Genomic DNA, 56,954 nt, shown 5'->3' on the forward strand with positions numbered 1-56,954 from the left:
CGCTCGCTGATCGAGGGCATCGCCGCGTCGAACACCCCCGATCAGGCTCGCTTCATCATCGGCGACTACCGCCGCGGCATGCTCGGACTGGTTCCGGAGGGCTATCTCGCGGGCTATGGTTCCACGGCGCCGCAGTTCACCCAGAACATGAACGACCTGGCCGCGTATGTCGGCAAGCGCACGCCGGGCTCGGACGTCACGCCGCAGCAGTTGCGGGATCGTTCGTGGTGGAGCGGACCGGAGTTGTACGTCATCATCGACGATTACGATCTGGTCGCCACCTCCGCGGGCAACCCGGTCCAGGCGCTGCTCGAACATCTGCCACACGCCCGAGACCTCGGCTTCCACGTGATCATCGCCCGGCGCTCGGGTGGTGCGAGCAGGGCGATGTTCGAGGCGACGTTGGCTCGAATGCGTGATCTGGGCTCGGCGGGCCTGATCCTGAGCTGCAGCAAGGACGAGGGCGTCCTGATGGGCACCAAGCGACCGAGCCCGATGCCGCCGGGCCGAGGCACCTACGTCACCCGTAATGTCGAGGGCCTGGTCCAGACGGCGTGGATGCCGTTGCCCTGATGTCCGAGGTCGAGCTCGTCGTCACCGAGGCGCGTATCTGGGCGCGTGGCGCCGACACGCACTGGGACGCGCCGCCGTCGGTGGTCCTGGGCAGCAATGGCTTCGACCTCGTCGTGGGGCAATCGCTGAGCCCGCCTACCCACGTCGGTTCGGTGGTGCAATTCGTGCCCGCCGATGCCATAGCTTTGCCACCCCGCACACCCTCGGTGGTGGACGCGATGAGCGCCGTTTTCGCGAGTGCGCTCGAGCATCTTCGTGTAGATACTCCGTGTGCCCGGATGACGTTGCTCTGCCCGACCGAATGGGGCGCGGCCCGTCGTGGCGTGCTCGCTCAGGCGGCGCGCCGTGTGGCCTCGGATGTCGTGTTCGAGGACATCGCGGTCCGTTCGGTCGCGTCGGACGAGGGCACCAGCCACAGTCGGCGAACGCTGGTACTGGAGTTCGGCACGCTGGCCACCACGGCGTCGGCGGTCATCCGAAGCCATCGCGGCGTGCATATCGAATCCTGTGAGCACGAGCCGACACTCGCGTTGGCCGAGATCGAGAGCGGATCCGCGGGCTTCGCCGCTCTGTGCAACCTGATCACTCGGTTGCTCGACAGCGGCCCGATCGACCTCGTGCAAGTGGCGGCTCTCAGTGATACCAGAAAACTGGACTTGCTCCGTGAGGCGATCCAGCAGTCCATAGGTGCCGATGTCGAGCTGCGTGCGGTCGCCGGTCCCGATCTCGTCCGGGGGCGGCGGACCGAGGCACGCGAAGTCCACGCCGCGCAGACACAGTGGATGCGACCGCTCCGCGAGCGTGCCGCGACACGACAGCCTCGATATGGCGCCGCGCGTATCGCGATCGCCGCGATCGCGGCCGTGGTGGTCGTCGCGTTGACGATCGTCGGTGCGGTTGTCTTGTCCGGTCGCCGCGGCGAAGAGACGGTAGCGGCGCCCAGCACGGAAGCGGCGTCGCCGACCGCCGCACCGCCGCCGGTCGGCCCGCCGGCCGAGGCGGCACCGGAGGCCTTCGGCCGAATCCGATTCCGTGTCCCGCCCGGCTGGCGTATTGCCCAGTCGCCTGACACGGGGCGCGCTCGTGTCGATTTGGTACCCGATAATGCTGTGCGGCAACGAATTACGGTAATGCAGGCGCCGCTGACGGCGTCGTCCAGTTACGCGCAGGTCGCGGCGAAGCTGGAAGCGCAGATCGCGCAGCGTCCGCCAGGGGTGCTGACCGACTTGCAGCAGGATGTGATGTTCGGTGGCCGTTCCGGCTTGGCCTACCTGGAACATCCCGGAGACGGATCAACCGTTCGCTGGCATGTTCTGTTGGAGTTCGGAATTCAGCTGAGTATCGGTTGCCAGTACGCAGGAGACGAATGGGGGCAATTGGAAGCCCCGTGCTCGCATTTCGGGGATACGGTCCGCGTCGTACCGTGAGGGGGCGCGGGCACGCATACCTAGCCGACTCCACTGCGGCGCAGAACGATTCGAGCCCCCGGCACCGAAGTACCGGGGGCTCGAATCAGCCGAGACGGGATCTCAGAAGAGGCCCGCCAGCGCGGTGTCGGTACCCTGCAGGTCCGAGTTGCCACTGCTGACCAACTTGCCCGCGCTTTCCAGCGTGGTGTTCAGCTGGGTGACCTGCGTGTTCCACTGGGCCTGCAGCGACGCGAACGCGTCGTTCGCGTCACCCTTCCAGTAGTTGGTCACGAAGTCGGTGACCTGCTTGTGGAAATCTTCGAGCATGGTCATGACGCTGCGCGCTTCGGACACGATGGCCTGGGCGCCCGCCTCGACCTCGCCGAAGTTCGAAGCAATCCGACCGGGATCGTTCGCTACCATGGGGAGCTCCTTGTTGTCTGTGGTTCGGCTATCGGATCAGGGAAGGTCCAGGCTGGAGGCCTGCGCGGCCACCTGCTGGGCGAACTGCTGGTCCTGATCGGCGAACTTCCGTCCGGCGTGGGCGAGCTTGTCCGACGTCTGGTCCAGCTGGTCGTTCAGCTTCCGCGCCTGGGCGAAGTAGCTGTCCATGAACGTGTCGAACGCCTGACGAGCCGCACCGCTCCAGGTGGCGGTGGTCTGATCCGACTTGCTGTTCAGTGCGGTGATCGCGGTTTGCAGATCCTGGTGCCGCTGCCGGCAGTTGTCCACAAACTTCGAGATCGCCTCTTCGCTCGCTTCGAGCTGTCCTGCCATTTCGGCTCCTTTCGGTTCCCGTCTCGGCCAACGGCGGAAGCCTCAGTTGGCCTGTACATCTGATTGGACGCGGTGCGGGTCTGATCGGTTCCATCCGACTCGAGAAAGTTCGGCATCGCCCCACGGGATCAGGGCCCTGCGCCCCTCAGCCCGGCTCGTCCGTAGATTTCGGCGGCCGCGCACGGGCCTGCTCGGAAGACCACGATGCGATCCGGGTCTGCATGACTTGTAACGCCAGCGCTCGGCTCCCCTCCTTCCCCCTGCTCGCTGCTGTAATGATCGGCGAGTGGGCTGGCTGCGGTACACCTTACCGAACGCCTAAGTCCGCCGCTACCAGCAGAATGACGAAATCCGGTGGTCGCGCGAACCGAAAACCCTACGAAGGCTTGGATTCAGCGGACGCGACCGAATCACTTCACGCGATTGCGCAGCACCGGCACCAGACGGTCGAGCAACGTCTGCTGGGACGACTCGCTCCAGTCGCGGACCGCGGCGACGGCCGCGGGATCGTCCAGCGGAATCACCGTGGCACGGGTGCCCGCCACTTGGTACGGAAGGCCGAGCAGACCGCCGCCGCCGGCCTTTTCGTCGCTGCGCACGGCCAGCACGTAGCCGTCCGCCGCTACTTCCAGCCGGTTGGTTCCGGTCAGTTCGCGAGGCGATGCCTCGTCGCCCGCGCGCCGGTAGTTGAGGTTGTAGACGAATCCGAGATTCTGCAGGAACTCGGTTTGCGGGGTGCCGCCGAGGAAGATCGAGACCTGCGAGCCGCGCGGCACGTCGACCATCGTGATCGTCTTGCCCCGGAATACCGGGTTGTCCGCTCGCGCCCGGTCCAGCGGCGACAGCGCTGCCGTGCTGCTCGGCGTGGCGACAGCGGGATCGGGTGCTTGCCCCTCGCGATTAGAGGCCCAAATGCCGATCCCCGCGGCGAGTGCGACGGCCACTACGCCCGCGGCCGCCGCGAGCGGCCAGTTCTTGCGCGCGGGTCGTGCGGCGCTCCCTTGACCGGAGATGGCCACTCGGGAGTCGCTCCCAGGCCGCGGATCGAATACCTGGATGGGATAGGTCGGGGAGGTGTTGGTGGCGACGGGGTTGTAGCCGGGAATGAGGGCGCTCGCCGCCGCATCGGTGAATTCGCGGCAGCTGTTGAATCTTTCGGCCGGGTTCTTCGCCATGGCGCGGGCGAAAACGTGGTCGATGGCGGGCGGCAGGCCGGGGTTGACGGCGGTGGCCAGCGGCGGGGGCTCGTGAAGATGCCCCATCATCACCAGCGCGGGTTGGGTTCCCGGGTAAGGGTTGCGCGCGGTGAGCAATTTGAAGAACGAGCACGCGAGGCTGTAGACGTCGGCGCGGTGGTCGAGCGGGCTGCCGGTGAGCTGCTCGGGCGGGGCGTAGGCGATGGTCGCGACGAAACTACCGGTCTGCGTGAGTTCGGTGGTGTCGTCATTGGCTTTCGCCACGCCGAAATCGGTGAGCAGCACGCGCTCTTCCTCGCCGGCGGCAGGCGCGGACAGCAGGAAATTCGCCGGTTTCACATCGCGGTGCAGCAAGCCCTTGCGGTGCGCGTAGTCGAGTCCTTTGCCGACTTCGGTCGTGATACGCAGTGCGCGAAGCGGATTCATCGCATGCGGGTCGCGAGCCAGTTCGGCGGCGGCATCGGTGCCGTCCACGTATTGCATGGCGATCCACAACTGGCCGTGTTCTTCACCGCGGTTGTAGACCGAGACGATGTTCGGATGATCCAGTCCGGCGGCGAGATTGGCTTCACGCTCGAAGCGGGTACGGAACTCGTAGTCGCGGCTGAGTTCGCCGCCGAGCACCTTCAACGCGTCGGTCCTGGGCAGACTGGGATGTTTGGCCAGATACACCGTGCCCATGCCGCCTGCGCCGAGCACCCGCATGATGCGGTACCCGCCGACAATGGTCCCGGGGCTAATCGCCATGTGCACGATCTCCTGACTCCACGCGGGCCGCTGGCGTTCGCCACGCAGCATACTCGACCGAATTCGCGACGAAAGTGCCGCACTATCGGCTGTTCGCGAAAACGGAATACTGTGCGGCGGCGCGTTGTTGCGCGTCCAGCAGTTGATTCGCCGCGACGAATCCGACGTATTCCTTATACGCGACGACGCAGGTGAATCGCCTGTCGTCGAAAAGTCCGCTCCGGTTCTCCACGCACGCCGAATCGGGCAGGTGCTGCGGGGGATCGGCCGGACCCGCAACCACTGTAGGGGTGATGCGTTCCGCGGCGATCCGCCGGGCCGTTTCCTGGTTCGGCGTGCGGATCACCAATGTGTCTCCGGAGACGGCGAATTTCTCGGCACCCATCGCCGTGAAACGTTGTTTCGCGTAATCGAGGTCTTCGGCGTATTGCATGATGCCGCGCAGGCCGAACAAGGCGTGCGAATCGTCGTAGCTGGGCGATTGGACGCCGGCCGGATTCAGGGTGCGGCTCAGCAGATGATCGGGATCCCAAGGCAACCGCAGCATCTCCTCCTCGGTCAGCGGAGCCAGCTGATCGAGCAGCGGAAGCTGAACGTCGTACGCCTTTTCCGCGAGAGTGACGAGGGCGTTGCGGTCGGGAGCGTTGGCCGAGACGAGAAACGCCACCACGTAGGAGCCGTGCGCGAGCATCGCGCGCAGGAAGGGCGAGCCGGGACGCCAGTGCGCTCGCGCCTGCGGCCGGCGCGGCAGCGTGACCGGCTCGTTCTGGTCGCGGTAGGCGCCGAGATCGGCGTCGTAGAACTCGTTCGCGGCCTGACGTGCGCGGTCCGGGTCGGGAAACTGCATGACGATCGTGCCGATCGTGGTGGAATTGGGCCGGGGCTTGGTCGGCCACCCGGAGGCGATCAGGCTGACATTCTGATCCGATCCGTTGGTGTGGAACCCGTACATCATGCGGTTGCGTTCCGCGATCGGTCGCATGTCCTCCTGGCGACCGAGTTCCCCGGGCAGCGTTCCCTTGCTGATACTCGACGGCGTCCAGCTGTACTTCATCCTGGGATCGATGTCGTAGGCCGAGGCGACGTGATCGGCCAGCCGCATGGCGGCGACCTTTCCCATGTCGATGAACAGTGGTTGATAGTCGTCGTCGTGCGCGTTCGGCGGCTCGGTGGGGTAGTTGCCGGTGTCGAGACCGCGAATATCGATCTCACCCGGCCGCGCGGTTCCCGCGAGCGTCGAACCACAGCCGGTGACGATCGTGGCGGCCAGCGTGCACGCGAGAGCGACAGCGGCGGTGCGGAATCCTGTCATGCGGCATTCACCAACAATGCGTACTGGGCGGAGATGCGTTGCTGTGCGTCGAGCAGCTGATGCGACCAGGCGAACGCGGCGTAGCGGTCGTAGGACACCGAACAATAGAACCGGACGACGACCGTCTTGTTGCCGATGTACTCCTTGCACTGGGCAGCGGGAAGGCCCTTCGGTGACTCGGCTCCGCGGAATTTCTTCGTGAGTCCGCCGAGTTCCTCGCGTAGTCGTGCGGCCGAGTCGTCGTCGCGCGCGCGGAACAGATGGGTCCCGTCGGCGGCGTACCGATCCACTCCCGCCGCTTCGATGATCCGGCGGTCGTCGGCCGAATCGATGGTGAAGTGCAGCGCGCCGCGCTCGGTGTACGCGCCGGGCGGGTCGATCCAGGAGTCTTCCCTGGGACGCGGCAGCGCCCGGTTCAGCATGCCGTCGATATCGATCGGCAATGTCATCAGCTGGTCGACGGGCGTGGGCGTGAACCGGCCGATCGCCGGGACCACGGTGTCCAGGCTCTTCTCGACGAGGGCGAGCAGTTCGGCGAGGTCGACTTTCTCCAGGTAGACCTTCACATAGTCGTAGACCCAGGTGTAGACGACGAATTTACCCGTGGCGAACCATGATCCGATCGACTGATCCGTGGGCTGCCAATGCGCGTGCGCGGCAGGGTACTTGGCGATCTGGACGGGCGTGTTGCGGTTGTTGGCCTCGAAGTCGACGCGTTCCAGGGCCGCCGCCGCGGCCGCCGCCTTCTGCTCGTCCGGGAAGATCATGACGGCGTTGACCAGGTCGGTGCCCCGGTTGTCCGGCGCATTGCCCGCGTTGCTGAAGAATCCCGCGACGAAATCCGGCGCCGCCTCGGCGAACCGGGAGACGTCCATGATCCGCCCGAGCGCGTTCTTCGGCTCGATGAACACCTTGGACAAGGACGGATTCTGGAAGACGAACCCGGGGTCGATGTCCGAGGGCGGCGGGAGGAAGTTCGCGAGCCGCTCCGCCTCGATCATGCGCGCCTGCTCGGGATTCTTCGCTGTTCCGTACGCGCGCGGCGTCGTCGCGTAATTGCCCACGTCGAGCTGCGCCAGATCGACGGGCTGCGCGGACTTGTCCGTTCCGGCCGCCGGGCCGCCGCACGCGCCGCCCCCGAGGGCTACGGCGCAGGCCAGCGCCAGGGCACCGGCGGTTCGGATCGGTCTCGACATCGCGCCGTACTGCACTCTTCCCTCCCCTGACTGCGGTAGTTGCGCCGGATCCTACTTCGGCCCACCCGCGGCCGAGGATCGCGAAAGCGCTGGACGCCTACCGCCGTCGATCTCAGAAACTGTTCGCCAGCAGCGCGTACTCCGCGGCGACCTTCTGCCGCACGTCCGGTTCCTTATCACTGGTGACGACTCCGACGTACCGTTTGTACGCGACGTAACACCGGTATTTGTACTCGCGGTCCGGGTCGCCCTTGCTGTTGAGTTGCAGGCACTTGGCGCCGGGGACATCCTTGGGAGCGCCCAGCGGGTCGTAGTGCGCGCCTTCGCTGTCCAACAGGCCGGTGACCAGTTTCTGGGCGGCGGCCGCGTCTCGGGTGCGAGCGACGTAACTGTCGTCGAGCAGGCCGATGTGGTCCACGCCGGCTTCCTCGACCAGGCGCAGGTGGACCGACTCGTCATCGGCGCGGTGCACCGTGTGAAAGCCGCCGTAGACGGCGAAGGTCGCCGGATCCGGCACGCGGTTCTTGCGGTCGGCGACCGCGACGCGGGCGAGCAGGCCGTCGGGATCGGCCTTCAGGGTGTCGAGCTTGTTCACCGGGGTCGGGGTGAATTTGTCCAGCTGCGCGACCTGGGCGGCCAAGGTCTTGTCGACCCACTTCACCAGGTCGTCGCCATCCGCCGTCGGACGCTGGATGAACAAGGAGATGACGAATTCCTTGTACGCCATGAAGGTGCCGACGTTGGGAACGCCGGGCCGCCAATGGATGTAGGAGTCCGGATACTTCGTGGACGACAGTTTGCGATTGTCCGGCGAAACGGCGATGTCGACGTCCTCGAGTTCACGGGCGGCGAGCTTCGCGGTGGCCTCGTCGGGGAAGCGGAACAACGCGTTCGTGACCGCGGTGGCCTGCGGCGCCGGATTGGACTGGCCGGCCGGATCGGGACGGTCGGCGCCGCTGGCGGCGTATCCCACGACCAGCTTGCGATTGTCGAAGACCGGCCTGGACACCTTGGCCACGAAGTCGAGCGCCTGCTCGGCGTCCTTGACGACGGTGCTGCCGCGGCCGAATTTCAGCGTGGAGTCGATGCGCACGGTCGGAGCCACGGCGTCGGACATCCGCATGCCTTCCAGCAGCGCGCCTTTGCCCGCCGAATCCTGGTTGTACTCGTGCTTGTCGACGGGATAGGTGCCGACTTCCAGCTTGCGCACATCGATCTCACCCGCGGTCGGCGTGCCGTGCACACCCGCGCAACCGGCCAGCATCCCCGCCAGTGCCAGGCAAGACGCGGTGAGCGCGATCCGTTGCGTCCGAACCATCTCAGGCCCCTCGTTCCTCCCGTTGCTGACACTGAAGTTACCCGACGGACGCCGGGTAGGGGGACCGATGGTCGTCGTATTGCAATACCCTTGTCGGTGTGGCGACGACCTTGCACTGCAATCCCGGTGGAGGCCGATACCGTTGATGGATCGGCAGGTCGAGGTCGTCGTCGGCAGCCACGCCGTGGCCAGGGTCGCGGGCGCGGTCGTCGTCGTCGCGCACCGCAGGCCGGGCAGGCCCACCCCGGACTCGACCGCCGTCGTCGCTTTGGAATCACTGGCCGAACTGGTGCGCGACGCGACCGATCGGGAGCCGGGTGGCCCCGGCGCTCTGGTGGCCCGGCACGCGACGCGCTGGCTGATGAAACAGGCCGAGCAGATCAGCCCGGGCGAGCCGATCGACTTCGGCATTCTGTCCACCGCCGAGCACGGGGGCGTGGCGATCTTCTTGCACGGGGCGATCACCGCCGTGCTGGCCGGTGACGGCGTGCTCGAGCGATACCGCGGCAGCGACGCCGCCTTCACGGTGGATCGGGTCGCGGCGGTTCCGGCGCGGGCGGCGGCGCTGTTCGTCGACGACGCGAAGGGCCGCATCCCGGATCTGCCACCCGAGCGCGGCATCGGCAGGCTGGTCGAGGGCATCGCGCAGGCAGGTGGCGCGATCGTCTGGACGGATGGCTCCCGCACGGGCCTGCCGACGAACGGCGGAGAGTCCGGCTTCGCTGGCGCGCACCACCGCCCGGAGACGCATCCGGTGCCGACGGCGCGCGTCGAATACGAGCCGTCCGCCGAATCGCAACGGCAGGAGCCGCGACCGCCGCGATACCCGACGGCGCCGTCGACCGCGATGCTCGATGCCCAGACCGAGCAGACGCCGATCGACCCGCACCACGCGCCGACGCAGCTGGGCGGCACCAATCCCGCGCCGCGGCCCGACCCGGAGCTGCAGCGCCGGCTCGAGGCGACCGCGAAGGCCACCGCGCTGACGGTCAAGGTGATGGGATTCAAATGCGCGCGAGCGCATCCCAGCGATCCTCGGGCGGCGTTCTGCACCGTCTGCGGTATGCCGGTCGACCAGACCCAAGCGCTGATCGAAGTGGTCCGCCCGCCGCTGGGCATGCTGATCCTCGACGACGGCATGACCTACATGCTCGCCGCGGACGCGGTGATCGGTCGCGATCCGGAGCGCTCGCCCGCCGCGGAGAGCGGGCTCGTCCCGCTGCGGGTCGATGACGCCTCCGGTGGCATGTCCAGGGCGCACGCCGAAATCCGATTGGTGAACTGGGATGTGACGGTGGTGGACTGCGGCTCGACCAACGGAACCCGCACTCGCCTGCCGGGCTACCGCGACTGGGTGCGCCTGGCGCCACGCCAGTCCATGGCGCTCATGCCGGGCACCGAGATCATGCTCGGCAACCGCGTGCTGCGCTTCGAACTGGCCGCGCCGCCGCCGTTCGGCCGCTGAGCCCGCGCTACGAATAGCGCGCGGCGCACACGCTTTCGCCGTTCAGGACACCGGCGCGAAAGGCCTCGACTCGTGAGAAACCACTCGGGACGGTCTTGCCCTGGGCGTCGCTCGCGGCCAGGCCATCGGTGAGCAGCCCCGAGACCGCCTCGTCCAGATCGCCTGCGGCGAGCTTGATATCGCCCTGATCCACCGGCCGCCCGGACTCGGCGAGTTTGCCGGTGACCACTCCGGACAGACAGGCCGCGCGCAGGCCGGTCTTGGCCCCGACCAGACTCTGACCACGGCTCTGCTGGACGGCCAAGGTGTATCGGGAGATGAACACGATGTAGCCGTTGTAGTCGCCGGTTACCTTGAGCGGCAGCGGGTCGTCCGCGCCGGACGTCGAGGTACCGCGCTCGGCGAGTCCGGGAATATCGGTGGCGATCGTGTTCGCGGCGGGGCAGTACGACACCGGTTCGGTCACGACGCCGTCGGGGCAATTGATCTTCGCCCGTGAGTAGTCGTATGTCGGCTCGTGGTCGATCGGCAGAATGGCTTCGAGTGCTTTGGTGAGTTCGACCAGGGTCTGTTTCGTGATGGGGTACTCGCCGCGCCCGTTGTCGTCGCTGAAGCTCTGCGGCAGATTGGCGCGGCGCTGGTCGATCTCGTCCTGGTCGATGCCCTTGCATGCCTTGGGACCGTCGGTGAAACCGATCTGCACGGCGGTGACCCGTTCGAAGGCGGAGCCGTGCACGCTCTCCGGATCGTCCGGGTCGGAGTCGCGGATGGCGACAGTGGCGGCGAGCACGGTGTTGAGGCCGTCGGAGGTGTTGATCGTGAAGTGCTTTGCCTTGCCCTCTGCCACGTGCCGCATGAACGCGCCCGCGAAGCAATCCGCCTGCTGCTCCTTGACGATCACCGGGTCCTTCGCGCCGACGATCTTGGCCATGGTCTGCACCGCGTGCCCGTACTCGTGCGCGAGCACCATCACCACCGACATCTTCCCGAAGGTCTCCTCCATGGTGGGAAGCAGCACCGACCGATCCCAGCCGATGGAATTGTCCAGGCGGCAGAAGGCGGCGTTCACCAAGCGATAGGTGCTCTCCTTACAGAACTCGACCGACTCGGGACGCCCGGCCTTCGCGCTCCAGGACAGCAGCTTCTCGACCGGCTTGAACTCGCCTTGGAACTCCTTGCCGAATTCGCCGCGCCAGTAGGTCTGGATGTCGTCGACGGCGTTGAGCGCCAGGGTGTCCACGGCGCCGCCGTCGCCGTTGGTCGCGGTCAGCGTGCTGTCCGGGACGCCGGTGCGGGGGCCGCTGGGGCCGCTCGTGGTGGGCAGCCCGGCAACCTTGAACGGATCGTCGTAGACGGAGACGGCCCGGCCGTCGACCACTCGAATACAGCCGCCGACCAGCACCAGAATGCTGAGCAGCGTCGCAACCAGCGCGGTCGCTCGGACTCTCGGCAAGGCTCCCCCTAGTCGGCCGCTAGATCGTTCACATCGGTCGCCGGATCGGGGCATTTGGCGCATCGGGGGCACCGCCGATGTCCGGGTGATGGAATAGTATCCGCTGCATGTCTTCACCGGGGGCGCAGACCATCACCGTGCGCCATGATGGAAACGAACGAGTATTCGATTCGAGCCAGCAGGTCACGATGGGCCGCGCGCCGGAGGTGACGCTTTTCGTCGACAGCCCGCTCGTCTCGCGAGTGCACGCGACGCTGGCCTGGCAGGGCAGCGCCTGGGTGTTGACCGATAACAAGAGCACCAACGGGGTTTTCGTGGACGCGCGCAGGCTGACCCAGCCGGTGTCGATCGACCGCCCCACGCAGGTCCGGCTGGGTGACGCGATCAGCGGCCCGCTGTTGCACCTGCTGCCCGCGAACCCGCAACCCCCGCAACGTCCTTCCGTGCGCCCGCCGCAACCGGCTCCGATGCCGCAGCCGGGACCGCCGCCGCACGGGGTCCGGCGGCCCGTGCAGCAGTTCCAGCATCCGCACTATCCGCCGCCCCAGGACGCACCGGCGCCCGCGGTGAACATCAACATGACGACCAGGGCGGACACCTCGAACATGCCGCCGGTCCGGGCTAGGGCGAGCACCGCGCCCATCGCCCGCGCCGACCGGATCCCGCAGACCGGCCTGAGCATCGGCCGCACCACCGACAACCAGATCGTCGTCAACGATCCGCTGGCCTCGCGCAAGCACGCCCGCCTGGTTGCCTCCGCCGAGGGGCTGGCCATCGAGGACCTCGGCTCGGCGAACGGCACGTTCGTCAACGGGCACCGCCAGCAACGGGCGGTGCTGCGCGAGCGGGACATCATCACCATCGGCAACGTCGACTTCGTCGTCCAGCAGGGCACACTGGTGCACCGGCAGAAGCCGGTCGCCGAGCAGGGCCTCGCGGTGCACGGGGTCGGCTTCACCGTCGAGGGCAACAAGCAACTGCTCGTCGACGTGAACATGTCGGCCAGCCGCGGCACCCTGACCGCGCTGATCGGCCCGTCCGGAGCGGGCAAATCCACGCTGTCGCGCCTGATCGCGGGCACCACCCGGCCTTCGGGCGGCGTGGTCACCTTCGAAGGCCGCAACCTGCACGCCGAGTACGAGGCGCTGCGTTCCCGGATCGGCATGGTGCCGCAGGACGACGTGCTGCACCGCCAGCTCACAGTGCGCCAGGCGCTCGGTTTCGCGGCCGAGCTGCGGCTGCCGAGGGACAACAGCAAGCAGGACCGGCAGCAGGTCATCGACGGTGTGCTGCAAGAGCTCTCGCTCACCGAGCACGCCGACACCAGGGTCGACCGCCTTTCCGGCGGTCAGCGCAAGCGCGCCTCGGTGGCGCTGGAACTGCTGACCGGCCCGTCGCTGCTCATCCTGGACGAACCGACCTCGGGCCTTGACCCGGCATTGGACCGCCAGGTCATGGTGATGCTGCGCGAACTGGCCGACGCGGGCCGCGTGGTGATCGTGGTGACCCACTCGGTGGCGCACTTGGACATGTGCGATCAGGTGCTGCTGCTCGCCCCCGGCGGGAAGACCGCCTACTGCGGCAATCCGGCCGGTGTCGGCGCGACGCTGGGCACCAGCGACTGGGCGGAGATCTTCGCCGACGTCGCGGCCAACCCGGACCAGGCGTTCGCCGCGTATCGCTCCCGGCAGGCGTTCGCGGCGCCACCCCCGCCGCCTGCGCAACCGTACGGGCCCGCGGGCAGTCCGCCGCAATCCAGCCGCGGCAAACAGTTCTCGACCCTGGCGCGCAGGCAGGTCCGCCTGATCCTGGCCGACCGCGGATATCTGACGTTCCTGGTGTTGCTGCCGTTCATCCTCGGCGGCCTGTCGCTGGTGGTGCCGGGGAAGAACGGTTTCCAGCGCGGTGCGCTGAGAGCGCTGCCGGACGGCACATTCGTGCCCGAAGGCGGAAGTGAGACACAGCAGTTGCTCGTGGTGCTGATCCTGGGCGCCTGCTTCATGGGCTCAACGCTCACGGTGCGCGACCTGGTCGGCGAACGGACGATCTTCCATCGCGAGCGCGCCGTGGGGTTGCTGCCCTCTGCGTATCTGATGGCGAAGATCGCGGTGTTCAGCTTCACCGCGCTGCTGCAATCGGCGGTGCTGGTCGGCATCGTCCTCGCGGGCAAGAAGCGTCCTGGTCAGGGCGCGGTGCTGGCGTCCGGCAGCGCGGAGCTGTACATCGATATCGCACTGACCGCGATCTGCTGTGTGGTCGTCGGATTGCTGCTCTCGTCGCTGGCCAAGTCGAACGAGCAGGTGATGCCGCTGCTGGTGGTGGCCATCATGTGCCAGCTGGTGATGGCGGGCGGCCTGATCCCGGTCACCGGCCGGGTGGTGCTCGAGCAGGTGTCCTGGCTGTTCCCCGCTCGCTGGGGATACGCGACGGGCGCGTCGACGGTGAACATCCGCGACCTGTTCCTGAACGCGCAGGCCGACACGCTCTGGCAGCACAAGGCGGAGATCTGGGCGTTGGACGTCGGCGTGCTGTTGCTGATCACCGTGGTGCTCGCGGTCATGACCTGGCGCCGGTTGCGACTGAAGAAGTCGGCCGCGTGACGCGGTCCGGACGGTCCGGCTACGCCCCGGTGCGCGGAGGCGGCGCCCAGCGGCGTGGGACGGCAACGACGAGCATCTCGGCCGCGAACCGGGCACACTTATGCCTGTGACGGTGCGAGTAGGGGCAGTGCATCTCGGCTGGGATGTGGTGTCCGTGGCGGCCGGTGGCGGTGGCGTTCCCATCCGCCCCGTGCAGGTGGAGGGCATGTGGACGCCGCCGGCCTATCTGCTGGCGGATTCGTCGGGCCGGTTGCACACGGCAGGCGTGGAACGCAACAGACCCGATCTCGGGATGGCGATCGCCGACGTGCGCGACATCCTCGGGCATCCGCAGATCGTGGTCGCCGGCGCGACATGGCCCGCGGAGTTGGTGTTCCGCGCGCGCCTGTACAACCCGCTCGCCGAGATCGGCAAGCACTTGCGCGGCAAACCGGATCTGGTGGCCTTGCCCTACCCGGACAGCTGGCCGGACGAGAAGATCGATGTCTACGCCTCGATGGTGGAACAGCTCGATGTCGTCGTGGAACCGCTGCCGGAGAGCGTCGCGCTGTCCGGCTACGTCCGCGCCCTCGGACTGGTGCACCCGCCGGACCGGTCCAGGCCGAACGGCGTCGGCGCGACGGGTGTGTACTCCGACGGCCGCGGCATGCTGGTGGTCGCGGTGCACGGCGACGACGAGCAGCCCACCGAGTCGGTCGACGTTCCGGTGGACGCGGAGGCCATGCGTGACGCCAGGTCGGCGGACGACGTCGTGATCGAGGTCATGGCGGCGGCCCGTTCGATCGGCGCGGACACCTCGACGGTCCTGCTGTCGGGCAACGTGCGCTTCAACGACGCGTTGCGCCTGGCCTTCCAGAACCATCTCGGACACCGCCTGCACGTGGCCGATCATCCGATGCACGCCCTCGTCCTCGGCGCGGCGCACCTGCTGGTGAGCGATCCGGAGGCGGACGAGCCGGAGCCCGCGGGCAGGCACACCGAACCCGCGCCCGCTCCGCAGCGCCCGGTGGACGCGCAGTACCCCCCGCAGCAGGCGGACGCGGGTCAGCGGTCGGCGCGGCCGGTGCCCGGTGTGCAGTACGGCCCGGGATACCCGACCCAACCCGAAGAGGCGACGACCAGGATCGGTCGCGACGAAGTGCCGCGTGGCCTGCCGCCGAATCTCGCCGAGCTGGGTAGCCGCTTCACCCGGCCGCCGAGCGCGCCGGACGAGCAGCAAGACGGCGGTCGTCCGCCCGGTGGGCCGGTGCCGCCCCTCGACCCGCGTCCGCCCTATCCGGGCGGGCCGGAGTCGTACCCCGGTCAGCAGCGCCAGGGGCCATGGCAGGACTCGGGCGCCGACTCCGACGACGAGGACCGGCACCCCAAGGGCAAGCTGTGGAACAAGATGAAGGGCAACTTGTTCGGGGCCAACACCGTCGTCGGGGCGGTGGCGCTGGCCGTGGTCGCGCTTCCCTCCGGGAATCATGGCGTGGAGCTGACCGCGCAGCCGGTCGTCCTCGACACGGCATCGGTCGTCGCGGAGGAAGGGGTCGATGGCGAGCCGGTCGGCTGTCCGACCGCGCCCGATGCGATCATCCAGCCCAAACCAGGGGTCACCGCCGCACGGGGCAACCAGCGGGAAGCGCGGGAACGGGCCGCCGAGTGCGGACGGCCCGATGTCGATACTCTGCGCTATCTGGTCCCCGGCCCGCCGGGCGCCATCGACCTGGGCCCGCCGATCGAGATCTGACGCGATTTCTTCCCGCGATACCCCACTGGTATCGTTGCTCGCTGGCGTGTGGAACGTCCGGCCGACTCCTGGTGATCGTCCGGATGTCCACCGAGTCCCGGGTCTCCACCGGCCGCCGGGAACACCTCGACCGCACGCTCGGCTGGCAACACCGACGACAGACAGGGAAGCACTGTGCCTACGTACAGCCCCAAGGCGGGTGACGTGACCCGTAAGTGGTACGTCATCGACGCCACTGACGTAGTGCTCGGCCGTCTCGCCGTCCAGGCAGCGAATCTGCTGCGTGGCAAGACGAAGCCGACCTACGCCCCGAACGTCGATGGTGGCGATTTCGTCATCATCATCAACGCCGACAAGGTCGCCATCAGCGGCAACAAGCGGCAGGACAAGCTGATCCACCACCACTCCGGGCACCCGGGCGGCCTCAAGTCGCGGACCGTCGGTCAGGTGTTGGAGAGCCGCCCCGATCGGCTCGTGGAGAAGGCCGTCAAGGGCATGATCCCGAAGAACAAGCTCGGCAACGCGATCGCGGGCAAGCTGAAGGTGTACGCGGGCCCGACGCACCCGCACGCCGCCCAGCAGCCCATTCCGTTCGAGATCAAGCAGGTGGCCCAGTGACCGCTCCCGAGGAATTCAACGAGGAATACGTCGAGGAATTCGACGCCGCCGAGGCTGTCGAGGACGGTGCGGGCTACGAGGACTCCGAGGCCTCGGCGTCCTACGCTCCGATCGTGATCGACCGCCCGGTGCAGACCGTCGGCCGCCGCAAGGAGGCCGTCGTGCGCGTGCGCCTGCTGCCCGGCTCCGGCAACTTCGTGCTCAACGGCCGCACCATCGAGGACTACTTCCCGAACAAGGTGCACCAGCAGCTGGTCAAGTCGCCGCTGGTGACCGTCGAGCGCACCGAGTCCTTCGACGTGCACGCCCGCCTGGTCGGCGGCGGCCCGTCCGGCCAGGCAGGCGCTCTGCGGCTGGCCATCGCCCGTGCGCTGATCGAGGTCACCCCGGAGGATCGTCCCGCCCTCAAGCGGGCCGGCTTCCTGACCCGTGACCCGCGCGCCACCGAGCGCAAGAAGTACGGTCTGAAGAAGGCGCGCAAGGCGCCGCAGTACTCGAAGCGCTGATTTCGGCAACGTCGGCCCACCGCATCCGGCACCCTCTCGGTGCCGGACGCGGTACGGTCGACGCGGCAGCTGTACGAGAGCAGGCTCCAGCGAACAGCTGGTCGCCTGCTCTCGCGCTGTATGAAGATGCGGCGTTAGCGGGGCCTTCGTGGTGCACGGGCCGGTGCCTCCCGGGCCGGCGCGCCCACGCCACAGATCACCAATGAGGGGCGAGGTATGGGACGGTTGTTCGGCACCGACGGAGTCCGCGGGCTTGCCAACGAGTCACTGAGTCCGGAGCTGGCGTTGCGCGTTTCCGGCGCGGCCGCGCAGATCCTGAGCCGGGGCAAGAAGCGCGCGCTCGCGGTGGTCGGGCGCGACCCGCGGGCCAGCGGGGAGATGCTCGAGGCCGCGGTGACCGCGGGGCTGACCGCGGCGGGAGTGGACGTGCTGTCGGTGGGGGTGCTGCCGACACCGGCCGTGGCCTACCTCACCGGTTTGTACGACGCCTGTCTGGGCGTGATGATCTCCGCCTCGCACAACCCGATGCCCGACAACGGGATCAAGATCTTCGCCGCGGGCGGGCACAAACTCGACGACGCGATCGAGGACCGGATCGAGGCGCTCATGGCCGCGGAGACGCAGTTCCGGCCGACCGGCGCGGGCATCGGCCGGGTCCGCAGCGCGGCGGGCGCGCGCGATCACGGGCTGGCCGTCCCAGATCAATACAGCCTCGCGGGCACCCACGAACGCTATGTGGAACATCTGGTGGAGGCGACGGGCCAGGACCTATCCGGGCTGACCGTCGTGGTCGACTGCGCGCACGGCGCCGCCGCGGAAGTCGGACCCGCCGCCTACCGTGAGGCCGGTGCGACGGTGATCGCCATCAACGCCGAGCCGGACGGGCTGAACATCAACGACGGCTGCGGCTCGACCCATCTCGAGCAGGTACGGGCCGCGGTGGTGGAGCACGGCGCCGATCTCGGTCTCGCGCACGACGGCGACGCCGACCGCTGCCTGGCCGTGGACGCCTACGGCAATGTGGTGGACGGGGACGCGATCCTCGCGATCCTGGCCCTCGCCATGCACGAGGCGGGCGAGCTGGCCGAAGACACTTTGGTCGCCACCGTGATGAGCAACCTCGGCCTGCACATCGCGATGCGGACGGCCGGAATCACCGTGCGCACCACCGCCGTCGGCGACCGTTATGTGCTCGAGGAGTTGCGGCGCGGCGGCTTCACGCTGGGCGGCGAGCAGTCGGGACATGTGGTGTTCCCGCGACACGGCACCACCGGCGACGGCATTCTCACCGGCCTGCGCTTGATGGCGCGGATGGCGCAGTCCCGGCGCAGCCTGGCCGACTTGGCGAGCGTGCTGAGCACCGTGCCGCAGATTCTGGTGAACGTGCCGGTCAATGACAAATCCGTGGTCGCGCGCGCACCCGAGATCCGCGAAGCCGTGCTGGAGGCGGAGCGGATACTCGGCGACTCCGGGCGCGTGCTGCTTCGACCCAGCGGCACGGAGGAATTGGTGCGGGTGATGGTGGAGGCCACCGACCCGGCGCAGGCGCGTCAGCTGGCGGACGATCTGGCGAAGCGGGTCGCAGGGGTATAGAGGGTTGAGGTCGTGCCGCGGCCGTGGGTCAGTGGGTTTCGGTGAGTACGCCCGCGTTCATGTGCCAGCGGCGGGTCGCGCGGACGGTGTCGAGCATGCGGCGGTCGTGAGTGACGAGCAGGAGTGTGCCGGTGAAGGACTCTACGGCCTGCTCCAGTTGTTCGATAGCGGGGAGGTCCAAGTGATTGGTCGGCTCGTCGAGCACGAGCAGGTTCACGCCCCGGGCTTGGAGCAGGGCGAGGGCGGCGCGGGTGCGTTCGCCGGGGGACAGCGTGTCGCACGGCCGCAGCACGTGTGGGCCACGCAGGCCGAATTTCGCCAGTAGCGTGCGCACTTCGGCCTCCGGCCAGTCCGGCAGTTCGCCGCCGAAAGTGGCGGCCAGGGCCGCGGTCCCGCGGAACAGCCCGCGCGCTTGGTCGACCTCGCCGACCTCGACGCCGGAGCCCAGGCTCGCCGTCCCGGTGTCGGGCTGGAGCTGTCCCAGCAACAGGGCGAGCAGCGTCGACTTCCCGGAGCCGTTCGCCCCGGTCAGCACGATGCGGTCGGCCCAGTCGACCTGGGTGGTGATCGGGCCGAGCGTGAAGTCGCCACGGGTGACGGCCGCCTGGGACAGGGTCGCCACCACCGAGCCGCTGCGCGGGGCCGCGGCGATGCTCATGCGCAGTTCCCATTCTTTGCGGGGTTCTTCCACCACCTCGAGCCGTTCGATGCGGCGCTGCGTCTGCCTGGCCTTGGCGGCCTGCTTCTCGGTGGACTCGGCCCGCATCTTGCGGCCCGCCTTGTCCGAGTCCACCTTCCTGGGATCACGCGCCTTGCGGCGGGCGGTGCGGACACCGTGTTCGAGCCAGTTGCGCTGCATCTGCGCGCGGGCCTCCAAGCCCGCCTTGGTGTCGGCGTAGTCCTCGTACGCCTCGCGCGCGTGCTGCCGGGCGATCTCGCGCTCCATCAGGTACGACTCGTAGCCGCCGTCGTACGACCCGACCTGTTGCTGCGCGAGATCCAGCTCGACGACGCGGTTCACCGTGCGCGCCAGGAACTCCCGGTCGTGGCTGATCACCATCAATGGGACCCGCACACCGGCGACGAACTGTTCCAGCCGGCTCAGGCCGTCCAGGTCCAGGTCGTTGGTCGGCTCGTCCAGCAGCAGGATGTCGAAGCGGGACAGCAGGACCGAGGCCAGCCCGGCCCGCGCGGCCTGACCGCCGGACAAACCGGTCATGGGTGTATCCAGGCCGCTGGACAGACTGTCCGCGAGGCCGAGATCCGCGGCGACCTCGTGGGCGCGCTGGTCCAGATCGGCCCCACCGAGGGCGAGCCAGCGTTCCAGCGCGGGGGAGTACTCGTCCGGCCCTCCGTCGGCGAGGCGCTCGGCCGCGGCGTCCATAACTCGCTGCGCCTCGGTGACTCCCGTTCGGCGACCGAGGAATTCGAAGACGGTCTCGCCTTCGACCCGTTGTGCCTCCTGGGCCAGATAACCGACTGTCGCGTCCGGGGGACTGAGCGTGATGCTGCCCGTCGGTGCGTGCCGGTCGGCGAGCATGCGCAGCAGCGTCGACTTGCCCGCGCCGTTCACACCGACCAGTCCGATCACGTCGCCCGGCGCGAGGGTCAGATCCAGGTCGGCGAACAGCGTGCGCTCGCCGTGACCGGCCGACAGGCCGCGGGCATGCAGAGTGGTGCTCACCAGCACGAGTCTGCCGTGCTCGGGGTCGGACCCTGAGGTCGACCCCGGGAGAAATCAGGGTCGGTATCGGCCGCCGGGCCGATGGCGGGGCCCGCGACGACGGGCACAGTGGAGGACGTAGCGATCACCGCACGAGAGGGAAGACCAATGACCGCCCCCACCCGCCGTTTCACCCGCTCCACCCACGACAAGTGGATCGCAGGCGTCTGCGGTGGCATCGCCGAGTATCTCGGCTGGAACGCCAACGTCGTCCGTCTGCTGTTCGTGGTGTCGTGCCTGCTGCCCGGCCCGCAGTTCGTCATCTACTTGGTGCTGTGGCTGTTGATGCCGAAGAAGTGAACTCGCGGGGCTGCGTCGAGCCCGCGCGGGTGACAGGATGGAACGATGCCGCTCGAGCGGCATCGCACCACCGGTACGAGTTCTGCTGAGGAGGGGTCATGATCACCTCGAGCGAATTCCCAGGTCTGGATATACCCGGTATCGACGCGTCTTCGTCGCTCGACGGCCTGGGCGCGATCGAATTGCACCACCCGACGCAGGGCATCGACGGCGACGGCTCGCTCGACACCGTCACTACCACGGGTGACGACGCGATGCAGGTCTGGACCGACTACGACCACGACGGCTTCGCCGACCACGTCACCGTGGTGGAGAAGGACGGCGACTACGCCGCATGGGAATTCCAGCGCCACCCCGACGGCACCTCCGAATGGGTCCGCACCGACCGAGGCAGAATCGGAAGCTGACCGAATCCGCGGGGGCGAAAATTCGAGGGAACCGAGTGTCGGCGTGTTGCGTCGAAGGAAGTAGGGCGGCATTCGGCGCGAACGCGATTCGCGTCGGCGCAACGACACTACGAGGACGGAGGGGAGTCGTGGGCGGGTCGGAAATGGTCGGTGTGCAGACGGGGGAACTCGGTGCGCTCGGCAGCGACTATCGCAGATCGGCGGACGTCGTCCGCGACCAGGCGAAGGGAGTCGCCGATCACCTGTTCGGCAGCGGTGACGAGGCGGGCCGGAATTACGCGCCGCAGGGGATCGCGGTGCATCAGGGCCTCGAACGGGTCGGTGCGTGGCTGCGGAACTGGAGTGAGGCCACCACCGCGACCGCCGACGCGCTCGGGGCCGCCGTGGTGGCCTACGCCGAAACCGACCAGCAGCGCGCTTCCGAGACGAACAAGACATGAGACCGCCGAATGACCCGTGCTCGCACCGGCGACGCCAGACATTCGAGGAGTCGGAATCATGACGGTTTCCTGGCAGGGCAAGGCGATCGACACCCTCTTGGACGAGGGCAGCGCGGGGTTGCAGTACTGGATCGAGTTCACGCCGCTGTACGAGGCGGCGTTCGGCGACAACGAGAGACGCGTCGGCGTCGGCAAGCTGCTGGCGATGTACGACGAGCAGCGCGGCACCCGGTTGGACAGACTGGAGCAGACGGGCGAGGCGCTGAAAGCCGCACTGTCGGAAGTGGATCGGCAATGGGACGCGCAGCAGGGCTACACCCGTCGGCTGCCCGGCCTGTGGCAGGGTACGGCGGCCGCCGCCGCGCTCGACATGCTCGGCAAACAGTCGGTCCTGGCCGACGAGGACCGGCAGCACGTCAAGACCGCCGTCACCGTGATCGCCGATATGGCGGGTTCGCTGCGGTCGGCGGTGGCCGCGAAGGCGTTCGCCACCCGAGAGTTGCTCGCGGGACCGGTGGGCGGCAGGAAGGTCGTCGAGATCGACGGTAAGACCCCGGCGGAGGTGAAGGTCATCGTCGACGTGCACAACGCGCGGGAATGGATCGACGCCGACCAAGTCCGCGAGCTGGGCCGCATCTTCCCCGCACTCGCCGTGCGGGAGGACAAGATCAACACAAGCGTGCTCGGCTTCATCAACTCCGACAGCGAGAACATGCTCACCGGCGCGTACGGCGACCGAGTGCGCAGCGTCACCGATGAGTGGCTGACCAAGACGTTCAAGCCGGACTTCGACCGCAAACTGTCGTCCTATATCGACGTCTGTACCGAGGTCGATCGACTGTTCAAAGACCAGTACAAGAACCTGGCCGATGCGCTGACGCAGGTGGCCGAGCATGGCTACCCGCGCCCGGAAGGTCCGTCGGAACCACAACCGGGGACACTGGTCGACCAGGACAAACCCGAGGTGACCAGTGCTCCCGGCCCGCCAGGCCTGCCCGCCGCCACGGTCCCGGCGAGCACGACACCGAGCACAGTCCCCGCGTCGACCACACCGACCACGCCGGACAACCCGTCCACGCCGAGTACCCCGTCCACGCCGAGTATTCCGTCCACGCCGAGTATTCCGACCACACCGAGTATCCCGACCGCCCCCGCGCCCAGGATGCCCGCACTGGACGGACTTGCCGCGCTCAGCCAAGTGGCGCGGGAATTCGCGCCGCTGGCAACCGGCCTCGGTCAAGCGGTGGAGCAGGGCGTGTCCGCGTTGAGCGGAATCATCAAAAGCGGAGTCGACGACGCGATCGAAAAGCTCGTGCACAGCATCGATCCGCAGAAGGCCGAAGCCGACGACCGGGACGACGAAGGTCGGGACCGAAAGCCGCGCGCTGAGGCGGAATTCGATATCGGAGGTAAGCATGTGCAGTTCGAGATGGGGCCGGACGGCCGGTTGAAACTCGTCCTCTCCGATACCACCGGTGCGGAGCAGGAGTTCACCGTCGAGCTGAACGAGCACGGCATACCGGTCATCTCGACGATCGAGCCGGACACCGACAACGCGCAGCCCCCGGCGCCTGAGCCTCTTACGCCGGAGTCTCGGAACGAGGAGTCTCCGGCACCGGAACCTCAGGAAGAAGAGAAAACGCCCGCTCCAGGTTCGGAACCGGACACCGAGGACGATCGGCCAGGGCTGCCGAGCGGAACCTTGCCGCGCACCCGGCGCGAAGAGGATGGCGAGCACTACCCGAAGCCGATGCCGGAGCAGGGCGAGCGGGAACCGGACGTTCCAGTGGACAGTGGCGCGGAACTCGCCGAAGCCGGGCCGCTGGACGCGGGGTTCGCCGAGGCGGGTCCACTGTGAGCCCGTCCGGGACGAGGTCGCACACCGCATGAGCGAGGAGGCGCAGCATGGTCGACTACGCCGAGGAAGCGAGGCAACTCGCCGCCGAGAACCAGCGCCGCATGTCGCTGTTGCTCGACGAGATCCAGGCGATCAACGAGCAGACCGCGGCGACCGGCCGGGAAATCGCCGACCGGCTGACCGCCGAGATGGACGAGTTCTGGGTGACGCACGCCGCCGACCTGGACAAGGCTGCCGCCGAGGCGGAGGAGCGGCAGCGACTGCAAGAGGAAGCACAAGAGCAGCGCGCGGCCATCGCACGGTCGATGGCCGCCCGCCGAGCCAATCACACGGTGACGCCGGTCGATGAAGAGGACGAGGAGGCCAAGTTCTACCAACGCAAGAGCTGGCTGATCTGACCGACGCTCCGCGGGGCGGTCGGTCGGCTACCGCCGCAGCAGCGCGGCGAGCTGGCCGACCTTCAGCTTCGGCGGCTCCTTCTCCTGCGGCGCCGCGGGGTCGACGACGGTGGTGTGCGGGATGACCTCGTCGGGATCAGTGAATGCGCGATAGGTCTTGTCGCCCGCCAGCGTGGCGAGCAGGTAACCGGCCAGCAGGGCGCGCGTGGTGCGGGAGGTCTTCGATTCGTGCTTGCCCGCACCCACGGCGGCGAGGACGCGCCGCCCCTCGATGATGCCGTTGTGCGAGGCCTTGTCGATGGCGCGCAAGGTCGCCGGGCCGCCCCAGGCGGTGGCCAGTGGGATGGCGTTCGAGCTGACCGAGGTGATGTCGGTCGCGCCGGCCAGGATCAACGCCGGAACGTCCAGCTCCGGGGCGACGGCTTCGGCGGCTGGCGCCGTCGGCGCGGGGAACAACGCCGCGACCGTGGCGACGTCGCGGCGGCCTGCGGCGATGACCGCGGCGCCCGCTCCCATGCCGTGCCCGGCCAGAGCCAGGCGCTCCGGATGCACGCTGATCTCGCCGTCCCCGAGCCGCACACCGGTGCAGATGTCGAGCGTGGTGAGCAAATCGGCGGCCAACCCCAGATGTGACGGAATCGGTCCGCGCTCGGTGTCGGGCGCGGCGGCCACTATTCCCCAGGAAGCGAGGTGTTCGAGCAGCGTGCGGTAGTGGTTCGCCCCGGTCAACCAGCCATGTCCGAAGGCGACGGCAGGTAGGTTCCGCCCGGTCTCGGGCGTGAACACCACCCCCGGCTGGCCGGCGATGGCCAGATTGCCACGCAACACGCGGTGTGGTCCCCGGCTGGTCAGGGTGCTCAATAGCGATTTCACAGACGCCGACACGACGTGAACGTTATCCGATAAGTAGTGTGGTGAGCCATGTGCGGAATCGTGGGGTACGTCGGGTACCGAGACGCGCTCGGCGTCGTCGTTGACGCGTTGCGCCGCATGGAATATCGCGGATACGACTCCGCGGGTGTGGCGATCCTGGATGGCGCGGGCACGCTGGCGGTGGAACGCAAGGCGGGCCGCCTGGCCAACCTGGAGGCCCAGCTCGCCGAAACCGGGATCGATCGCTTCGTGGGCACCACGGGCATCGGGCACACCCGCTGGGCCACGCACGGCGCGCCGACCGACCGCAACGCACACCCGCATCGGGACCACACCGGCAAGGTCGCCGTCGTACACAACGGCATCATCGAGAACTTCGCCCCGCTGCGCCGCGAACTGGAGGACGCCGGGGTCGAGCTGAACAGCGACACCGACACCGAGGTCGCGGTGCACCTGGTGGCCCGCGCGTACGCCCATGGCCCGACCGCAGGCGACTTCGCGGCCAGCGCGCTGTCCGTCCTGCGCCGTCTGGAGGGCGCGTTCACGCTGGTCTTCACCCATGCCGACCATCCGGACACGATCGTGGCGGCGCGCCGCTCCACCCCGCTGGTGGTGGGCGTGGGCAAGGGCGAGATGTTCATCGCCTCGGATGTCACGGCGTTCATCGAGCACACCCGCGAGGCGGTCGAGCTCGGTCAGGACCAAGCCGTGGTGATCACCCTGGACAGCTACCGGGTCACCGACTTCGCCGGCGAGGACGCGAGTTCGCGCACCCGCCCGTTCACGATCGACTGGGACCTGGCCGCCGCCGAGAAGGGCGGCCACGACTACTTCATGCTCAAGGAGATCGAGGAGCAGCCCGCCGCGGTCGCGGACACCTTGATGGGGCATTTCAGCACCGACCACGACGGCGCGGGCCGGATCGTGCTGGACGAGCAGCGCCTCGCCGACCAGGAACTGCGCGATTTCGACAAGGTTTTCGTCGTGGCGTGCGGCAGCGCCTATCACTCCGGCCTGCTGGCGAAGTACGCCATCGAGCACTGGACGCGGCTGCCCGTCGAGGTGGAGCTGGCCAGCGAGTTCCGCTACCGCGATCCGGTGCTGGACCGCTCCACGCTGGTGGTGGCGATCTCCCAGTCCGGCGAGACCGCCGACACGCTGGAGGCGGTGCGGCACGCGAAGGAACAGAAGGCGCGCGTCCTCGCGATCTGCAACACCAACGGCGCGCAGATCCCTCGCGAGTCCGACGCGGTGCTCTACACCAGGGCCGGGCCGGAGATCGGCGTCGCCTCCACCAAGGCGTTCCTGGCCCAGGTGACGGCGAATTACCTGGTCGGGCTCGCCTTGGCGCAGGCGCGCGGCACCAAGTACCCGGACGAGGTGGCCCGCGAATTCACCGAACTCGAGGCGATGCCGAAGCTGGTGGAGCGCGTGCTCGAGACCGCGCCGCAGGTGCGGGCCATCGCGCGGGAGCTGGCGCAGGTGCCGACCGTGTTGTTCCTGGGCAGGCACGTCGGTTACCCGGTGGCCTTGGAGGGCGCGCTCAAGCTCAAGGAACTGGCCTACATGCACGCCGAGGGGTTCGCGGCAGGTGAGCTCAAGCATGGTCCGATCGCCCTGATCGAGGACGGCCTGCCGGTGATCGTGGTGATGCCCTCGCCGAAGGGGCGCGCGGTGTTGCACTCGAAGCTGCTGAGCAACATCCGGGAGATCCAGGCTCGCGGCGCGCGCACCATCGTGATCGCGGAGGAGGGCGACGACACGGTGCGTCCGTTCGCCGACGACCTCATCGAGATCCCGAGCGCACCGACGCTGTTCCAGCCGCTGTTGTCGACGGTCCCGTTGCAGATCTTCGCCGCCGAGGTGGCGCAGGCGCGCGGCTACGACGTCGACAAGCCGCGCAACCTGGCCAAATCCGTCACCGTGGAATAGTTCGGCGGCCGCGCACTTCGCAGTGCGCGGCCGCTGTTCCGCCGGGACGACCGGCGGCTATGCCGGCACGGTAGCCAGGGGCTCCGCCGGGACGGTGGGTGTCCCGCGACGCTCGAGCTGCCCGGACAGGATCGCGAGCAGTAGCGCCACCAGCACCAGACCGACGCCGACCCAGTTGGGTGCGGTGTAGCCGTAGCCTGCGGCGATCACCACGCCACCGAGCCAGGCCGACACCGCGTTGCCGAGGTTGAACGCGCCGATGTTCACCGCCGACGCGAGGGTCGGTGCGCCCGCGGCCTGGTCGAGGACGCGCTTCTGCAACGGCGGCACGGTTGCGAAGCCCAGAGCGCCGATCAACACCACCGTGACGGCGGCGGCTATCTTGTCGTGCGCTGTGACGGTGAACAGCGCGAGAACGAGCGCGAGCCCGCCGAGTGTGAGATACAGCATCGGCATCAGATGGCGGTCGGCGAACTTGCCGCCGATCAGATTGCCCGCGAAGAAGCCGAGGCCGAAGAGGACCAGCAGCCAGGTGACCGAACTCTCCGCATAGCCGGTGACCTCAGTCATCATCGGCGCGAGATAGGTGATCGCGGCGAAGACCCCGCCGAAGCCGAGCACCGTCATCGCCATCGCCAGCAGCACCTGGGGATTGCGGAACACCGCCAGTTCGGTGCGCAGCGCGGCGTTCGCCGCGGCGGGCTGTTCCGGGACCAGCGCCGCGACGCCGAGCAGGCCGATCAACCCGACCAGTGCGACGAACACGAAGGTCAGCCGCCAGCCGAAGTGCTGGCCGAGCAGCGTCCCCAGCGGTACGCCGACCACCGTGGCGACGGTGAGCCCGGTGAACATGATCGCGATCGCACCGGCGCGCCGATCGGCGCTGACCAGGGTTCCGGCGACGACCGCTCCGATCCCGAAGAACGCGCCATGGGCCAGCGACGCGACGATCCGTCCGGTCAGCATCAGCGCGAAGGTCGGTGCCGCGGCGGACAGGAGGTTGCCGACGACGAGCAGCGTCAGCATGCCGAGCAGCATCCGTTTGCGCGACAGCCGGGTACCCAGCCCGGTCATCAGCGGCGCACCCGCCACGACGCCGAGCGCGTAGCCGGTGACCAGCAGGCCCGCGGTGGGGATGGACACCGAGTAGCTGCTCGCGATGTCTGGTAGCAGTCCGACGACGACGAATTCCGTCGTCCCGATTCCGAATGCCCCGAGGGTCAGGGCGAGGAGTGCGAGGGGCATGAACGAAGCCTCCACGTGACGTTTGCTTCAAACTATTACAGGCGTAAACAATAATTGCATACGCTCTTTAATTGCAAGCGCGGGCTATTGTGATCCCTGGCTATCCTGGAGACACGAACCCCGACGCCGAAGGAACGCCGATGACCGCGGATGCTGCCCTGACCGGCCTCGCCGATGGTTGGTACGCACTCTCGCTACTGCACGACCGGATCGAGGCGCACATCGAGCGGGCCCTGCAATCCGGGCACGACCTGAGCGTTCGCGAGTACTCCCTGCTGGTCGTGCTGAGCCGCCAGCACGACGGGCCGGGCGGGCACCTGCGGATGAACCAGGTGGCCGAGGCCGTGGTGCTGAGCCAGAGCGCGACCACCCGACTGGTTTCCCGGCTGGAAGATCGCGGCCTGCTCCAGCGTTACCTCTGCCCCGACGACCGTCGCGGCATCTACACCGATGTCACCCCGGCGGGCTTGGACCTGCTGGAACAGGCGCGGCCCACGCACGACGCCGCCCTGGCCGGAGCACTCGGGCAGGCGGCCGCCAACCCCGAACTCGCTCCGCTCGTGGCCGCGGTCGAAGCACTGAACACTCACGGCGCACGGCACCGCGACTACCGTCCGGTGTGAGTGCGGGACGGCTCGGCGATCAATGAGTGCGGAGTCGAGGTCCGGGCTTTTCTCCGGGATGCTTCGTCGGAGGTTTTCGCGGTTTCTCGGCTGGACCTCGCCGAGGCCACGTCCGGAGCGCTTCGCCGGTGGAATGCCCCCGGTAAGCCCGAAGGGTCCGTACCCTGCGGTTTACTGCACGGTGACCGAGCCGCGCATCTCCGGGTGCAGCGAGCAGAGATAGCGGTAGGTGCCCGGCGCGGTGAAGGTGTAGCTCCACTCGCCTTTGTCGAAGATCGGGCTGTTGATGCCCATGGCCTTGTCGCCGATGCCCTGCACGGTGTGCGGGACCTTGTCGTCGAATTTCCAGGTGACCGTGTCGCCGACCGCGACGGTGACCTCGGCGGGGGAGAATTTCATGTCATGCGCCACGACGGTGGCTGCGGCGGGCTTGCGGTCACCGGTCTGCTGTGCGGTGGTGGTCGGCCGAGCCGGTTTCCTCGTCGTGGTGGCGGCCGAACCGGATTCGTCGCCGCCGCAACCGGACAGTAGGAGCGCGCACGCCAAGGCGACTCCCGTGACGACGCGGACGATCCCGATGCGGCGGACGCTTGGCATGATGGCCAAGCGTAGTAGGCCACACCGACGGAGGGAGCGGCGATGTCCACGCAGCGGGGCTATTTCACGGTGGACGAAGTGCGCGCGGCGGAGGCCGAGCTGTTCACCCGGGTGCCGGACGGCGTGCCCATGCGCCGGGCGGCGCACGGCCTGGCCACGGTGGTGGCGGGCGAACTCAGGGAGCGTACCGGCGGTATCGCGGGGCGGGCGGTGACCCTGCTGGTCGGTTCCGGGGACAACGGCGGCGACGCGCTCTGGGCGGGAGCGCGGCTGCGCCGCCGCGGTGTCGCGGTCACCGCGGTGTTGCTCAGCCCGGAGCGGGCGCACGCCGGAGGACTCGCGGCGCTGCGCGGATCGGGCGGTCGAGTCGCCGACGACGTGGGCCGCCCGGATCTGGTGATCGACGGCATCGTCGGCATCTCCGGTCGCGGGGCGTTGCGGCCGCGTGCCGCCGAAATCGTTGCGGCGCTGGAGGCTCCGGTCGTCGCGGCAGACCTGCCCAGCGGCGTCGACCCGGGCACCGGCGCGATCGAAGGCCCGGCGGTTCGCGCGGACGTCACGGTCGCGTTCGGCGCGTACAAGCCGGTGCATGCGCTCGCCGCGCCGCAGTGCGGGCGAATCGAATTGGTGCCCATCGGTTTACGTCTCCCGGAGCCGGGTCTCCTCGCGCTGGAGCCCGCGGCGATCGGGGCCGCGTGGCCGGTCCCCGGCCCGGCCGACGACAAGTACACGCAGGGTGTGACGGGCGTATGCGCGGGTAGCGCCACGTATCCGGGCGCCGCGGTGCTGTGCGCGGGCGCCGCCGTCGCGGCGACATCGGGCATGGTGCGGTATGCCGGGACTGCGGCGGCCGAGGTGCTGAACCACTTCCCCGAAGTGATCGCCGCCGAGGAGGTCGCCGCGACCGGTCGCGTCCAGGCCTGGGTCTTCGGTCCCGGCGCGGGCACCGACTCCGCCGCCAGGCAACGCCTGCGTGAGATCCTGGCCACCGACCTCCCGGTGGTGATCGACGCGGACGGCCTGACCATGCTGGCCGCGGAGCCGGACTTGGTGCGCGGTCGTGCGGCCCCGACCGTTCTGACTCCGCACGCGGGCGAGTTCGCCCGCCTCACCGGCCACGAGGTCGGTCCCGACCGGGTGGCGGCGGTCCGCGACTTCGCCGCTTCCTGGCAGGTCACGGTGCTGCTGAAGGGTCGCGCCACGCTCGTCGCCGCCCCGGGCGGTCCCGTGCTGGTCAACGAGGCGGGCGGTTCCTGGGCGGCGACCGCGGGCGCGGGCGACGTGCTCTCCGGCATCATCGGGGCGCTGCTCGCGGCGGGGCGGGAACCCGCATGGTCGGCCGCGGCGGCCGCGCGCGTGCACGCGCTGTCCGCGAACCTCGCCGCACATGACGCCGCCCCGGCGGGAACTCCGATCTCGGCGAGCGTGCTGGCAGCTCACGTCCGCCCCGCGATCGGCGTCCTCCGTGGCCTGGCACACCCCTTCTGACTGTTTCCTCCCGCCACGGTGATGGAACCGGTACGAGCCGATGGCCGCATTCAGCCGGACCGACGGGTTCCGGCGGGCGCAAAGCTGAGGCGCTGAGTGCCGGGTGCCGATGGCGTCGACGTATCGATGCTGGTCGTGGCGCTCGACACACCGGCCCGAGCGCCACGGAAACCGATTGGAACCAGAATCGAGCGCGCCAATAGACTCGACCGGAATCAACGCAACGACTGATCTCGAGAGCATATGGGTAACTCGTCGGGCACGCCCGAAATCCAGGCGGCATCAAATGCAGGACCTGAACGTGAATCCTGCGCGTCCGACTGGGACGGCCCGGATACGCGGAGAGGCGGCACAGCGCAAGTGGAAACGGTCATCGACCTGGACGCCATCGCCCACAACGTGCGGATCCTGCGGGAGCACGCGGGTGGCGCCGCGGTGATGGCGGTGGTGAAGGCCGACGGCTACAACCACGGCGCGGTCGAGGTGGGCCGGGCCGCTCTGGCGGCGGGCGCGGCGGAACTGGGTGTCACGACGGTGGGCGAGGCCGTGCAGTTGCGTGCGGCCGGGATCACCGCGCCCATCCTGTGCTGGTTGCACAGCACGGACACCGACTTCGCGCCTGCGGTGGCCGCCGACGTCGAGATCGGGATCTCTTCGGCGGCTCATCTGCGAGCGGTCGAGGCCGCGGCGCGCGAACTGGGCCGTCCGGCGACGGTCACCCTGAAGGTGGACACCGGCCTGAACCGCAACGGCGTGTCGCCGGACGCGTACCCGGAAGTCCTGACGGCGCTGCGCGCTCTGGTCGACGAGGGTGTGGTGCGGTTTCGCGCGATCTTCTCCCACCTCGCGCACGCCGACGAACCCGAGCATCCCAACAACGACGCGCAACGCGCCCGGTTCCTGGAGGCCATCGCCACGGCCAAGGAGCACGGCCTGGAACCGGAGCTGGTGCACATCGCCAACTCCGCCGCTACCCTGACCCGCCCTGACCTGGCCTTCGACTTGGTCCGGCCGGGCATCGCCATGTACGGCCTGTCCCCGATACCGGACGACGATTTCGGCCTGCGGCCCGCGATGACGTTCCAGGCAGAGGTCGCCCTGGTCAAACGAGTGGCCGCGGGCGAAGGCGTTTCCTATGGGCACCAGTGGATCGCGCCGCGCGACACCACCGTCGCGCTGATCCCGGCCGGTTACGCCGACGGCGTTTTCCGCCCCCTGAGCGGACGTTTCGATGTCTGGCTCGGCGGGGCGCCGCGCAGGAACGTGGGGCGGGTGTGCATGGACCAGTTCGTCGTCGACCTCGGAGACAACGCGGCGGGCGTTCAGGAAGGCGACACCGCGATTCTCTTCGGTGCGCGACCGCACGCCCAGGAGTGGGCGGACCTGCTCGACACCATCCACTACGAAGTGGTGTGTTCACCGCGCGGCCGGGTTACCCGGCGCTATGTCGGTGGCGTTCGATGAGCCGCTTCCGGGTGACCCCGCTGCGCGGCGGGCTGGCCACGGCTGGATTCGTCGGTGCGCTGGCAGGCGCCCACGCCTTGCGTCGCGCCGGTGCGCGGGTGTTGTGGCCCGCGCGGGGCGACGACTACCGCGACGAGAATTTCGCGCTGATCGATGCCGACCGCGCGGGGACGGTGCTCGCCGACGACGGCGTGCCGTTGGCCACGCGGATCTGCGGCCCCGACGACGCACCGGTGACGGTGATCTTCGTGCACGGCTTCTGCAACAGCATGGCTTCCTTCCACTTTCAGCGTCGTGACCTGGAAAAGCGCTACGGCGCAGGACTTCGCATGGTGCTGTTCGATCTGCGCGGACACGGCCGTTCCGGTGTGCCGAGCGCCGCGAGTTGTACCGTCGCACAGCTCGGGAGCGACCTCGCCGCCGTGCTGAACGCCACCGCACCGGCCGGGCCGGTGGTGCTGGTCGGGCATTCGCTGGGCGGGATGGCGATCCTGGCCGCGGCCGCGCGATTCCCGGAATTGTTCGCGGCCAGAGTGATCGGGATCGCACTGCTGTCGACCGCGGCCGCCGAGGTCACCGCGGCGGGAATCGGGCAACTGTTGCGCAATCCTGCGATCGACGGGTTCCGGGTGGCCGTGTACACCGCGCCCGCGCTGGTGCAGGCGGGCCGCGTCACCGCTCGGCGGGTGATCACGCCGATCCTGCACGTCAGCTCGTTCCACGGACCGGTGAGCCCGACGCTGTCGCGCTTCACGACGCTGATGATCGACCAGACGCCCGTGGCGACCGTAGTGAAGTTCCTGCAGGCCATCGAGCTGCACGACGAGTCGGCGGCGTTGCCCGCGCTGGCGGGCACACCGATCCTGATACTCGGCGGCGGGCACGATCTGGTGATCCCGTTCCGGAATTCGCGTGCGCTCGCCGCCGCTCTGCCGGGCAGCGAACTCATCCGGTTGGAAGGCGCGGCGCACATGCCGCATCTGCAATACCCGGACATAGTCAACGCCGCGCTGGATCGCTTGCTGGTGCGCGCGGGCGTGGTCGACCCGGCGCCGGGGGAGGCCTCGGAGGTGGCCCGTGGCTGATCCGGGGCATCGAGTGCTGCCCACCGTCGCCGACACCGAGGCGCTGGGCCGGGAACTGGCCACCGATCTGCGTGCCGGGGATCTCGTGGTGCTGGACGGTCCGCTCGGCGCGGGCAAGACCGCACTGACCCGCGGCATCGCCGAAGGTCTTGGCGTGCAGGGGCGGGTCAGTTCGCCGACGTTCATCATCGCCCGCCAGCACCGCGCGGGGCAGCGCGCAGGCGGCCCGTCGGTGCCCATGGTGCACGTGGACGCCTACCGGCTCGGCGGCGACCTGGACGAGCTGGACGCGCTGGACCTGGACACCGATCTGCATCAGGCGGTCGTCGTGGTGGAGTGGGGCCGCGGCGTAGTGGAGCACCTCGCGGATCGGCATCTGCGTGTGGTGCTGTCGCGGGCGCCGGACTCGGATGTGCGCACCGCCAGCTGGGAATGGGTCAATTAGCTACCGGGTAGCTCTGCGTCGGCCTCACCTACCACCCGGTATCGTTGGCCCAATCATGCTTGTACTAGCCGTCGACACCGCGACACCCGCCGTCACAGCGGGACTGGTGGACTTGGAGCAGGGCGCCGACGCGGCGAATCCCGTCCGGGTACGCACCGTCGCATCCCGGGTGCGGGTCGACCCCCGCGCCCATGCCGAGGTACTCACTCCGCAGATCCTCGAATGCCTCACCGAGGCAGGTCGTTCCAGGACCGAGATCGACGCGATCGTGGTCGGGGTCGGTCCGGGTCCGTTCACTGGCCTGCGCGTCGGCATGGCCACCGCGGCCGCGTTCGGCGACGCGCTCGGGATCCCGGTGTACGGCGCGTGCAGCCTCGACGCGATCGCAGCCGACGCCGCTGTCGACCCCGCGGTGCCGCCCCCCGTCGAGCTCCCGCCCGAAGCCGAACTGCTCGTGGTGACCGATGCCCGGCGGCGCGAGGTGTATTGGGCGCGGTACCGGGAGGGCGCGCGCGTGGCCGGACCCGAGGTGTGCAAGCCCTCCGACTTGGACGCGGGCGAGGCCACGGCGATCGCCGGATCCGCTTCGCACGTCGACTTCTTCGATCTGCCCGTGCTCCCCGCCGAGACGCCCTCGCCCGCCGGGTTGGTCCGCGTCGTCGCCGCCGAGGTGCTGTCTCGCAGCGTGCCGGAGCCGCTGGTTCCGCTGTACTTGCGCAGGCCGGACGCGGTCGAGAACGCCTACCGCCGACTCGACCGGACGGGGGCGTGAAGCCGGTGACTTTCCGAATCGCGCCGATGGTGGCCGCCGACATCACGCGCTGCGTCGAGCTGGAGCAATTGCTTTTTCCGGAGGACGACCCGTGGGCCGCCGTGGCGTTCCAGTCCGAGCTGGCCGGGCGGCACAACCGCTACATCACCGCGCGCGACGACGACGGGCGAATGGTCGGCTACGCGGGTATCGCCCTGCTGGGTGATGCCGAACACCCCGAGGCCGAGGTCCACACCATCGGCGTCGACCCCGGCTGCCACCGCACAGGTGTCGGCACGCTCCTGCTGGAGGCGCTGCTCGCCGAGGCGGACCGGCGCGGTGGACCGGTGTTCCTGGAGGTCCGCACCGACAACGCGCCGGCGATCGCGCTGTACGCCAAGCACGGGTTCCACATCATCGGGTTGCGCAAGAACTACTACCACCCCAGTGGCGCGGACGCGTACACGATGCGTCGCCCCGCGCTGACCAGCGGGGAGCGCTGGCGCACACGGGACGAGGTGTTGTCGTGATCGTCATGGGCATCGAAAGCTCCTGCGACGAAACCGGAGTCGGCATCGTCCGCAGGCACCCCGACGGCACCTGCGTACTGCTCGCCGACGAGGTCGCTTCCAGCGTCGACCAGCACGCGCGCTTCGGCGGCGTCGTCCCCGAGATCGCCTCGCGCGCGCATCTCGAGGCGATCGTGCCCGCGATGCGCCGCGCGCTGTCGGCCGCGGGCATCGCGAAACCGGACGCGTTGGCGGTGACCATCGGCCCGGGCTTGGCCGGTGCGCTGCTGGTCGGTGTCGCCGCGGCGAAAGCGTATGCGGCGGCGTGGGATGTGCCCTTCTACGCGCTCAACCATCTCGGCGGGCACGTCGCGGTGGACACTCTGGAGCACGGGCCGATGCCGCCGTGCGTCGCGCTGCTGGTGTCGGGCGGGCACACGCATCTGCTGCACGTCACGGATCTGGCCGAGCCGATCGTCGAGCTGGGCAGCACCGTCGACGACGCGGCGGGCGAGGCGTTCGACAAGGTGGCGCGGCTGCTCGGGTTGGGCTTTCCCGGCGGTCCGGCGCTGGATGCCGCCGCGACGGCCGGTGATCCGCGCGCTATCGCCTTCCCTCGCGGCATGACCGGGCCGCGCGACCCGCGCTACGACTTCTCCTTCTCGGGTCTCAAGACCGCGGTCGCCCGTTACGTGGAGGCGGCCCAGCGCGACGGCGTCGCCGCGGTGGATCTGCCCATCCCCGATATCGCGGCGTCTTTCCAGGAGTCGGTCGCGGATGTGCTCACGATGAAGGCGGTTCGCGCGGCCCAGGATGTCGGCGTCGGCACGCTGGTGCTCGGCGGCGGCGCGACCGCCAACTCGCGGATCCGCTCGATGGCCGAGGAACGCTGCGCCGCGGCCGGTTTGACCTTGCGGGTGCCCAAGCCTCGGCTGTGCACGGACAACGGGGTGATGATCGCCGCGCTCGGCGCGCATGTCATCGCTGGTGGCGCGGCTGCTTCGCCGCTGACGGTCGCCACCGATCCGGGTCTGCCGGTGTCGGTCAGTATGGTTCGCTGACCGGCTCGGATTCAGCGCACGAAGCGGCGGCGGCCGCACCGGGTTTCTTTCCGGTGAGATCGCCGCGAAGGGCCGTCGTGCGGCCGGATCAGTTCGGTGCGAGCAGTCCGGGATGCGACGCCGACCCCGAATTCCCCCGGAGGAGCGGCAGGCTCGACCGCGCGGGCGCCTGGGTGGGCGTCGGGCTCGTGCCGGGCGCCGGAGCGGTCGGCGCCGCCGGGTACCACGTCCGGCTCGATGGCGATTCGGGCGAACCGTTCGGTGCCGCATTCGGATTCCCGAACAGGGGGCCGAGCAGTTCGGGGAACGGAATCGGCGGAAGGTTCGGATCCGGGCGCAGCGTGGGCTGCGTGGGTGTGATCACCTGCGTGGACGACGGACCGCCGGTCGTGCTCTGCGGTCCGCGTTCCGTGGTCGTCGGTGCGATGCCGGTGTTGTCCGGCGTGCGGTTGTGCGGCGTGGCGGCAGCCGTGGTCGCGGGCGGCACCGATGTCGGGTTGGGCAGTTGCGACGCGCTGCTCGTGGTCCCCGCGGGAGAGACCTCGTCATCCGAGGTCGGCGCGAACGTCTTGACCCCGTAGCCGACGATCAGTCCGACGACCACGATCGCACCGGCGAGCGTGCCGAACACCTTGGTTACCGTCCCCGCGGGCGCGTCGCCGCCGAGCCCGGCGACCGGGAACACCGACGGCTGCATCGAATCGGCGACCAGCGCCGCGCCTTTGGCGGTCACCGCCTCGGGATCCGGCACGGTGAACACGGGGATGTCCAGGGCGGCGGTGAGCGTATCGAGCACCGCGGGGATGTTGGCGCCGCCGCCGATGACCGTGACCGCCTGCGGCTGCCTGGGCGCCCGGGCGAACGACATCGTGACGAACCGCGCCAGGTCGCGCAGCAGGTCGGCGATCAACTCTTCGAAGTCGGCCCTGGTCAGCTTCAGCGGACGACCGGCGACGTGGTCGATGGTGACCGCGGGCGCGATGGACAGGTGCTCCTTGGCCGCGCGGCCCCGGTTGGTGAGCATGCCGCGGTTCGGGCGGGTACCGCGCCGGGCGAAGTGCAGGTCCACCAGATGGTGGTAGATGAGATCGTCGATCGCCTTGCCGCTGACGGTCGCGGTGCGATCGGAACGGAGCAGGGAGCCGTCGGCGCGGTCGGCGACGGTGACGCCGAGCCCGGAGGCGCCGAGATCGACGATGGCGACCGTGTCGTAGCGGTCCAGCAGGCCGGTGTGCCGCAGGTAGGTCAGCGCGGCGGTGCCCTCCGGGATCAGCCGCAGGTCGCGCTGTTTTCCGGTGGCCGAGCGGATGATCTGGGCCTGCTCCTTGGTGCGGTAGGCGACCGCGACGCTGGTGGGCGGGTGACCCGTCGCCGGCTCGAAGTCGCGTGGCCCGCCCGCGAAACGGCCGCCGACCGGGCGGATGATCTCGCGTGGCGGCTGCGTGGTCGGCAGCTGGGTCGTCATCAGCTCGATCGAGGACGACACCAGGTCACCGAGATCGGAATGAGCCGCGTCGGCGGACACGACGCGGTAATCGAAGCTCTGCGTGCCGTTCGGCGCGGTGGAGACCAACGCCGAGCACACGACCTCTGCCCCGGCCGAGATGCCGAGGGATGTTCGCATGTTCACCTCCCTTCGAGCGGATGGTCATGGTGTCGCCGACCATCTCGAATGGACTGCCGGACCGCCGTATGGATGACGCGCGACCCGGACCGGGAAACGAACCGGCCCCTCGTCCGGGTGGGTCGCGGGGACCGGCCATGGATCACGTGTGTCTTGCTCTCTGGTGAAGCTGGTGGTGCAACGATCGTGCTGCGGCGCTGCGGGTTCGGCGACGCTGTGGTACCTCTGTGCCGCCTGGCCGCCGCTCGGAGGAGCGACGAACCGGCGGCCGGACCGCAACCGTCGTCAATAGTGTCACAATCCGTTATCCGAACGTTACTGTTTTCCCGAACTTATAGCCAAGCTCGCAGTGTCGCCGGGCGCGCCGCGCAAAGTTGGCACCGCCCAGCCTTGAGCGCTGGCACTCTCATGTATAGAGTGCTAGTCGGCACTGTGTGTAGTGCTTGTGCCAGCAGCTTGACCACTGGGCAGGGGTCCCGGCACCCGCGACGACGGGGCTATGCGCAGGGTCAGCATCGTGACCAACCGACGAGTTCGGAGCGACGAGTTCCGGACGACCGAATCCCCTGAAAGTGGAGGGCTCAACGTGGCGAGCGTGAACATCAAGCCGCTCGAGGACAAGATCCTCGTCCAGGCCAACGAGGCCGAGACGACGACGGCCTCCGGCCTGGTCATCCCTGACACGGCGAAGGAGAAGCCGCAGGAAGGCACCGTTGTCGCCGTCGGTCCCGGCCGGTGGGACGACGAGGGCGAGAAGCGCATCCCGCTGGATGTCCAGGAGGGTGACACCGTCATCTACAGCAAGTACGGCGGCACCGAGATCAAGTACCAGGGCGAGGAGTACCTCATCCTGTCGGCGCGCGACGTGCTGGCCGTCGTCACCAAGTAGCCGATCAGGCACGCATGCGTTCCGCCCCGGTGTCTTTCGTGACCCGGGGCGGAGTGCGTTCGGCGCCGACACCACGGCACTGAAACACGCGGTGCGAGCGACGGGCCCTGAGGCGGCAGCCTGCGTGACGACGGGACCCGGGAGCGCCGCAATCCACTACAGGAGCGAATCCCCATGGCAAAGCAGATCGAGTTCGACGAGAAGGCTCGCCGGGCTCTGGAACGCGGCGTCGACAAGCTCGCCGACGCCGTGAAGGTCACCCTGGGCCCGCGCGGACGGCACGTCGTACTCGCGAAGTCCTTCGGCGGCCCGACCGTCACCAACGACGGCGTCACCATCGCGCGCGACATCGAGCTGGAAGACCCGTTCGAGAACCTCGGCGCGCAGCTGGTCAAGAGCGTCGCCACCAAGACCAACGACGTCGCGGGCGACGGCACCACCACCGCCACCGTGCTGGCCCAGGCGCTGGTCCGCGCCGGGCTGAAGAACGTTGCGGCCGGGGCGAACCCGATCGTGGTCGGCTCCGGCATCGCCAAGGCCGCCGACGCGGTCTCCGAGGCGCTGCTCGCGCTGGCCACCCCGGTCTCCGGCGAGCAGGCCATCGCGCAGGTCGCGACCGTGTCCTCGCGGGACGAGGAGATCGGCGAGATGGTCGGCAAGGCGCTGACCACCGTCGGCAAGGACGGCGTCGTCACCGTCGAGGAGTCCTCGACGCTGCAGACCGAACTCGTCGTCACCGAGGGCGTGCAGTTCGACAAGGGCTACCTGTCGCCCTACTTCGTCACCGACCCCGACAGCCAGCAGGCCATCCTGGAGGACGTGTTCGTCCTGCTGCACCGCGAGAAGATCAGCTCGCTGCCGGACTTCCTGCCGCTGCTGGAGAAGATCGCCGAAAGCGGCAAGCCCGTCCTGATCATCGCCGAGGACGTCGAAGGCGAGGCGCTGTCGACCCTGGTGGTCAACGCCATCCGCAAGACGATCAAGGCCGTCGCGGTCAAGGCGCCGTTCTTCGGCGACCGCCGCAAGGCGTTCCTCGACGACTTGGCCGTGGTCACCGGCGGCACCGTGGTGAACCCCGATCTGGGCATCACCCTGCGCGAGGCAGGCCTCGACGTGCTCGGCAAGGTGCGCCGCGTCGTCGTCACCAAGGACGACACCACGATCATCGATGGCGCCGGTTCCGCGGCGGACGTGGAGGCGCGCGTCGCGCAGCTGCGCCGCGAGATCGAGGCCACCGATTCCGACTGGGATCGCGAGAAGCTGGAGGAGCGGCTGGCCAAGCTGGCAGGCGGCGTCGCGGTGATCAAGGTCGGCGCGGCCACCGAGACCGCGCTCAAGGAGCGCAAGTACCGCGTCGAGGACGCGGTGAGCGCCGCCAAGGCCGCCGTGGAAGAGGGCATCGTGCCCGGTGGCGGCACCGCGCTGGTGCAGGCGAGCAGCAAGCTCGTCGAGCTGCGCGATTCGCTGTCCGGTGACGAGGCCGTCGGCGTCGAGGTGGTCCGCACCGCGCTGCGTGCGCCGCTGTACTGGATCGCCACCAACGCGGGCCTGGACGGCGCCGTGGTGGTCAGCAAGGTCGCCGAGGGCAAGGACGGCTTCAACGCCGCCACGCTCACCTACGGCGACCTGCTCACCGACGGCGTCGTCGACCCCGTGAAGGTGACCCGTTCGGCCGTCGTCAACGCGGCGTCGGTCGCGCGCATGGTGCTCACCACCGAGAGCGCCGTGGTGGACAAGCCCGCCGAGGAGCAGAACGACCACGGCCACCACGGCCACGCGCACTGAACCCGGTTTTCTCGGGACAACGCACGGACAAGGCCCCCGAACCACGCGGTTCGGGGGCCTTGCCGTACGCGGCCTCGACTACCGGTTGGACCGAGAGAGTTCCGAATCGCCTGTCTGCCGCGGGATCGGAGGGAGGCCGCAGGAAGCTCAGGACCGCTGGGGTCGGTACGCGCGGGGCGGGAATGCCTGGCGGGACGCCGGATTCAGCTGGCGACCGGTGGCTGCTCGGCGGCGATGGCCGCGAGTAGGCGAGCACGCAGCGACGGCGGCGGAGTGGCCGCCGTGGCTGTGGCGAGAACGGCGAGCGCTTCTTTCGTGTCTCTGACTTCCTGGATGAACTCCGCGCGTAGCACGGGGTCCTCGCTGTCGAACAGCTCCTGCACTTCCTGATGGTCTTCGTCGTCGATCGATCCGAGCGCGACGGTGTGCGCGAGATCGATACGGCGTTCGTTCATCTCACGTCACCCCCAAACTTTTCTTCAGTCGTGTCAATCCGTCCCGAATCCGGGACTTAACCGTAGGTAACCCTACGTCGAGGTGGGTGGCTACCTCCGCATAGGTGCGTCCGCCGTAGTAGGCGAGCGAGATGGCTTCCCGCTGGGTTTCGGTGAGTGTGGCCAGACCGGCCAGGACGGCCTGTTGTTCGAGCCTGCGCTCGACCTCTTCGGTGACCTCGTCGAATTCGTTGCCGAGCACCCGGATCCCGTACGCGACCTCGCGCTGGGTGTGGGCTTGCTCGGCGCGGACCCGGTCCACGGCGCGCCGGTGGGCGAGCGTCATCAACCAGGTGACCGCGGAACCTTTCGCCGGGTCGAAACTCGATGCCATACGCCAGACCTGCAGATAGACCTCTTGCGTGGTCTCCTCCGCGTAGCCCGGATCGTGCAGAACGCGCAAAACCAAACCGAAGACGCGCGCACACGTCCGGTCGTACAACTCGGCGAATGCTTCCTGGTCGGCTCGACCGCATCGATGCAAAAGCGCGGCGAGCTCGATACTTTCGGCTGCGCGTGCCGTAACCGCAGAATCCACTGTGGGTGGGAAGGCTGCTCTTCGGAACGAGTCGCCCTCTGCGGCCGACGGCCGCGTTGTCACAACGCTCCATTCTGTGTCATCGGTCACTACCGTAGCGCGCCGCTATGACCTCCCTTCGGGTGGGGTGGCCACAAGGCTCGTCGTGGACCGGCGCCGCGTTGCGGAAAGCGCCGATACGCCGGACATCTCGGGAGCGACACGCCGTGACACGCCGAACCGTCGCACCGTGCCGGAACGCCGGGTGCACGGCCTCCGGCCTCGCTCGGCGGCCGGCCGATCGATGGTGACGATCGGAACTCACGCGCCGACCTTCGGCGCGGAACCGGTCACCGTGTCATGTGAGCGGCTCGGCCGAAGCATGTTGCAGTGGCCCGTTGTTTGCTAGGAATTCGACGCCCGGCGGCGTGCGGATGGGAGGGGATTGATTCAGACGGCCATGCGGCGGCGGCTGCGCCGCGCGTGCATCTCGCGCTCGGTCTCCGACATGCCGCCCCAGATGCCGTAGGGCTCGCTGACTTTCAGCGCGTGCGCGCGGCACTGCATGAGCACCGGGCAGGTGCGGCAGATCTCCTTGGCGCGCATCTCACGGGCCGTGCGGGCCCGGCCACGCTCACCATCGGGATGGAAGAACACCGCGGAATCCTGCCCGCGGCACGATCCTCGCATCTGCCAATCCCAGACATCGGCGTTGGGTCCCGGGAGGTGGGTCGGCATGGGCATGGTGAACTCCTCGTGGTGCGAGCTCGTCAGCGTTGTCGAGCAGTTGTTCTGCAACAGTTGTGGGCCACGACGCCGTGTCGGCGGGGGTACCCGGGGGGCTCGCCCTTCGTGGTCGCTGCAATTTCGCGCGGCGCCGTCCGTGGCGATGAGCTACGTTAGGTCCAGCCGCGAAATTCCGTCAATAGTTCGGCGCAGCACTTTTCCAAATCTCGCGCTGCCAAATTTAACCTCCGAACTGTTTACTTTTCGTGCTGGTTCCGGCGATACTGTTCGGTTGGCCGGAGGTCCGTGGCTGCCGCATGTGCCGCAACTGATCCAATTTCCGCTGGTAGAGGCGATTTCATGGTCGTAGCGCCGACGCGACGCCGATCTCGTGCCGATGATGTCGGTCACTGCCGCGGCCGAGGGGGTTCGTGGGGTGTGGATCCGAAGATGGCGGTAACGGGGCGGGCAGGTTAATTACGCGAAACACGCATGAATTCCCGGCGTGGCCGCTCGGCGATAGCCAGGACGAGATTTACCTAATGGCAACATCCGCTCGGCGACGGAAATCCCGAGTGTCGCCGGTCGGCCGTCGCTCACCTTCCTCGCCGGAGCCCGGGTGCCGCACGGGATAGAGTGCGCCCGTGTTCGCGCCCGCTCCGCTCGGAGATCCTCACCTCGCGGTCCTCGCCGAGGCCGCCTTCGGCGCCGCTCCGGGTCGCGCCGCCGCCGACCTTCCGTCCGCGTCGGACGCACTCGGCCGGTGGTATCGCGCTGTGGTTCTCGGCGGCCAGGGCCGTTATGCGGCGGCGCGCGCCGAATTGCGAAGGGTATGCAACCACAGCAACGACCCCGTACTCCTCTCACTGGCGGGAAGTACCGAGGGTTCTTTTCTTCGGCAGCTCGGCTGGCATGAGCGCGCCGCGGCGTTCGACGGGCGGGCGGCCGCGTTGATCCTCACCGCCGGCGCCGGAGCGGAGCCGGACAGCGCCGAGGAGTTCGGCGGCTACCGTCCCAGCCGCGCCGACGCGATCTGCGACGCGCTCACCGGACTCGCCGCCGACGCGCTCGGAACCGGGCGCCTCGCGCTGGCCGACCGCTTGCTGCGGCGCAGCGCGTCGGCGGCACAGCAGTATCGGGCCGGTTGGCGTCCCGCGATCCGCTTGCGCTGGGTGTCCGCGGAAACGGCGCTGGCGGCAGGCGATTTCGAGGTGGCGGCGGCGCACGCGGCGGCCGCGCTGGAGCTGGCCGAGCGATCCCCGTCGGTGCGCCACCGGGTCAAGTCACGCTTGCTGGTCGCCGCCGCCGACGTGGCGCTCGACGCGCGGGGAAGATCGGGCGTCTCGGCCGAGGATGTCGCCGAGCAGTGCCGCGAGCACGGCCTGCTGCCGTTGCGCTGGGCTTGTGCCATGCTCCGCGCCGGATCGGGCGCGCGGGACGCGGCGGCGGAGGCGGCCGAATGTGCCGCGGCCATCGCCCGCTCCGGCGGCGTGTTGCGCCCCATGGCGGGGTGGTAGGTGATCACGGAGTCCACCGTGTTGACCAGTTCCGGCCAACGGGTCGCTATTGTTAGATCCGTTCCGCCCCTTCGGTGGAAGCATTGGTCGTCACCTGACCATGCCACTTTGTAACGCCGGGAATATCTCTGACGATGACGCACACGGGCGAAGAGTTGGACCTCGCCGTCGCTGCCGCTGCGCAGGGCGACAGATCCGCTTTAGCTCAGGTACTGGAGATGATCCGCCCGCTGGTGGTGCGCTACTGCCGCGCGCGGATCGGAGCCGCGGAGCGTGGGCAGCTCTCCGCGGACGACGTTGCGCAGGAGGTTTGCCTGGCTGTGATGACAGCCTTGCCCAGGTATCAAGACCAGGGCAGGCCCTTCATGGCCTTTGTTTACGGAATCGCTTCGCACAAGGTCGCCGACGCGCATCGCAACGCCGCCCGTAACAAGGCGGAGGCGATGGCCGAAGTACCAGATGTCATATCCACCGACCAGGGACCGGAACAACGAGCTCTCGAGTCCGAGACGAGCAGGCAGATGAACCGTCTGCTCGCGACGCTTCCCGAGAAGCATCGAGAGATCTTGATCCTGCGCTTGGTCATGGGTTTGTCAGCGGAAGAAACCGCGGTCGCCGTGGGCAGTACGGCGGGCGCGGTACGGGTCGCCCAACACAGGGCACTCGCGAAACTCAAGTCACAAGTGGCGAGGGCAGGTGAAATGTATGGCTAGGGATGGCGAGCGCGGTCGGGGTGACTGGAAGGCGCGGCTTGGATCGCGGAACAGCGGTCCCTACGCCGAGGCGTCCGGTGACACCGGCCCGGTCGACATCGCCGCGGTACGCCGCGACGATGCTCTGATCGATGCCATCGCCAGCGATGGTCCGGTGCACACCGACAGCGCCGAGGAGTATCAGCTCGCGACGTTGCTCGCGGACTGGCGAGCGGAGTTGATCGCGCCTCCGATGCCGGCCGAGCCGGACCTGGACGCGATCGTGGCCGCGGTCAACCAGGAGATCGGCGCGCGGCAGGTTCGCATCGGGGCGCACGGCGGCGGGCGACTGCGGCTACTACGTCCGATCATGGGCACGGCGGCCGCGCTGGCCCTGGTCATCGGCGGCATGACGGCGTTCTCGTACAACGCCGAGCCGGGCGATCCGCTGTGGCGGGTCAAAGAGGTCGTGTTCAGCGAACAGGCCCAGACGACCGTGGTCCAGCGGGCGGGCGACGACCTGAACGAGGCTTCCACGCTGGTCACTCAGAACCCGACGCAGGCCAAGGTGCGCCTGGAGCGGGCCAAGGAGAATGCCGCGCAGGTCAGCGATCCGGACAAGCGCGCCGAGCTGATGACCGAGTGGGAACAGTTGCTCGCGAAGCTGCGCGAGGTCAATCCGGAGTTGGCCGATCAGCTGGGTGCGACGGTGCCCAAGACCACCGACCCGCGTGCCACCCCGGGCAACGCGACCACGAAGCCCAGCCCGACGCCAGGTAGCGGGACCTCGACGATCGTGCAGCAGCCCGGTCAGCCGACGAACAAGCCTTCGCCCTCGGCCGACGCCACCGCGCCCAATGGTGGTGGAACGTCGAACAGCGGCGGAACGACGAACGGCGGTGGCGCGCCGACCACGGTGCCGCCGGTGACGACACCGCCGCCCGTGACCACCCAGCCGCCGGCCACCGTGGAACCGACGGCTCCGCAGGAGCCGCCGGTCACCGAGGTCAAGCCGCCTGCGGGCGGACCTACGGGAGACACCGGTAATCCGACGGCGCCGCAGCAGCAGCCGCCGACAGCTCCGGCGCCGGGCAACACCAATACCCACAACAGCAACAATCAGCCGCCGCCGACGTTCAGCGTCCCCGGCATCCCCAACCCGGGCTCGTTCGTGCCGCCCGGCCGCTGACAGAAGAAAACGGTCCAGGCAAGAACCGATCGCCAGCCAGGCGGTCGGCTTTTTGTCTTTCGGGGAGAAGTCGGTCTAGCCAACGGCTGACCATAGGGTGGTAACTCATGGGCGTGTCCGCCCGCGACGGAACCTCGCGGTGCGTCTGCCGAAGTAATCGTGTGCGTCGAAAATCACAGCGGCAAAGGCGAGGTACGCGAGCCTCGAAAGGCCCGCGTGCGGTTCGATCGAGCCCGAATCAGCCGTCGAATCCGTCGAACCCGTCGCCGTGGAAGGCCTCGTTCATCGACGCGTCCGCGTAGCCCCGGCAGTAGTCCCAGGTGACGTACGCTTCCGGCGTCGGGTCGTAGGCGGGCTCGTGCGGGCGGACCGTGCCGTCGACCAGCAACTGAAGCAAGTTGGCGCGCAACATGTCCCAGTCGTGGTAGTGGTCCTGCCTACAGTCTTCGCAGCTGACCACGAGTCCGCGGATGCCGCGGTGGGCCAGCAGCGCCTCGTACACCGCGAGGTCGGCGAGATCCTCCTCGACCGCAAGGCGCTCGTGGGGATCCAGCGGTTCGCCGGGCTCGATGGCATCGAGCGCGGCGGACGGGTCGGAGGGGTCTCCGGCGAACGGATCCGGCGGCAAGCCAGGTGGTAGATGGTCACGCACATCCCCACGGTACGCAGAACAGGGTGGTCTGCGCCAGCTATGCGGCCTGCCAGTTTCGGTGGTGGGCTCACTTCGTCGGCGAGTTCACCGGACAGATACGATGGAGCACAGGCTACGGCGGGTCCCGATCGCACCGCCGCCGAACCACGTCCATCCCATCAGCCGTCACGGCGCCGGTGACACCGGCGCCGGTCGCTATCGACGTCCAGGAGGGGTCGATCCGAATGAGTAATCCCGTATCGGGCGAACGAATCGCAGTCCGCCCTCCTACGGGTGGCGACGATCCGAACAAGATCGCCATGCTCGGCCTCACGTTCGACGATGTGCTGCTGCTGCCTGCCGCCTCGGATCTCATCCCCAGTTCTGTGGAAACCTCCAGCGTGCTGACCAGGGAGATCCGCCTGCGCACGCCGTTGGTCAGCTCGGCCATGGACACGGTCACCGAGGCGCGGATGGCCATCGCGATGGCGCGCGCGGGCGGCATGGGCGTGTTGCACCGCAACCTCTCGACGGCCGACCAGGCCGCCCAGGTGGAGACGGTCAAGCGGTCCGAGGCCGGTATGGTCACCGACCCGGTGACCTGTCGTCCGACCGACACCCTCGCCGAGGTCGACGCGATGTGCGCCAGGTTCCGCATCTCGGGTCTTCCCGTGGTGGACGAGACCGGTGCGCTTGTGGGCATCATCACCAATCGCGACATGCGTTTCGAGGTGGATCAGAACCGCCGCGTCGCCGACGTCATGACCAAAGCCCCCTTGATCACCGCGCAGGAGGGCGTCACCGCGGAAGCCGCGCTCGGACTGCTGCGCAGGCACAAGGTGGAGAAGCTGCCGATCGTCGACGGCAACGGGCGCCTGCGCGGCCTGATCACCGTCAAGGACTTCGTCAAGACCGACCAGTACCCCAACGCCACCAAGGACCGTGACGGCCGCCTGCTGGTCGGCGCCGCGGTCGGTGTCGGCGAGGACGCCTGGTCGCGGGCCATGACACTGGCCGACGCGGGCGTCGACGTGCTCGTGGTGGACACCGCGCACGGTCACCAGGTGCAGGTGCTGCAGATGGTGACCAAGGTCAAGGCCGAGGTCGGCGACCGGATCCAGGTGGTCGGCGGCAACGTGGCCACCCGCCAGGGCGCGGCCGCGCTCGTCGAGGCGGGCGCGGACGCGGTCAAGGTGGGCGTCGGCCCCGGCTCGATCTGCACCACCCGCGTGGTCGCCGGTGTCGGCGCGCCGCAGATCACCGCGATCCTGGAGGCGGTCGCCGTGTGCAAGCCGGCAGGTGTCCCGGTGATCGCCGATGGCGGCATCCAGTTCTCCGGCGACATCGCCAAGGCCATCGCGGCGGGCGCGTCCACGGTGATGCTCGGGTCGCTGCTCGCGGGCACGGCCGAGTCGCCGGGCGAGCTGATCCTGGTCGGCGGTAAGCAGTTCAAGAGCTATCGCGGTATGGGCTCGCTGGGCGCCATGCAGGGCCGCGGCCAGGCGAAGTCGTTCTCCAAGGACCGTTATTTCCAGGACGACGTGCTCGCCGAGGACAAGCTGGTCCCCGAGGGCATCGAGGGCAGAGTGCCGTTCCGCGGCCCGGTCAACCAGGTGATCCACCAGTTGGTCGGCGGTCTGCGCGCGGCCATGGGCTACACCGGCTCGCAGTCGATCGCGCATCTGCAGGAAGCCCAGTTCGTGCAGATCACCGCGGCGGGTCTCAAGGAGAGCCACCCGCACGACATCACCATGACCGTCGAGGCCCCTAACTACACCGGACGGGGTTAGCCCACTAGGTTCATGTACAGGACCAACCGGTCCGTGCATGATGGAGCTTGCCCACCGGCTGTGGCGGTGAGCGACCTGCGGCGAGTTGGCGGTTTTGTGCTGCCCACCTGCCCCCACAAGTAACCACTGGAGGCGCGAGTCTTACGAGCGCCCGTTCGCGGCCCGGCTCGCGTTCCAGCGGTCGAAGCGCATGCGCCGCAGGCGCGAGTCTCGACCGCTGGAACGCGAGCCATAAGGGGCCGCGAACACGCAGCGCCGCAGGCGCTGCAAATCAGACAAGGAGATTTCGCGTGCGCGACATGGTGGAGATCGGCATGGGCCGGACCGCCCGGCGTACCTACGAGCTGGACGACGTCGACATCGTCCCCTCGCGCCGGACCCGCTCGTCGAAGCAGGTCTCGCTGTCCTGGCAGCTGGACGCCTACCGCTTCGAGATCCCGTTTCTCGCGCACCCCACCGACGCCCTGGTGTCCCCGGAGTTCGCCGTCGAACTCGGCCGCCTCGGCGGGCTCGGCGTGATCAACGGCGAGGGACTGTGGGCGCGGCACGCGGATGTCGGCGCGAAGATCGACCAGTTGCTAGAGCTGGTCGGCAAGGGCGGTTACGAGCGCGCCGTGGCGTTGCTGCAGGAGTTGCACGCCGCGCCGATGCAGCCGGATCTGCTCGCCGCCGCGGTGGCGCAGGTCCGCGCCGCCGGCGTCACCGTGGCGGTGCGGGTGAGCCCGCAGAACGCCCGCACGCTCACCCCGGCGCTGCTGCAGGCGGGGATCGACCTGCTCGTGGTGCACGGCACGATCATCTCCGCCGAACATGTCGGCGACGGTGAGCCGCTGAACCTCAAGACCTTCATCGCCGACCTGGACGTGCCCGTGGTCGCAGGCGGCGTGAGCGATCACCGCACCGCGCTGCACCTGATGCGTACCGGAGCGGCGGGCGTGATCGTCGGCTACGGCTCCTACCCCGGCGCGACCACCACCGGCGAGGTACTCGGCATCGGCGTGCCGATGGCCACCGCGATCGCGGATGCCGCCGCCGCCCGCCGCGATTACCTGGACGAGACCGGCGGTCGCTATGTGCACGTCATCGCGGACGGCGACATCTCCACCTCCGGGCAGCTGGCCAAGGCGATCGCGTGTGGCGCGGACGCGGCCATGCTCGGCGTCCCGCTCGCCGTGGCCGCGGAGGCGCCGGGCCGCGGCTGGTACTGGCCGTCGGCGGCCGCGCACCCGTCGGTGCCGCGCGGGTCGATGCTGCACGTCGACGATCCGTGGGATCTCGGTGGCGAGCCGGTCGGCGACACGGTGCGCCCCAGCCTGGAGCGGGTGCTCTTCGGCCCGTCCGACGATCCGTTCGGTTCGCTGAATCTCGTCGGCGGCCTGCGTCGTTCGATGGCCAAGGCCGGTTACTCGGACCTCAAGGAGTTCCAGAAGGTGGGCCTGAGCGTACGCGCTTGAAGGTAGGCCTGAGCGTACTGCGGCGCACCCTCCCAGCCACCCGGCGATCACCGGAGAAGCGAGTCTTACGAGCGCCGTTCGCGGCCCGGCTCGCGTTCCAGCGGTCGAAGCGCATGCGCCGCAGGCGCTGCAAATCGACACAGCGTTCAGCGCACGCGGGTCGGTTTCGTTCGTGCGCGCAGGAACTGCTGGATCGCGTGGTTCACCGGCTCGGGGTGGGTCATCGTCACCGCGAGTCGGGCTTCGGCGATTTCGATGAAGGTCGCGCCGGACAGCCCGTGGGCCAGTTCCTGGGCGCGCTCGCGGTCCATGCCGCTGTGGGTGGGGTGGATCACCAAAGCGGGGCAAGCGATTTCGCGGAGGCGGTCCAGTACCGAATCCCGGCTGAGCAGGCAGCCCGCCGCCACCTCGATGCCGCGGCGGTCGCGCACCAGCCAGCGTTGGGTCCAGATCGAGCGGTACCACTCGTCGTCGCCGATCAGCCAGGAAGCCAGCTGGTGCACGGCTCGTTCGCGGGAGCCGTCGTCGTACCACTCGTCGAGGAATTTCTGCGTCGCGGTGGACTGCTCCGGGGTGGGACCGTGTGCTTCGGTGCTGATCAGGATCAGCGCGGAGACGCGTTCCGGTGCGATCAACGCGGTGCGCAGCGCCGTGAAACCCCCCTGCGCGGTGCCGCCGACGACGGCCCGCTCGGCGCCGAGATGATCCAGGACGGTCAGCGCGTCCCTGGCCGCGGTCCAATAGGTGAAGGGTAGGCCCTCGTCCCTGGTGCGGCCGTGGCCGCGGGCATCCCAGGAGACGATCCGGAATTCCGGTGCGAGAGCGGCCGTTTGGGCGGCGAACATGGTGCGGTCCATGAGGAACTCGTGCGCCAGCAGTACCACCGGGCCGTCCCCGCCGCTGTCCTCGTAGTGGATGTCGGCATCGATCGCGCGGGCGAAGGGCACGAGCAGAAGGATAACCAGCGAGCCGGGCCGCGGGTGACGATTCGGGCGGTCGGCTCGCCTCCCACGCGGTGCCGCTGTGCCGATGATTCGCTCGTTTCGCCGCTCACTAAACTGGGCGAGTGGCACAAACCCAGAGACCGGTCCTCGTCGTCGACTTCGGAGCACAGTACGCCCAGCTGATCGCGCGGCGGGTTCGCGAGTCGAGCGTGTACTCGGAGGTGGTTCCGCACACCGCGACGGTGGAGGAGATCGCCGACAAGCAGCCGCTCGCGGTGATCCTGTCCGGTGGTCCGGCCAGCGTGTACGCCGAGGGCGCGCCGCGGCTGGATCCGCGGTTGTTCGATCTGGGGCTGCCGGTCTTCGGCATCTGCTACGGCTTCCAGGCGATGGCCCAGGCGCTGGGTGGAACGGTCGCGCACACCGGCACCCGTGAGTACGGACGCACCGAACTCAACATCGACGGTGGTTTGCTGCACGGCGGCCTGCCCACCATCCAGCCGGTGTGGATGAGCCACGGCGACGCGGTCACCGACGCGCCGGAGGGCTTCGAGGTCACCGGCACCAGCGCGGGCGCGCCGGTCGCCGCCTTCGAGGATCGCGCGCGCCGGTTGGCCGGTGTGCAGTACCACCCGGAAGTGCTGCATTCGCCGCACGGGCAGCAGGTGCTGAGCCGGTTCCTGCACGAACTCGCAGGCATCCCCTCCACCTGGACTCCGGCGAACATCGCCGATTCGCTGATCGCCTCGGTACGCGAGCAAATCGGTGACAAACACGCGATCTGCGGACTGTCCGGTGGGGTGGACAGCGCCGTCGCCGCCGCCCTGGTGCAGCGCGCCATCGGTGACCGGTTGACGTGTGTGTTCGTCGACCACGGCCTGCTGCGGGCGGGCGAGCGGGAGCAGGTGCAGCAGGATTTCGTCGCCGCGACCGGCGCCAAACTGGTGACCGTCGACGCGGTGGACAAGTTCCTCGGCGAGTTGAAGGGTGTGACCGATCCCGAGGAGAAGCGCAAGATCATCGGGCGGGAGTTCATCCGTTCCTTCGAGGACGCGGTGGGCGAGGCGGTGCTCGAGCACGGTGCGGCCGACGGCGAGACGCCGAAGGTCGAGTTCCTGGTGCAGGGCACGCTCTACCCGGACGTCGTGGAGTCCGGCGGCGGCAGCGGCACCGCGAACATCAAGAGTCATCACAATGTCGGCGGTCTGCCCGACGATCTGGAGTTCGAACTCGTAGAACCGTTGCGGTTGCTGTTCAAGGACGAGGTCCGCGCGGTCGGACGCGAGCTCGGGCTGCCGGAGGAAATCGTCGCTCGCCAGCCCTTCCCCGGTCCCGGTCTGGCCATCCGCATCGTCGGTGAAGTCACCGCCGACCGGTTGGAGACGCTGCGCAAGGCCGACGCCATCGCCCGCGAGGAACTGACGGCGGCCGGTCTGGACGCCCAGATCTGGCAGTGCCCGGTCGTGCTGCTCGCGGAGGTCCGCAGCGTCGGCGTGCAGGGCGACGGCCGCACCTACGGACACCCGATCGTGCTGCGCCCGGTCTCCAGCGAGGACGCCATGACCGCCGACTGGACCCGGTTGCCCTACGAGGTGCTGGAACGCATCTCCACCCGCATCACCAACGAGGTGGCGGAGGTCAATCGCGTGGTCTTGGACGTGACCAGCAAGCCGCCGGGCACCATCGAGTGGGAGTGAACTCCCGGCCGCCCAGCGGGCGGTGACTACTCGCCGCCGTCATCGCGTGCGAGATCAGCGGGGGCGGTGGAAAGCGCTGTACAGGATCACGCGGCCCAGAAGTACGCCGTTCGTGATGCCGGGTCTGGGATCGGGCGGTGTGGTCCGGGTGGTGGGTGGCGTCTGATCGGCGGGTTCGTCGCGCTTCATGCGGTTGTCCTGTCGTAGGAATGCGGCCCGGCTACGGCGGCGGTGGCTCGGGGCTGAACGCGAAACGGCCCGTCCAAGTGGACGGGCCGCACGCTCATCGTCGTCTGCGGGGGGAGATCACCAGCACGATGCCGATGACGATGGCGGCGAGCACGACGATCCAACCGATCGAGATCATGCCGGCCGCGGGCCAGGACGCCGGGCCGACGAAAGCCCACACGCTGATCGCGAGGGACAGCAGTCCCGCGATGAGCAGCGAGGCGGCGGGGCCGCGGCGGGAGTCGGTCGTCTCCTTCTTCTCGTTCTCAGCCACGCTGCACCTCCACGTTGCCGACGCGGACGTCGACGTTCAGATCGAGCACCGGCGCGCCGGGAGTACCGGGACCACTGATGCCCTCGGGGCAGAGGGCCTCGGCCATCGTCGCCGTGCACGTGGTGCGGACGGTCATGTCGGCGGGCAGCAGGATGTGGGCTTCGCCCATCCGGACGTCGATGTCCACGGTGCGGTTCTCGGTCAGTTTCAGCGACCGCAGGTCCAGCGTGCCGGTGCCCATGGTCAGCTTGTAGTTCTGGGCCAGATCGGCGGCGGAGGCGGGCGCCCAGGTGCGGTCGCCCAGTTGATCGGATTCGATCGGACCGATCGCGGAGGCGAGCAGGACGAACCCGGCGAGCGGCGCGGTGAGCACGAGCAAGCCGTAGCCGCGCCGCAGGAACGCGCCGACCACCAGGCCGAGGCCGATCACGGCCAGCGCCGCCGCGGCGATCCGGCCGGGGGTCATCCATTCCGCGCCCGAGGCCGCCGCTGCACCGGCACCCGCCGCCGCGAGGATGGCCAGGCCGATCACCACCGGCGTGAGGCGCGAGCGCGGACGCTTCTGCGGCGGGGCGACGACGGTGCGGGCCGGGGTGGGCTCCGGCAGGTCCCAGGCGAGTGGAGCTACGCCGAGCGGATCCCAGGACGGCGGGGTCGGGCCGCCGATGATCGCGGGCTGAGCGGCCGCGGGGCCACGCGAGCTCGGAGCGCGGCCCGGGGCCGGAGCGTCTTTGCCGAGTGAGATCGCAGCGTCGGACGATGACGGTCTCGTGCCTGGTCCGCTTTCGGCTCGATCGTCATGAGTCGAGTCCGATCCGGCCGAATCGGCTCGGTCGGTGTGAGTCGTGTCCGATCCGGCTCCGCCGACCGAATCGATCCGGCCGCTGCCGACCGCCGCCGGGCCGTCTTGATCGCCGACCGTGGCGGGCGAATCGGTCTGATCGGTGACCTGAGCGTCGGTTTCTCTCTCGTCGGCGACCGAACTCGTCGCTGATCCGGCAGCGGGCGCGGCAACGTTGTCCGGTACCACGGTCGCGTCATCGACGGCGGGCTTGTGCAGCGGGACCGTCGCGCCGTCCGCCGCAGGCGCGGACGTCTCCGGGACGTAGGAATCCGGCAGTTTGGTGTACGGCGTGTACACGGCGGTCGGCGGCACGTACAGATCACCGACCGTCCGGGTCGCTCCTTGCGGGAAGACCGCGCCGGGGTAGCCGGTGGCGTTGATTCCGCTCTCCGGGGCGAATCCGCCGAACACTTCGGTGGTCCCGGGTGGCGGGTTGGGGGTGCGCAGGTGCAGCATCCACCAGCCCGCCAGCATCAGGGCGAGGCTGATCAGGCCGGATCCGCCGAGACCGACACCGACCGGTCCCATCGTGCTGACCGCGATGGCCAGCGCCACGATCAACACGATGGTCTTGGTCTGCGACTGCGAGCTGTGGCCTTTGCCGACCAGCGACTCGGCCGCGGATGCCTGGTCGCCCGCCGCGCTCAGCAGTAGCCAGGCCAGCAGGTAGAGCACGATGCCCGCGCCGCCGAAGATCGTCGAGACGACGAACGCGACCCGAACCAGTACCGGATCGATCTCGTAGCGGCGCGCGAACCCCGCCGCGACGCCCGCGACGGGCCCCTGCTGCGGCAATCGGATCGGCCGGGTCTGCCATATCTGCTGGACCTGGTCGCCGAAGCTCGTTTTCGTCATGTTTCCCATGGTGTGCCGATCCGTGAATCGGCGCATCGGGGGGAACCCTGAAAACAGCCTGAACACTTTGGACCGATCCACCGATGCAGCAAACTTTCAGCTATGCACGGGTTCGATCGGGCCCGGCCGCGTCCGCCCTGGTCGGCGCGGGTGTGGTCGAGCAAGCGAGATCAGGGTGAATCCCGATGCTGGCAGCTTCGTCGCCGTGCCAGTATCGAAGACATGTACCCGTCTGTTCCCGCGTTCGACACCCGGGGGTTCGACGCTGCACGTGGGCTGGGTCCCGCGCCCGCGCCGGTCCCATGGCCGCCGCAGGCGCGGATCTTCCGCCGGTCGGGCGGCCGGGTCGTCGGCGGAGTGGCGGGCGGTCTGGCCGACCATCTCGGTGTCGACGTGTTCAAGGTGCGGATGGCGTTCGTGCTGCTGTCCGCGCTGGCCGGGGCGGGCATCGTCGCGTACGGGGTGCTGTGGATCTTCACGCCCGGTGGGTCGGATCAGGCGAAACCCTCCGGTACGGAGCGGCGGCAGGCGATCGGGCTCGCGATGCTCGGGCTCGGGCTCGCGATCGCCGTGTCCTGGGTGTTCAGCGGGACCGCGGCGAAGGTGATCGCGCCGATCATCGTGGTGGCGGTCGGCGCGGCGCTGGTGTGGCGGGAGTACGACGTCGACGGGCCGCGTTCGCTGCTCGGGCTGCCCGCGCGTCCATCGGTGGTCACCTGGTCGCGCATCGTCGCCGGTGCGACGCTGATCGTGGCCGGTCTGGGTGTGGTGGTGCTGGCCAGGATCAATTTGAGCTCGATCGGATCGGCGCTGCTGGCGGTGGCGGTCACGCTGATCGGTGCGGGACTGCTGACGGTTCCGCTGTGGCTGCGCATGATGCGCGCGCTGAACGCCGAGCGCGCCGCCCGCATCCGCAACGAGGAACGCGAGGAGATCGCCTCGCACCTGCACGATTCCGTGCTCCAGACACTCGCGCTCATCCAGCGTCAGGCCGACGACCCGCAGGAAGTGCTGCGGTTGGCCCGCAGCCAGGAGCGGGAACTGCGGAAATGGCTGTTCGAGGATTCCGGGCCCGCGCAGTCGAGCTTGGCCGCGGCCCTGCGGACCATCGCGGGCGAGGTGGAGGACCAGCACGGCGTGAAGGTGGCGCCGGTGACCGTCGGCGACGTATCGATGGACGTCGACGGCTCCGGATCGGGTCTGCCGAAGGAACACTTCACCGCCCTGCTCGGCGCGAGCAGGGAAGCGCTGGTCAACGCCGCGAAGCACGCGGGTGTCCCGGAGATCGATCTGTTCGCCGAGGTCGAGCCGCATCAGGTGAGCATCTTCGTCCGTGACCGCGGCTCCGGCTTCGACCTCGCGTCCGTGCCGGAGGATCGTCGCGGCCTGGCGAAGTCCATTCGCGGCCGGATCGAGCGCCGCGGCGGCCAGGTGGACATCCTGTCGACGCCGGGTCGCGGCACCGAGGTCCGAATCACCATGCCGCGGACCGATTCCGGCTGCGCCCCCTTGGACGAAGAGCCCGCTCCGGCCGCCCACTAGGCACGCGTTGCGCACCTGCCAGGACGAGACAGGCGTGTGGGGGACGAGTGTGGTACGGGTTGGGGGTCAAGGGTCGGTTAGGAGAAGTAGGTGACCGTGCGGGTCTTTCTCGTCGATGATCACGCCGTTTTTCGGTCGGGTGTGCGTGCTGAATTGAGCCGGGAGGCGGACATGGAGGTGGTCGGTGAGGCCGGCGGGGTCGCGGAGGCGGTAGCCGGGATCAATGCCGAGCGACCGGACGTCGTCCTGCTCGACGTGCACATGCCCGACGGCGGTGGGGTGGCGGTGCTGGCGGGTATCGAGCCGGGGCCGGTGTGCCTGGCGCTGAGCGTGTCCGACGCGGCCGAGGACGTGATCGCGGTGATCCGGGCCGGGGCCAGAGGGTATGTCACCAAGACGATTTCGGGAGCCGAGCTGGCCGACGGCATCCGCCGGGTGGCGGGCGGCGATGCGGTCTTCAGCCCGCGCTTGGCCGGTTTCGTCCTGGACTCGTTCACCGGGAGGTCCCCGGTACCCGAGCCGCCCTTGGATCCCGAACTCGACTCCCTGACCCCGCGTGAGCTCGAGGTCCTGCGCCTGCTCGCGCGCGGCTACACGTACCGCGAGATCGCCGAATCACTCTTCATCTCGGTCAAAACCGTGGAGACGCACGCCTCCAACGTCCTGCGCAAGACCCAGCAGTCCAACCGCAACGCCCTGACCCGATGGGCCCACCGTCGCCGCATCGACTGACTGCCGTTCGGCTCCGGGTGCCCGGACGTCAGAGGACGGCGACGATGATCCCGATGATGATGACCAGGCCGATCAGCAGGCCGACGGCGATGGCCAGGGGGGCGTTGCCGGGCTGAGAATTCCTGGTGCGCTGCGGGGGCGTGGCCGCGGCCGCTCCCGCGAGGTTGCGGTGCGGGCGGGGGAGCGGCGTGGAGTGCTGGCTGCGGATCCCGGATGCCGAATTGCGCGCGGCCCAGAACGGGATGGTTCCGTCCTCGGTGCGGACGGGCGCGCCCAGAATGTACGGTCCGGTGCCGGGACCGAAAGCGGCGGTGAGGATTTCGTCGCGCGCCTCGGCCATGGTTGGGCGGCGCTGCGGCGCGGGCTCCATCATGTGCAGCAGCGCCTGGGTGAGCATGCCGCTGCGGGTCGGCGGGATGATCTGCGCCATGGCGGCGCGGTGCACGATGACGTCGCTGTCCTCGTCGAAGCCGTACGGCGGCTGTCCTTCGATCGCGGTGTAGAGCGTGGCGCCCAGGGAGAACACGTCGCTGGCCTTGGTCGGTTGCGCTCCGCGCGCGACCTCGGGGGGCAGGTAGGAGGGGGTGCCGGTGATCACGCCGTCCGGTTCGTCGAGCAGGTCGCCCGCGCCGCTGGAGATGCCGAAGTCGCTGAGTTTCGCCATGCCCACGCCGGTGCCACGGTCGGCGACGAGGATGTTGCCCGGCTTGATATCCCGGTGCACGATGCCGACCGCGTGCGCGGCGGCCAGCGCGTCGGCGACCTGGGCGCCGATCTGCGCGACCTCGATCGGCGGCAGCGTATCGACCAGCGCGAGCGCCTTCGCGACACTGCGC

At 68.9% G+C, this 56,954-nt stretch carries 53 protein-coding genes (2 of these 53 only partly in view); 32 read left to right on the forward strand and 21 right to left on the reverse strand.

The annotated features are described in order from the left end of the window. Both eccCa and ACIHAX_RS11310 read left to right on the forward strand, forming a co-directional pair. A protein-coding gene (gene eccCa / locus ACIHAX_RS11305) for a type VII secretion protein EccCa (protein WP_355076241.1) crosses the window boundary here: on the forward strand, positions 1-573 show its final stretch. It extends 3,459 nt beyond the left edge of the window; only the last 573 of its 4,032 coding nucleotides appear in the window; the start codon falls outside the window, past its left edge; it ends in the stop codon at positions 571-573. After that, positions 573-2,000 carry a type VII secretion-associated protein gene (locus ACIHAX_RS11310; protein WP_397277128.1) on the forward strand — a complete coding sequence of 476 codons (1,428 nt, stop codon included), beginning with the start codon at positions 573-575 and terminating at the stop codon, positions 1,998-2,000. The genes eccCa and ACIHAX_RS11310 overlap by 1 nt, the downstream gene beginning before the upstream one ends. Before the next feature lie 102 nt (positions 2,001-2,102). On the opposite strand, the gene ACIHAX_RS11315 is transcribed toward ACIHAX_RS11310, so the two are convergent. The 6 genes from ACIHAX_RS11315 to ACIHAX_RS11340 form a co-directional block, all read right to left on the reverse strand. Next, a complete protein-coding gene (locus ACIHAX_RS11315) occupies positions 2,103-2,405 on the reverse strand; it encodes a WXG100 family type VII secretion target (protein WP_355076245.1) in 303 nt (100 codons plus the stop codon). 36 nt (positions 2,406-2,441) lie between these two features. Beyond that, complete coding sequence (locus tag ACIHAX_RS11320) at positions 2,442-2,759, reverse strand: WXG100 family type VII secretion target (protein WP_039795679.1); 318 nt, start codon at positions 2,757-2,759, stop codon at positions 2,442-2,444. Between the two features lie 410 nt (positions 2,760-3,169). Then, positions 3,170-4,702, reverse strand: coding sequence for a serine/threonine-protein kinase (locus tag ACIHAX_RS11325; protein ID WP_397277130.1), 1,533 nt, complete (start codon positions 4,700-4,702; stop codon positions 3,170-3,172). 82 nt (positions 4,703-4,784) lie between these two features. After that, positions 4,785-6,014, reverse strand: coding sequence for a hypothetical protein (locus tag ACIHAX_RS11330; protein ID WP_397277132.1), 1,230 nt, complete (start codon positions 6,012-6,014; stop codon positions 4,785-4,787). Next, on the reverse strand, positions 6,011-7,210 hold the full coding sequence (locus ACIHAX_RS11335; protein WP_397277134.1) for a hypothetical protein: 1,200 nt from the start codon (positions 7,208-7,210) through the stop codon (positions 6,011-6,013). The genes ACIHAX_RS11330 and ACIHAX_RS11335 overlap by 4 nt, the downstream gene beginning before the upstream one ends. A gap of 112 nt (positions 7,211-7,322) precedes the next feature. Next, entirely contained in the window at positions 7,323-8,528 is a 1,206-nt protein-coding gene (locus tag ACIHAX_RS11340; protein ID WP_397277136.1) for a hypothetical protein, read from the reverse strand. Between the two features lie 145 nt (positions 8,529-8,673). Here ACIHAX_RS11340 and ACIHAX_RS11345 point away from each other — a divergent pair, with 145 nt between their 5' ends. Beyond that, positions 8,674-9,993 carry an FHA domain-containing protein gene (locus ACIHAX_RS11345; protein ID WP_364430930.1) on the forward strand — a complete coding sequence of 440 codons (1,320 nt, stop codon included), beginning with the start codon at positions 8,674-8,676 and terminating at the stop codon, positions 9,991-9,993. Positions 9,994-10,000: 7 nt separating this feature from the next. Here ACIHAX_RS11345 and ACIHAX_RS11350 read toward each other — a convergent pair whose 3' ends face one another. Further along, positions 10,001-11,446 (reverse strand): metallopeptidase, encoded by a 1,446-nt coding sequence (locus tag ACIHAX_RS11350; protein ID WP_355076255.1) that lies wholly within the window; start codon positions 11,444-11,446, stop codon positions 10,001-10,003. 107 nt (positions 11,447-11,553) lie between these two features. On the opposite strand from ACIHAX_RS11350, the gene ACIHAX_RS11355 reads away from it, so the two are divergent. From ACIHAX_RS11355 to glmM, 5 genes are all read left to right on the forward strand, one after another. After that, positions 11,554-14,046 (forward strand): FHA domain-containing protein, encoded by a 2,493-nt coding sequence (locus tag ACIHAX_RS11355; RefSeq protein ID WP_355076257.1) that lies wholly within the window; start codon positions 11,554-11,556, stop codon positions 14,044-14,046. A 100-nt stretch (positions 14,047-14,146) separates the two neighbouring features. Continuing rightward, the gene (locus ACIHAX_RS11360; protein ID WP_364430938.1) at positions 14,147-15,778 is read left to right on the forward strand and encodes a hypothetical protein; all 1,632 of its coding nucleotides are present in this window, start codon (positions 14,147-14,149) and stop codon (positions 15,776-15,778) included. Positions 15,779-15,952: 174 nt separating this feature from the next. Continuing rightward, complete coding sequence (rplM, locus tag ACIHAX_RS11365) at positions 15,953-16,396, forward strand: 50S ribosomal protein L13 (protein ID WP_067803768.1); 444 nt, start codon at positions 15,953-15,955, stop codon at positions 16,394-16,396. Next, positions 16,393-16,902, forward strand: coding sequence for a 30S ribosomal protein S9 (gene rpsI, locus ACIHAX_RS11370; protein ID WP_195080437.1), 510 nt, complete (start codon positions 16,393-16,395; stop codon positions 16,900-16,902). Before rplM ends, rpsI begins: the two co-directional genes overlap by 4 nt. A gap of 216 nt (positions 16,903-17,118) precedes the next feature. Continuing rightward, positions 17,119-18,495: a phosphoglucosamine mutase gene (gene glmM, locus ACIHAX_RS11375; RefSeq protein WP_364430942.1), complete on the forward strand. Its 1,377-nt coding sequence runs from the start codon at positions 17,119-17,121 to the stop codon at positions 18,493-18,495. 28 nt (positions 18,496-18,523) lie between these two features. Here glmM and ACIHAX_RS11380 read toward each other — a convergent pair whose 3' ends face one another. Then, entirely contained in the window at positions 18,524-20,179 is a 1,656-nt protein-coding gene (locus ACIHAX_RS11380; RefSeq protein ID WP_364430945.1) for an ABC-F family ATP-binding cassette domain-containing protein, read from the reverse strand. Between the two features lie 147 nt (positions 20,180-20,326). Here ACIHAX_RS11380 and ACIHAX_RS11385 point away from each other — a divergent pair, with 147 nt between their 5' ends. The 5 genes from ACIHAX_RS11385 (at position 20,327) to ACIHAX_RS11405 (ending at position 23,621) form a co-directional block, all read left to right on the forward strand. After that, on the forward strand, positions 20,327-20,518 hold the full coding sequence (locus tag ACIHAX_RS11385) for a PspC domain-containing protein (protein ID WP_039795694.1): 192 nt from the start codon (positions 20,327-20,329) through the stop codon (positions 20,516-20,518). Positions 20,519-20,616: 98 nt separating this feature from the next. Beyond that, positions 20,617-20,925, forward strand: a complete 309-nt coding sequence (locus ACIHAX_RS11390; RefSeq protein ID WP_355076267.1) for a DUF6802 family protein — start codon at positions 20,617-20,619, stop codon at positions 20,923-20,925. 128 nt (positions 20,926-21,053) lie between these two features. Beyond that, positions 21,054-21,365 carry a hypothetical protein gene (locus ACIHAX_RS11395; RefSeq protein ID WP_397277142.1) on the forward strand — a complete coding sequence of 104 codons (312 nt, stop codon included), beginning with the start codon at positions 21,054-21,056 and terminating at the stop codon, positions 21,363-21,365. Between the two features lie 58 nt (positions 21,366-21,423). After that, positions 21,424-23,223, forward strand: coding sequence for a hypothetical protein (locus ACIHAX_RS11400; RefSeq protein ID WP_397277144.1), 1,800 nt, complete (start codon positions 21,424-21,426; stop codon positions 23,221-23,223). A 47-nt stretch (positions 23,224-23,270) separates the two neighbouring features. Next, positions 23,271-23,621, forward strand: a complete 351-nt coding sequence (locus tag ACIHAX_RS11405; protein WP_355076272.1) for a hypothetical protein — start codon at positions 23,271-23,273, stop codon at positions 23,619-23,621. A 27-nt stretch (positions 23,622-23,648) separates the two neighbouring features. Here the strand turns inward: ACIHAX_RS11405 and ACIHAX_RS11410 are convergent, their stop codons facing one another. Beyond that, positions 23,649-24,506 (reverse strand): hypothetical protein, encoded by an 858-nt coding sequence (locus tag ACIHAX_RS11410; protein WP_355076274.1) that lies wholly within the window; start codon positions 24,504-24,506, stop codon positions 23,649-23,651. A 36-nt stretch (positions 24,507-24,542) separates the two neighbouring features. Between ACIHAX_RS11410 and glmS the strand changes: the two genes are divergently transcribed. Further along, positions 24,543-26,426, forward strand: a complete 1,884-nt coding sequence (gene glmS, locus ACIHAX_RS11415; RefSeq protein WP_356964722.1) for a glutamine--fructose-6-phosphate transaminase (isomerizing) — start codon at positions 24,543-24,545, stop codon at positions 26,424-26,426. Between the two features lie 57 nt (positions 26,427-26,483). Here the strand turns inward: glmS and ACIHAX_RS11420 are convergent, their stop codons facing one another. Then, positions 26,484-27,671, reverse strand: coding sequence for an MFS transporter (locus ACIHAX_RS11420; protein WP_355076278.1), 1,188 nt, complete (start codon positions 27,669-27,671; stop codon positions 26,484-26,486). A 140-nt stretch (positions 27,672-27,811) separates the two neighbouring features. Here ACIHAX_RS11420 and ACIHAX_RS11425 point away from each other — a divergent pair, with 140 nt between their 5' ends. Continuing rightward, positions 27,812-28,294: a MarR family transcriptional regulator gene (locus tag ACIHAX_RS11425; RefSeq protein ID WP_355076279.1), complete on the forward strand. Its 483-nt coding sequence runs from the start codon at positions 27,812-27,814 to the stop codon at positions 28,292-28,294. 171 nt (positions 28,295-28,465) lie between these two features. Here ACIHAX_RS11425 and ACIHAX_RS11430 read toward each other — a convergent pair whose 3' ends face one another. After that, positions 28,466-28,891, reverse strand: coding sequence for a cupredoxin family copper-binding protein (locus ACIHAX_RS11430; protein WP_355076281.1), 426 nt, complete (start codon positions 28,889-28,891; stop codon positions 28,466-28,468). Positions 28,892-28,933: 42 nt separating this feature from the next. On the opposite strand from ACIHAX_RS11430, the gene ACIHAX_RS11435 reads away from it, so the two are divergent. From ACIHAX_RS11435 to tsaD, 7 genes are all read left to right on the forward strand, one after another. Further along, a complete protein-coding gene (locus ACIHAX_RS11435) occupies positions 28,934-30,379 on the forward strand; it encodes an NAD(P)H-hydrate dehydratase (RefSeq protein WP_397277148.1) in 1,446 nt (481 codons plus the stop codon). Positions 30,380-30,622: 243 nt separating this feature from the next. After that, positions 30,623-31,843: an alanine racemase gene (gene alr, locus ACIHAX_RS11440; protein ID WP_397277150.1), complete on the forward strand. Its 1,221-nt coding sequence runs from the start codon at positions 30,623-30,625 to the stop codon at positions 31,841-31,843. Further along, complete coding sequence (locus tag ACIHAX_RS11445; protein ID WP_397277152.1) at positions 31,840-32,928, forward strand: alpha/beta fold hydrolase; 1,089 nt, start codon at positions 31,840-31,842, stop codon at positions 32,926-32,928. Before alr ends, ACIHAX_RS11445 begins: the two co-directional genes overlap by 4 nt. Further along, on the forward strand, positions 32,921-33,373 hold the full coding sequence (gene tsaE, locus ACIHAX_RS11450; protein ID WP_355076288.1) for a tRNA (adenosine(37)-N6)-threonylcarbamoyltransferase complex ATPase subunit type 1 TsaE: 453 nt from the start codon (positions 32,921-32,923) through the stop codon (positions 33,371-33,373). The genes ACIHAX_RS11445 and tsaE overlap by 8 nt, the downstream gene beginning before the upstream one ends. Before the next feature lie 55 nt (positions 33,374-33,428). Further along, the gene (gene tsaB / locus ACIHAX_RS11455; RefSeq protein WP_356964715.1) at positions 33,429-34,145 is read left to right on the forward strand and encodes a tRNA (adenosine(37)-N6)-threonylcarbamoyltransferase complex dimerization subunit type 1 TsaB; all 717 of its coding nucleotides are present in this window, start codon (positions 33,429-33,431) and stop codon (positions 34,143-34,145) included. 5 nt (positions 34,146-34,150) lie between these two features. Further along, a complete protein-coding gene (gene rimI, locus ACIHAX_RS11460) occupies positions 34,151-34,654 on the forward strand; it encodes a ribosomal protein S18-alanine N-acetyltransferase (RefSeq protein WP_355076292.1) in 504 nt (167 codons plus the stop codon). Beyond that, entirely contained in the window at positions 34,651-35,694 is a 1,044-nt protein-coding gene (gene tsaD, locus ACIHAX_RS11465; RefSeq protein WP_397277154.1) for a tRNA (adenosine(37)-N6)-threonylcarbamoyltransferase complex transferase subunit TsaD, read from the forward strand. Before rimI ends, tsaD begins: the two co-directional genes overlap by 4 nt. 88 nt (positions 35,695-35,782) lie before the next feature. On the opposite strand, the gene ACIHAX_RS11470 is transcribed toward tsaD, so the two are convergent. Next, the gene (locus ACIHAX_RS11470) at positions 35,783-37,318 is read right to left on the reverse strand and encodes an Hsp70 family protein (protein WP_379252036.1); all 1,536 of its coding nucleotides are present in this window, start codon (positions 37,316-37,318) and stop codon (positions 35,783-35,785) included. Positions 37,319-37,904: 586 nt separating this feature from the next. Between ACIHAX_RS11470 and groES the strand changes: the two genes are divergently transcribed. After that, on the forward strand, positions 37,905-38,207 hold the full coding sequence (gene groES / locus ACIHAX_RS11475) for a co-chaperone GroES (RefSeq protein WP_028479292.1): 303 nt from the start codon (positions 37,905-37,907) through the stop codon (positions 38,205-38,207). 174 nt (positions 38,208-38,381) lie between these two features. Beyond that, positions 38,382-39,992, forward strand: coding sequence for a chaperonin GroEL (gene groL / locus ACIHAX_RS11480; protein WP_356964710.1), 1,611 nt, complete (start codon positions 38,382-38,384; stop codon positions 39,990-39,992). A 203-nt stretch (positions 39,993-40,195) separates the two neighbouring features. On the opposite strand, the gene ACIHAX_RS11485 is transcribed toward groL, so the two are convergent. The 3 genes from ACIHAX_RS11485 to ACIHAX_RS11495 form a co-directional block, all read right to left on the reverse strand. Beyond that, positions 40,196-40,447: a hypothetical protein gene (locus ACIHAX_RS11485; RefSeq protein WP_355076299.1), complete on the reverse strand. Its 252-nt coding sequence runs from the start codon at positions 40,445-40,447 to the stop codon at positions 40,196-40,198. A 1-nt stretch (position 40,448) separates the two neighbouring features. Then, a complete protein-coding gene (locus ACIHAX_RS11490; protein WP_397277156.1) occupies positions 40,449-41,024 on the reverse strand; it encodes a sigma-70 family RNA polymerase sigma factor in 576 nt (191 codons plus the stop codon). Positions 41,025-41,453: 429 nt separating this feature from the next. Further along, positions 41,454-41,747: a WhiB family transcriptional regulator gene (locus ACIHAX_RS11495; protein ID WP_355076302.1), complete on the reverse strand. Its 294-nt coding sequence runs from the start codon at positions 41,745-41,747 to the stop codon at positions 41,454-41,456. A gap of 626 nt (positions 41,748-42,373) precedes the next feature. Here ACIHAX_RS11495 and ACIHAX_RS11500 point away from each other — a divergent pair. The 3 genes from ACIHAX_RS11500 to ACIHAX_RS11510 all read left to right on the forward strand — a co-directional run bounded on the left by ACIHAX_RS11500 (position 42,374) and on the right by ACIHAX_RS11510 (position 45,127). Beyond that, entirely contained in the window at positions 42,374-43,246 is an 873-nt protein-coding gene (locus ACIHAX_RS11500; RefSeq protein ID WP_356964709.1) for a hypothetical protein, read from the forward strand. A gap of 134 nt (positions 43,247-43,380) precedes the next feature. Further along, positions 43,381-43,959 (forward strand): sigma-70 family RNA polymerase sigma factor, encoded by a 579-nt coding sequence (locus ACIHAX_RS11505; RefSeq protein ID WP_039795737.1) that lies wholly within the window; start codon positions 43,381-43,383, stop codon positions 43,957-43,959. After that, positions 43,952-45,127 (forward strand): anti-sigma-D factor RsdA, encoded by a 1,176-nt coding sequence (locus ACIHAX_RS11510; protein ID WP_397277159.1) that lies wholly within the window; start codon positions 43,952-43,954, stop codon positions 45,125-45,127. Before ACIHAX_RS11505 ends, ACIHAX_RS11510 begins: the two co-directional genes overlap by 8 nt. Before the next feature lie 238 nt (positions 45,128-45,365). Here ACIHAX_RS11510 and ACIHAX_RS11515 read toward each other — a convergent pair whose 3' ends face one another. After that, positions 45,366-45,779 (reverse strand): DUF5319 domain-containing protein, encoded by a 414-nt coding sequence (locus ACIHAX_RS11515; protein ID WP_039795739.1) that lies wholly within the window; start codon positions 45,777-45,779, stop codon positions 45,366-45,368. A gap of 224 nt (positions 45,780-46,003) precedes the next feature. Between ACIHAX_RS11515 and guaB the strand changes: the two genes are divergently transcribed. Further along, positions 46,004-47,548: an IMP dehydrogenase gene (gene guaB, locus ACIHAX_RS11520; RefSeq protein ID WP_355076308.1), complete on the forward strand. Its 1,545-nt coding sequence runs from the start codon at positions 46,004-46,006 to the stop codon at positions 47,546-47,548. Between the two features lie 290 nt (positions 47,549-47,838). Continuing rightward, positions 47,839-49,002 (forward strand): GuaB3 family IMP dehydrogenase-related protein, encoded by a 1,164-nt coding sequence (locus ACIHAX_RS11525; RefSeq protein ID WP_355081654.1) that lies wholly within the window; start codon positions 47,839-47,841, stop codon positions 49,000-49,002. Positions 49,003-49,148: 146 nt separating this feature from the next. Here the strand turns inward: ACIHAX_RS11525 and ACIHAX_RS11530 are convergent, their stop codons facing one another. Then, positions 49,149-49,949 (reverse strand): alpha/beta fold hydrolase, encoded by an 801-nt coding sequence (locus ACIHAX_RS11530; RefSeq protein ID WP_355078982.1) that lies wholly within the window; start codon positions 49,947-49,949, stop codon positions 49,149-49,151. A 119-nt stretch (positions 49,950-50,068) separates the two neighbouring features. Between ACIHAX_RS11530 and guaA the strand changes: the two genes are divergently transcribed. Further along, on the forward strand, positions 50,069-51,643 hold the full coding sequence (guaA, locus tag ACIHAX_RS11535; protein WP_355078984.1) for a glutamine-hydrolyzing GMP synthase: 1,575 nt from the start codon (positions 50,069-50,071) through the stop codon (positions 51,641-51,643). A 54-nt stretch (positions 51,644-51,697) separates the two neighbouring features. Here the strand turns inward: guaA and ACIHAX_RS11540 are convergent, their stop codons facing one another. The 3 genes from ACIHAX_RS11540 to ACIHAX_RS11550 form a co-directional block, all read right to left on the reverse strand. Beyond that, complete coding sequence (locus tag ACIHAX_RS11540; RefSeq protein WP_355078986.1) at positions 51,698-51,832, reverse strand: hypothetical protein; 135 nt, start codon at positions 51,830-51,832, stop codon at positions 51,698-51,700. A gap of 94 nt (positions 51,833-51,926) precedes the next feature. Beyond that, the gene (locus tag ACIHAX_RS11545; RefSeq protein ID WP_355078988.1) at positions 51,927-52,145 is read right to left on the reverse strand and encodes a hypothetical protein; all 219 of its coding nucleotides are present in this window, start codon (positions 52,143-52,145) and stop codon (positions 51,927-51,929) included. Continuing rightward, entirely contained in the window at positions 52,138-53,853 is a 1,716-nt protein-coding gene (locus tag ACIHAX_RS11550; protein WP_364437842.1) for a PspC domain-containing protein, read from the reverse strand. The genes ACIHAX_RS11545 and ACIHAX_RS11550 overlap by 8 nt, the downstream gene beginning before the upstream one ends. A gap of 213 nt (positions 53,854-54,066) precedes the next feature. Between ACIHAX_RS11550 and ACIHAX_RS11555 the strand changes: the two genes are divergently transcribed. Together ACIHAX_RS11555 and ACIHAX_RS11560 are read left to right on the forward strand one after the other, a co-directional pair. Then, the gene (locus tag ACIHAX_RS11555) at positions 54,067-55,386 is read left to right on the forward strand and encodes a PspC domain-containing protein (RefSeq protein WP_397277163.1); all 1,320 of its coding nucleotides are present in this window, start codon (positions 54,067-54,069) and stop codon (positions 55,384-55,386) included. A 96-nt stretch (positions 55,387-55,482) separates the two neighbouring features. Continuing rightward, positions 55,483-56,118, forward strand: coding sequence for a response regulator transcription factor (locus ACIHAX_RS11560; RefSeq protein ID WP_157111826.1), 636 nt, complete (start codon positions 55,483-55,485; stop codon positions 56,116-56,118). A 28-nt stretch (positions 56,119-56,146) separates the two neighbouring features. Here ACIHAX_RS11560 and ACIHAX_RS11565 read toward each other — a convergent pair whose 3' ends face one another. Next, positions 56,147-56,954, reverse strand: the 3' portion of a protein-coding gene (locus tag ACIHAX_RS11565) for a serine/threonine-protein kinase (protein WP_355078994.1). 314 nt of this gene lie beyond the right edge of the window; only the last 808 of its 1,122 coding nucleotides appear in the window; its start codon lies beyond the right edge, outside the window; its stop codon occupies positions 56,147-56,149.

The organism is Nocardia sp. NPDC051929 (genome assembly GCF_044548645.1).
Lineage (GTDB): Bacteria > Actinomycetota > Actinomycetes > Mycobacteriales > Mycobacteriaceae > Nocardia > Nocardia sichangensis.

Coding starts and splice junctions, on each gene's coding strand:
- ACIHAX_RS11420 (WP_355076278.1), bottom strand. CDS start 27,671: ATGCCCCTCGCACTCCTCGCCCTGACCCTCGGGGCATTCGGAATCGGG.
- ACIHAX_RS11555 (WP_397277163.1), top strand. CDS start 54,067: ATGTACCCGTCTGTTCCCGCGTTCGACACCCGGGGGTTCGACGCTGCA.
- ACIHAX_RS11430 (WP_355076281.1), bottom strand. CDS start 28,891: ATGCCAAGCGTCCGCCGCATCGGGATCGTCCGCGTCGTCACGGGAGTC.
- ACIHAX_RS11435 (WP_397277148.1), top strand. CDS start 28,934: ATGTCCACGCAGCGGGGCTATTTCACGGTGGACGAAGTGCGCGCGGCG.
- ACIHAX_RS11445 (WP_397277152.1), top strand. CDS start 31,840: ATGAGCCGCTTCCGGGTGACCCCGCTGCGCGGCGGGCTGGCCACGGCT.
- alr (WP_397277150.1), top strand. CDS start 30,623: ATGGGTAACTCGTCGGGCACGCCCGAAATCCAGGCGGCATCAAATGCA.
- ACIHAX_RS11505 (WP_039795737.1), top strand. CDS start 43,381: ATGACGCACACGGGCGAAGAGTTGGACCTCGCCGTCGCTGCCGCTGCG.
- ACIHAX_RS11325 (WP_397277130.1), bottom strand. CDS start 4,702: ATGGCGATTAGCCCCGGGACCATTGTCGGCGGGTACCGCATCATGCGG.
- ACIHAX_RS11355 (WP_355076257.1), top strand. CDS start 11,554: ATGTCTTCACCGGGGGCGCAGACCATCACCGTGCGCCATGATGGAAAC.
- ACIHAX_RS11540 (WP_355078986.1), bottom strand. CDS start 51,832: ATGAAGCGCGACGAACCCGCCGATCAGACGCCACCCACCACCCGGACC.
- guaB (WP_355076308.1), top strand. CDS start 46,004: ATGAGTAATCCCGTATCGGGCGAACGAATCGCAGTCCGCCCTCCTACG.
- ACIHAX_RS11425 (WP_355076279.1), top strand. CDS start 27,812: ATGACCGCGGATGCTGCCCTGACCGGCCTCGCCGATGGTTGGTACGCA.
- ACIHAX_RS11335 (WP_397277134.1), bottom strand. CDS start 7,210: ATGTCGAGACCGATCCGAACCGCCGGTGCCCTGGCGCTGGCCTGCGCC.
- tsaB (WP_356964715.1), top strand. CDS start 33,429: ATGCTTGTACTAGCCGTCGACACCGCGACACCCGCCGTCACAGCGGGA.
- ACIHAX_RS11400 (WP_397277144.1), top strand. CDS start 21,424: ATGACGGTTTCCTGGCAGGGCAAGGCGATCGACACCCTCTTGGACGAG.
- ACIHAX_RS11495 (WP_355076302.1), bottom strand. CDS start 41,747: ATGCCCATGCCGACCCACCTCCCGGGACCCAACGCCGATGTCTGGGAT.
- ACIHAX_RS11310 (WP_397277128.1), top strand. CDS start 573: ATGTCCGAGGTCGAGCTCGTCGTCACCGAGGCGCGTATCTGGGCGCGT.
- ACIHAX_RS11315 (WP_355076245.1), bottom strand. CDS start 2,405: ATGGTAGCGAACGATCCCGGTCGGATTGCTTCGAACTTCGGCGAGGTC.
- ACIHAX_RS11485 (WP_355076299.1), bottom strand. CDS start 40,447: ATGAACGAACGCCGTATCGATCTCGCGCACACCGTCGCGCTCGGATCG.
- ACIHAX_RS11550 (WP_364437842.1), bottom strand. CDS start 53,853: ATGGGAAACATGACGAAAACGAGCTTCGGCGACCAGGTCCAGCAGATA.
- ACIHAX_RS11340 (WP_397277136.1), bottom strand. CDS start 8,528: ATGGTTCGGACGCAACGGATCGCGCTCACCGCGTCTTGCCTGGCACTG.
- ACIHAX_RS11330 (WP_397277132.1), bottom strand. CDS start 6,014: ATGACAGGATTCCGCACCGCCGCTGTCGCTCTCGCGTGCACGCTGGCC.
- ACIHAX_RS11390 (WP_355076267.1), top strand. CDS start 20,617: ATGATCACCTCGAGCGAATTCCCAGGTCTGGATATACCCGGTATCGAC.
- ACIHAX_RS11385 (WP_039795694.1), top strand. CDS start 20,327: ATGACCGCCCCCACCCGCCGTTTCACCCGCTCCACCCACGACAAGTGG.
- glmS (WP_356964722.1), top strand. CDS start 24,543: ATGTGCGGAATCGTGGGGTACGTCGGGTACCGAGACGCGCTCGGCGTC.
- ACIHAX_RS11470 (WP_379252036.1), bottom strand. CDS start 37,318: ATGCGAACATCCCTCGGCATCTCGGCCGGGGCAGAGGTCGTGTGCTCG.
- ACIHAX_RS11360 (WP_364430938.1), top strand. CDS start 14,147: ATGCCTGTGACGGTGCGAGTAGGGGCAGTGCATCTCGGCTGGGATGTG.
- glmM (WP_364430942.1), top strand. CDS start 17,119: ATGGGACGGTTGTTCGGCACCGACGGAGTCCGCGGGCTTGCCAACGAG.
- ACIHAX_RS11320 (WP_039795679.1), bottom strand. CDS start 2,759: ATGGCAGGACAGCTCGAAGCGAGCGAAGAGGCGATCTCGAAGTTTGTG.
- ACIHAX_RS11345 (WP_364430930.1), top strand. CDS start 8,674: ATGGATCGGCAGGTCGAGGTCGTCGTCGGCAGCCACGCCGTGGCCAGG.
- ACIHAX_RS11510 (WP_397277159.1), top strand. CDS start 43,952: ATGGCTAGGGATGGCGAGCGCGGTCGGGGTGACTGGAAGGCGCGGCTT.
- ACIHAX_RS11405 (WP_355076272.1), top strand. CDS start 23,271: ATGGTCGACTACGCCGAGGAAGCGAGGCAACTCGCCGCCGAGAACCAG.
- groL (WP_356964710.1), top strand. CDS start 38,382: ATGGCAAAGCAGATCGAGTTCGACGAGAAGGCTCGCCGGGCTCTGGAA.